At 31.6% G+C, this 57,671-nt stretch carries 63 protein-coding genes and 1 riboswitch; of the genes, 45 read left to right on the forward strand and 18 right to left on the reverse strand.

The features are described 5' to 3' along the window. Nucleotides 1-38 precede the first annotated feature (38 nt). Nucleotides 39-962 carry an MBL fold metallo-hydrolase gene (locus CN925_RS00005; protein WP_286138219.1) on the reverse strand — a complete coding sequence of 308 codons (924 nt, stop codon included), beginning with the start codon at nucleotides 960-962 and terminating at the stop codon, nucleotides 39-41. A 170-nt stretch (nucleotides 963-1,132) separates the two neighbouring features. On the opposite strand from CN925_RS00005, the gene CN925_RS00010 reads away from it, so the two are divergent. Further along, nucleotides 1,133-1,717 carry an SCO family protein gene (locus CN925_RS00010; RefSeq protein ID WP_098843716.1) on the forward strand — a complete coding sequence of 195 codons (585 nt, stop codon included), beginning with the start codon at nucleotides 1,133-1,135 and terminating at the stop codon, nucleotides 1,715-1,717. A 138-nt stretch (nucleotides 1,718-1,855) separates the two neighbouring features. Here the strand turns inward: CN925_RS00010 and CN925_RS00015 are convergent, their stop codons facing one another. Further along, nucleotides 1,856-2,341, reverse strand: coding sequence for an Hsp20/alpha crystallin family protein (locus CN925_RS00015; protein WP_180232755.1), 486 nt, complete (start codon nucleotides 2,339-2,341; stop codon nucleotides 1,856-1,858). 260 nt (nucleotides 2,342-2,601) lie between these two features. On the opposite strand from CN925_RS00015, the gene CN925_RS00020 reads away from it, so the two are divergent. The 3 genes from CN925_RS00020 to CN925_RS00030 all read left to right on the forward strand — a co-directional run bounded on the left by CN925_RS00020 (nucleotide 2,602) and on the right by CN925_RS00030 (nucleotide 7,360). Continuing rightward, nucleotides 2,602-4,515, forward strand: a complete 1,914-nt coding sequence (locus tag CN925_RS00020) for a hypothetical protein (protein ID WP_142339165.1) — start codon at nucleotides 2,602-2,604, stop codon at nucleotides 4,513-4,515. Then, entirely contained in the window at nucleotides 4,505-6,376 is a 1,872-nt protein-coding gene (locus CN925_RS00025; RefSeq protein ID WP_098843719.1) for a hypothetical protein, read from the forward strand. The genes CN925_RS00020 and CN925_RS00025 overlap by 11 nt, the downstream gene beginning before the upstream one ends. Before the next feature lie 426 nt (nucleotides 6,377-6,802). Continuing rightward, on the forward strand, nucleotides 6,803-7,360 hold the full coding sequence (locus CN925_RS00030) for a hypothetical protein (protein ID WP_098843720.1): 558 nt from the start codon (nucleotides 6,803-6,805) through the stop codon (nucleotides 7,358-7,360). 44 nt (nucleotides 7,361-7,404) lie between these two features. On the opposite strand, the gene CN925_RS00035 is transcribed toward CN925_RS00030, so the two are convergent. Together CN925_RS00035 and CN925_RS00040 are read right to left on the reverse strand one after the other, a co-directional pair. Next, nucleotides 7,405-7,596, reverse strand: coding sequence for a hypothetical protein (locus CN925_RS00035; protein WP_098843721.1), 192 nt, complete (start codon nucleotides 7,594-7,596; stop codon nucleotides 7,405-7,407). Between the two features lie 133 nt (nucleotides 7,597-7,729). Then, on the reverse strand, nucleotides 7,730-8,194 hold the full coding sequence (locus CN925_RS00040; protein WP_098843722.1) for a MerR family transcriptional regulator: 465 nt from the start codon (nucleotides 8,192-8,194) through the stop codon (nucleotides 7,730-7,732). 480 nt (nucleotides 8,195-8,674) lie between these two features. Here CN925_RS00040 and CN925_RS00045 point away from each other — a divergent pair, with 480 nt between their 5' ends. After that, on the forward strand, nucleotides 8,675-10,015 hold the full coding sequence (locus tag CN925_RS00045) for a hemolysin family protein (protein WP_286138220.1): 1,341 nt from the start codon (nucleotides 8,675-8,677) through the stop codon (nucleotides 10,013-10,015). A gap of 51 nt (nucleotides 10,016-10,066) precedes the next feature. Here the strand turns inward: CN925_RS00045 and CN925_RS00050 are convergent, their stop codons facing one another. Further along, nucleotides 10,067-10,456, reverse strand: coding sequence for a YueI family protein (locus CN925_RS00050; protein WP_098843724.1), 390 nt, complete (start codon nucleotides 10,454-10,456; stop codon nucleotides 10,067-10,069). Nucleotides 10,457-10,739: 283 nt separating this feature from the next. Here CN925_RS00050 and CN925_RS00055 point away from each other — a divergent pair, with 283 nt between their 5' ends. After that, complete coding sequence (locus CN925_RS00055; RefSeq protein WP_098843725.1) at nucleotides 10,740-11,879, forward strand: histidine kinase N-terminal domain-containing protein; 1,140 nt, start codon at nucleotides 10,740-10,742, stop codon at nucleotides 11,877-11,879. A gap of 32 nt (nucleotides 11,880-11,911) precedes the next feature. On the opposite strand, the gene CN925_RS00060 is transcribed toward CN925_RS00055, so the two are convergent. Further along, complete coding sequence (locus CN925_RS00060; RefSeq protein WP_098843726.1) at nucleotides 11,912-12,670, reverse strand: DUF4397 domain-containing protein; 759 nt, start codon at nucleotides 12,668-12,670, stop codon at nucleotides 11,912-11,914. Nucleotides 12,671-12,912: 242 nt separating this feature from the next. Next, nucleotides 12,913-13,015, forward strand: a riboswitch (purine riboswitch). A 31-nt stretch (nucleotides 13,016-13,046) separates the two neighbouring features. Here CN925_RS00060 and ade point away from each other — a divergent pair. Next, a complete protein-coding gene (ade, locus tag CN925_RS00065) occupies nucleotides 13,047-14,768 on the forward strand; it encodes an adenine deaminase (RefSeq protein WP_098843727.1) in 1,722 nt (573 codons plus the stop codon). A gap of 110 nt (nucleotides 14,769-14,878) precedes the next feature. On the opposite strand, the gene ric is transcribed toward ade, so the two are convergent. Beyond that, nucleotides 14,879-15,583 (reverse strand): iron-sulfur cluster repair di-iron protein, encoded by a 705-nt coding sequence (gene ric / locus CN925_RS00070; protein WP_098843728.1) that lies wholly within the window; start codon nucleotides 15,581-15,583, stop codon nucleotides 14,879-14,881. A gap of 404 nt (nucleotides 15,584-15,987) precedes the next feature. Between ric and CN925_RS00075 the strand changes: the two genes are divergently transcribed. Next, nucleotides 15,988-16,230: a hypothetical protein gene (locus tag CN925_RS00075; RefSeq protein WP_098843729.1), complete on the forward strand. Its 243-nt coding sequence runs from the start codon at nucleotides 15,988-15,990 to the stop codon at nucleotides 16,228-16,230. Between the two features lie 128 nt (nucleotides 16,231-16,358). On the opposite strand, the gene CN925_RS00080 is transcribed toward CN925_RS00075, so the two are convergent. Beyond that, nucleotides 16,359-17,093, reverse strand: coding sequence for an Mrp/NBP35 family ATP-binding protein (locus CN925_RS00080; protein WP_180232756.1), 735 nt, complete (start codon nucleotides 17,091-17,093; stop codon nucleotides 16,359-16,361). Between the two features lie 153 nt (nucleotides 17,094-17,246). Here CN925_RS00080 and CN925_RS00085 point away from each other — a divergent pair, with 153 nt between their 5' ends. From CN925_RS00085 to CN925_RS00110, 6 genes are read left to right on the forward strand one after another with little or no spacing between them, the layout of a single operon-like run. Beyond that, a complete protein-coding gene (locus tag CN925_RS00085) occupies nucleotides 17,247-18,368 on the forward strand; it encodes an MFS transporter (RefSeq protein ID WP_098843731.1) in 1,122 nt (373 codons plus the stop codon). Next, nucleotides 18,365-20,521, forward strand: a complete 2,157-nt coding sequence (gene fdhF / locus CN925_RS00090) for a formate dehydrogenase subunit alpha (protein ID WP_098843732.1) — start codon at nucleotides 18,365-18,367, stop codon at nucleotides 20,519-20,521. The genes CN925_RS00085 and fdhF overlap by 4 nt, the downstream gene beginning before the upstream one ends. Further along, nucleotides 20,518-21,081, forward strand: coding sequence for a 4Fe-4S dicluster domain-containing protein (locus CN925_RS00095; protein WP_098843733.1), 564 nt, complete (start codon nucleotides 20,518-20,520; stop codon nucleotides 21,079-21,081). The genes fdhF and CN925_RS00095 overlap by 4 nt, the downstream gene beginning before the upstream one ends. A gap of 2 nt (nucleotides 21,082-21,083) precedes the next feature. Further along, nucleotides 21,084-21,587, forward strand: a complete 504-nt coding sequence (locus CN925_RS00100; RefSeq protein ID WP_180232757.1) for a QcrA and Rieske domain-containing protein — start codon at nucleotides 21,084-21,086, stop codon at nucleotides 21,585-21,587. Between the two features lies 1 nt (nucleotide 21,588). Continuing rightward, on the forward strand, nucleotides 21,589-21,783 hold the full coding sequence (locus CN925_RS00105) for a hypothetical protein (protein WP_098843735.1): 195 nt from the start codon (nucleotides 21,589-21,591) through the stop codon (nucleotides 21,781-21,783). Nucleotides 21,784-21,797: 14 nt separating this feature from the next. Then, a complete protein-coding gene (locus CN925_RS00110; RefSeq protein ID WP_098843736.1) occupies nucleotides 21,798-22,163 on the forward strand; it encodes a group I truncated hemoglobin in 366 nt (121 codons plus the stop codon). Nucleotides 22,164-22,642: 479 nt separating this feature from the next. Here the strand turns inward: CN925_RS00110 and CN925_RS00115 are convergent, their stop codons facing one another. Continuing rightward, on the reverse strand, nucleotides 22,643-24,151 hold the full coding sequence (locus tag CN925_RS00115) for a nitrate/nitrite transporter (protein WP_098843737.1): 1,509 nt from the start codon (nucleotides 24,149-24,151) through the stop codon (nucleotides 22,643-22,645). A 217-nt stretch (nucleotides 24,152-24,368) separates the two neighbouring features. Here CN925_RS00115 and CN925_RS00120 point away from each other — a divergent pair, with 217 nt between their 5' ends. Together CN925_RS00120 and CN925_RS00125 are read left to right on the forward strand one after the other, a co-directional pair. Beyond that, nucleotides 24,369-24,554: a hypothetical protein gene (locus tag CN925_RS00120; protein ID WP_098843738.1), complete on the forward strand. Its 186-nt coding sequence runs from the start codon at nucleotides 24,369-24,371 to the stop codon at nucleotides 24,552-24,554. A gap of 197 nt (nucleotides 24,555-24,751) precedes the next feature. Continuing rightward, entirely contained in the window at nucleotides 24,752-24,973 is a 222-nt protein-coding gene (locus CN925_RS00125) for a hypothetical protein (RefSeq protein ID WP_286138221.1), read from the forward strand. A gap of 137 nt (nucleotides 24,974-25,110) precedes the next feature. On the opposite strand, the gene CN925_RS00130 is transcribed toward CN925_RS00125, so the two are convergent. Both CN925_RS00130 and CN925_RS00135 read right to left on the reverse strand, forming a co-directional pair. After that, nucleotides 25,111-25,335 carry a hypothetical protein gene (locus CN925_RS00130; protein ID WP_098843739.1) on the reverse strand — a complete coding sequence of 75 codons (225 nt, stop codon included), beginning with the start codon at nucleotides 25,333-25,335 and terminating at the stop codon, nucleotides 25,111-25,113. Nucleotides 25,336-25,509: 174 nt separating this feature from the next. Further along, nucleotides 25,510-25,740, reverse strand: coding sequence for a hypothetical protein (locus CN925_RS00135; RefSeq protein WP_098843740.1), 231 nt, complete (start codon nucleotides 25,738-25,740; stop codon nucleotides 25,510-25,512). A 158-nt stretch (nucleotides 25,741-25,898) separates the two neighbouring features. Here CN925_RS00135 and CN925_RS21685 point away from each other — a divergent pair, with 158 nt between their 5' ends. The 10 genes from CN925_RS21685 to CN925_RS00175 all read left to right on the forward strand — a co-directional run bounded on the left by CN925_RS21685 (nucleotide 25,899) and on the right by CN925_RS00175 (nucleotide 34,784). Continuing rightward, the gene (locus CN925_RS21685; protein WP_353616056.1) at nucleotides 25,899-26,051 is read left to right on the forward strand and encodes a putative holin-like toxin; all 153 of its coding nucleotides are present in this window, start codon (nucleotides 25,899-25,901) and stop codon (nucleotides 26,049-26,051) included. A 123-nt stretch (nucleotides 26,052-26,174) separates the two neighbouring features. Beyond that, on the forward strand, nucleotides 26,175-27,536 hold the full coding sequence (locus CN925_RS00140; RefSeq protein WP_098843741.1) for an NAD(P)/FAD-dependent oxidoreductase: 1,362 nt from the start codon (nucleotides 26,175-26,177) through the stop codon (nucleotides 27,534-27,536). A 30-nt stretch (nucleotides 27,537-27,566) separates the two neighbouring features. Beyond that, complete coding sequence (locus tag CN925_RS00145; protein WP_098843742.1) at nucleotides 27,567-28,217, forward strand: histidine phosphatase family protein; 651 nt, start codon at nucleotides 27,567-27,569, stop codon at nucleotides 28,215-28,217. Nucleotides 28,218-28,791: 574 nt separating this feature from the next. After that, nucleotides 28,792-30,363: an L-lactate permease gene (locus CN925_RS00150; RefSeq protein WP_098843743.1), complete on the forward strand. Its 1,572-nt coding sequence runs from the start codon at nucleotides 28,792-28,794 to the stop codon at nucleotides 30,361-30,363. Between the two features lie 232 nt (nucleotides 30,364-30,595). Beyond that, nucleotides 30,596-30,712: a YjcZ family sporulation protein gene (locus CN925_RS00155; RefSeq protein ID WP_098843744.1), complete on the forward strand. Its 117-nt coding sequence runs from the start codon at nucleotides 30,596-30,598 to the stop codon at nucleotides 30,710-30,712. A 209-nt stretch (nucleotides 30,713-30,921) separates the two neighbouring features. Beyond that, on the forward strand, nucleotides 30,922-32,331 hold the full coding sequence (gene kamA / locus CN925_RS00160; protein ID WP_098843745.1) for a lysine 2,3-aminomutase: 1,410 nt from the start codon (nucleotides 30,922-30,924) through the stop codon (nucleotides 32,329-32,331). Next, entirely contained in the window at nucleotides 32,324-32,614 is a 291-nt protein-coding gene (locus CN925_RS00165) for a YokU family protein (protein WP_098843746.1), read from the forward strand. The genes kamA and CN925_RS00165 overlap by 8 nt, the downstream gene beginning before the upstream one ends. Nucleotides 32,615-32,724: 110 nt before the next feature. Then, nucleotides 32,725-32,943 (forward strand): YozE family protein, encoded by a 219-nt coding sequence (locus CN925_RS00170; protein WP_098843747.1) that lies wholly within the window; start codon nucleotides 32,725-32,727, stop codon nucleotides 32,941-32,943. Nucleotides 32,944-33,171: 228 nt separating this feature from the next. Next, the gene (locus CN925_RS21120) at nucleotides 33,172-33,327 is read left to right on the forward strand and encodes a hypothetical protein (RefSeq protein ID WP_180232758.1); all 156 of its coding nucleotides are present in this window, start codon (nucleotides 33,172-33,174) and stop codon (nucleotides 33,325-33,327) included. After that, entirely contained in the window at nucleotides 33,321-34,784 is a 1,464-nt protein-coding gene (locus CN925_RS00175) for a recombinase family protein (RefSeq protein WP_098843748.1), read from the forward strand. The genes CN925_RS21120 and CN925_RS00175 overlap by 7 nt, the downstream gene beginning before the upstream one ends. A gap of 137 nt (nucleotides 34,785-34,921) precedes the next feature. Here CN925_RS00175 and CN925_RS00180 read toward each other — a convergent pair whose 3' ends face one another. Together CN925_RS00180 and CN925_RS00185 are read right to left on the reverse strand one after the other, a co-directional pair. Further along, nucleotides 34,922-35,545 (reverse strand): hypothetical protein, encoded by a 624-nt coding sequence (locus CN925_RS00180; protein ID WP_098843749.1) that lies wholly within the window; start codon nucleotides 35,543-35,545, stop codon nucleotides 34,922-34,924. Nucleotides 35,546-35,683: 138 nt separating this feature from the next. After that, on the reverse strand, nucleotides 35,684-36,466 hold the full coding sequence (locus CN925_RS00185) for an alpha/beta fold hydrolase (RefSeq protein ID WP_098843750.1): 783 nt from the start codon (nucleotides 36,464-36,466) through the stop codon (nucleotides 35,684-35,686). 157 nt (nucleotides 36,467-36,623) lie between these two features. On the opposite strand from CN925_RS00185, the gene phaQ reads away from it, so the two are divergent. The 4 genes from phaQ to CN925_RS00200 all read left to right on the forward strand — a co-directional run bounded on the left by phaQ (nucleotide 36,624) and on the right by CN925_RS00200 (nucleotide 38,520). Beyond that, on the forward strand, nucleotides 36,624-37,046 hold the full coding sequence (phaQ, locus tag CN925_RS00190) for a poly-beta-hydroxybutyrate-responsive repressor (protein ID WP_098843751.1): 423 nt from the start codon (nucleotides 36,624-36,626) through the stop codon (nucleotides 37,044-37,046). Continuing rightward, a complete protein-coding gene (locus CN925_RS00195; RefSeq protein ID WP_098843752.1) occupies nucleotides 37,043-37,615 on the forward strand; it encodes a hypothetical protein in 573 nt (190 codons plus the stop codon). Before phaQ ends, CN925_RS00195 begins: the two co-directional genes overlap by 4 nt. Before the next feature lie 137 nt (nucleotides 37,616-37,752). Beyond that, nucleotides 37,753-37,887: a hypothetical protein gene (locus tag CN925_RS21485; RefSeq protein ID WP_286138223.1), complete on the forward strand. Its 135-nt coding sequence runs from the start codon at nucleotides 37,753-37,755 to the stop codon at nucleotides 37,885-37,887. Nucleotides 37,888-37,944: 57 nt separating this feature from the next. Beyond that, the gene (locus CN925_RS00200) at nucleotides 37,945-38,520 is read left to right on the forward strand and encodes a hypothetical protein (protein WP_069032034.1); all 576 of its coding nucleotides are present in this window, start codon (nucleotides 37,945-37,947) and stop codon (nucleotides 38,518-38,520) included. Between the two features lie 13 nt (nucleotides 38,521-38,533). Here CN925_RS00200 and CN925_RS21125 read toward each other — a convergent pair whose 3' ends face one another. Continuing rightward, nucleotides 38,534-38,689 (reverse strand): hypothetical protein, encoded by a 156-nt coding sequence (locus tag CN925_RS21125; protein ID WP_180232759.1) that lies wholly within the window; start codon nucleotides 38,687-38,689, stop codon nucleotides 38,534-38,536. A 150-nt stretch (nucleotides 38,690-38,839) separates the two neighbouring features. Between CN925_RS21125 and CN925_RS00205 the strand changes: the two genes are divergently transcribed. Together CN925_RS00205 and CN925_RS00210 are read left to right on the forward strand one after the other, a co-directional pair. Further along, nucleotides 38,840-39,016: a YozD family protein gene (locus CN925_RS00205; RefSeq protein ID WP_069032035.1), complete on the forward strand. Its 177-nt coding sequence runs from the start codon at nucleotides 38,840-38,842 to the stop codon at nucleotides 39,014-39,016. Nucleotides 39,017-39,103: 87 nt separating this feature from the next. Continuing rightward, nucleotides 39,104-39,727, forward strand: coding sequence for a phosphatase PAP2 family protein (locus CN925_RS00210; RefSeq protein ID WP_098843753.1), 624 nt, complete (start codon nucleotides 39,104-39,106; stop codon nucleotides 39,725-39,727). A 173-nt stretch (nucleotides 39,728-39,900) separates the two neighbouring features. Here the strand turns inward: CN925_RS00210 and CN925_RS00215 are convergent, their stop codons facing one another. Beyond that, nucleotides 39,901-40,218 (reverse strand): thioredoxin family protein, encoded by a 318-nt coding sequence (locus CN925_RS00215; RefSeq protein WP_098843754.1) that lies wholly within the window; start codon nucleotides 40,216-40,218, stop codon nucleotides 39,901-39,903. 202 nt (nucleotides 40,219-40,420) lie between these two features. On the opposite strand from CN925_RS00215, the gene CN925_RS00220 reads away from it, so the two are divergent. Together CN925_RS00220 and CN925_RS00225 are read left to right on the forward strand one after the other, a co-directional pair. Beyond that, nucleotides 40,421-41,575: an exonuclease SbcCD subunit D gene (locus CN925_RS00220; RefSeq protein ID WP_098843755.1), complete on the forward strand. Its 1,155-nt coding sequence runs from the start codon at nucleotides 40,421-40,423 to the stop codon at nucleotides 41,573-41,575. Between the two features lie 2 nt (nucleotides 41,576-41,577). After that, the gene (locus CN925_RS00225; protein WP_098843756.1) at nucleotides 41,578-44,658 is read left to right on the forward strand and encodes an AAA family ATPase; all 3,081 of its coding nucleotides are present in this window, start codon (nucleotides 41,578-41,580) and stop codon (nucleotides 44,656-44,658) included. A gap of 89 nt (nucleotides 44,659-44,747) precedes the next feature. Here the strand turns inward: CN925_RS00225 and CN925_RS00230 are convergent, their stop codons facing one another. Next, nucleotides 44,748-45,668 carry a S66 peptidase family protein gene (locus tag CN925_RS00230; RefSeq protein ID WP_098843757.1) on the reverse strand — a complete coding sequence of 307 codons (921 nt, stop codon included), beginning with the start codon at nucleotides 45,666-45,668 and terminating at the stop codon, nucleotides 44,748-44,750. Nucleotides 45,669-45,827: 159 nt separating this feature from the next. Here CN925_RS00230 and CN925_RS00235 point away from each other — a divergent pair, with 159 nt between their 5' ends. The 11 genes from CN925_RS00235 (at nucleotide 45,828) to CN925_RS00285 (ending at nucleotide 56,489) form a co-directional block, all read left to right on the forward strand. Continuing rightward, a complete protein-coding gene (locus tag CN925_RS00235) occupies nucleotides 45,828-47,012 on the forward strand; it encodes an amidohydrolase (RefSeq protein WP_098843758.1) in 1,185 nt (394 codons plus the stop codon). Between the two features lie 126 nt (nucleotides 47,013-47,138). Next, a complete protein-coding gene (locus tag CN925_RS00240) occupies nucleotides 47,139-48,773 on the forward strand; it encodes a peptide ABC transporter substrate-binding protein (protein WP_286138224.1) in 1,635 nt (544 codons plus the stop codon). A 363-nt stretch (nucleotides 48,774-49,136) separates the two neighbouring features. Continuing rightward, the gene (locus CN925_RS00245; protein WP_098843759.1) at nucleotides 49,137-49,946 is read left to right on the forward strand and encodes a basic amino acid ABC transporter substrate-binding protein; all 810 of its coding nucleotides are present in this window, start codon (nucleotides 49,137-49,139) and stop codon (nucleotides 49,944-49,946) included. Nucleotides 49,947-50,009: 63 nt separating this feature from the next. Beyond that, nucleotides 50,010-50,666 carry an amino acid ABC transporter permease gene (locus tag CN925_RS00250; RefSeq protein WP_098843760.1) on the forward strand — a complete coding sequence of 219 codons (657 nt, stop codon included), beginning with the start codon at nucleotides 50,010-50,012 and terminating at the stop codon, nucleotides 50,664-50,666. Further along, nucleotides 50,663-51,385, forward strand: coding sequence for an amino acid ABC transporter ATP-binding protein (locus CN925_RS00255; protein WP_098843761.1), 723 nt, complete (start codon nucleotides 50,663-50,665; stop codon nucleotides 51,383-51,385). Before CN925_RS00250 ends, CN925_RS00255 begins: the two co-directional genes overlap by 4 nt. A 229-nt stretch (nucleotides 51,386-51,614) precedes the next feature. Beyond that, complete coding sequence (locus CN925_RS00260) at nucleotides 51,615-52,544, forward strand: D-2-hydroxyacid dehydrogenase (protein ID WP_098843762.1); 930 nt, start codon at nucleotides 51,615-51,617, stop codon at nucleotides 52,542-52,544. 125 nt (nucleotides 52,545-52,669) lie between these two features. Beyond that, complete coding sequence (locus CN925_RS00265; protein ID WP_097978604.1) at nucleotides 52,670-52,981, forward strand: MTH1187 family thiamine-binding protein; 312 nt, start codon at nucleotides 52,670-52,672, stop codon at nucleotides 52,979-52,981. Between the two features lie 176 nt (nucleotides 52,982-53,157). After that, complete coding sequence (locus CN925_RS00270; RefSeq protein ID WP_098843763.1) at nucleotides 53,158-53,775, forward strand: TetR/AcrR family transcriptional regulator; 618 nt, start codon at nucleotides 53,158-53,160, stop codon at nucleotides 53,773-53,775. 226 nt (nucleotides 53,776-54,001) lie between these two features. Next, entirely contained in the window at nucleotides 54,002-55,225 is a 1,224-nt protein-coding gene (locus CN925_RS00275) for an MFS transporter (RefSeq protein WP_180232760.1), read from the forward strand. 16 nt (nucleotides 55,226-55,241) lie between these two features. After that, on the forward strand, nucleotides 55,242-56,129 hold the full coding sequence (locus tag CN925_RS00280; protein WP_098843765.1) for a GNAT family N-acetyltransferase: 888 nt from the start codon (nucleotides 55,242-55,244) through the stop codon (nucleotides 56,127-56,129). A 120-nt stretch (nucleotides 56,130-56,249) separates the two neighbouring features. Then, a complete protein-coding gene (locus CN925_RS00285) occupies nucleotides 56,250-56,489 on the forward strand; it encodes a hypothetical protein (RefSeq protein WP_098843766.1) in 240 nt (79 codons plus the stop codon). Nucleotides 56,490-56,567: 78 nt separating this feature from the next. Here CN925_RS00285 and CN925_RS00290 read toward each other — a convergent pair whose 3' ends face one another. After that, nucleotides 56,568-57,257 (reverse strand): LrgB family protein, encoded by a 690-nt coding sequence (locus CN925_RS00290; protein ID WP_286138226.1) that lies wholly within the window; start codon nucleotides 57,255-57,257, stop codon nucleotides 56,568-56,570. Next, on the reverse strand, nucleotides 57,244-57,651 hold the full coding sequence (locus CN925_RS00295; protein WP_180232762.1) for a CidA/LrgA family protein: 408 nt from the start codon (nucleotides 57,649-57,651) through the stop codon (nucleotides 57,244-57,246). The genes CN925_RS00290 and CN925_RS00295 overlap by 14 nt, the downstream gene beginning before the upstream one ends. Between the last annotated feature and the right edge of the window lie 20 nt (nucleotides 57,652-57,671).

Below are 57,671 nucleotides of genomic sequence, written 5' to 3' on the forward strand. Positions count from 1 at the left end.
TTTACAAAGGGTACATTTTAAAAATGACTTCTTCTTTTTTATTTCCAACGATTGGGGTGTATTGTTTCACCTAATAAAGAAATTTTAAGCTTTTCAGGTTTTATTTTTTTCCTTTTCCATTCAGAACATAATCGCTCTAGAGCCTCAAAAGGTGTATCATCTGCAAGTTTAAATGTTCCGTAATGCATTGGGATAAATAAATTTGCATTTAAATCTAAAAACGCTTGAACAGCTTCTTCTGGAGACATATGGTTGTGTTTCATAAACCATTCTGGTTCATAAGCTCCAATTGGAATGAGTGCTGTATCAATTTGAAATCTTTTACCGATTTCTTTGAAGCCTGAAAAATAAGCACTATCACCAACATGATAAATACAATCATTAGAAGTTTTGAATACAAATCCACCCCAATGTGACTTATTTTTGTCAAATAAAGTTCTCTTTGTCCAATGTTGGGAAGGTACAAATGAAACGTTGATCCCTAAAAAGTTCTTTGTCTCCCACCAATTCATTTCATGGACATTTTTAAAGCCTTTACTAAAAAATTTTTGTTTTAACCCGATTGGTAAAATAAATTGAGTTTTTTTAGGGAAATGCCGTAATGTATTAAAATCTAGATGATCATAGTGACCATGAGAAATACAAATTATGTCAATTGGCGGTAATTCAGATATAAGTATTCCTGGTTTTGACAATCGCTTCTTTAAAGCCATTTGATTAGCATAAACAGGATCAGTTAATATATTGACTCCTTTTATTTGAATTAAAAAAGTAGAGTGTCCAATCCAGGTAATAGTTGTTTCATTACGATTTGATTTTAAATAGGAAATTTTTTTATTGCTACATTGTTGAATTACATTACTATAATCTTTTTTAGTCTTACTTCTTTCGATTCCGCATTTGATAAAATCTTTAAAAGTTTTACGATAACTTGTGTCTAAATTTTTATATTTTTTTGCCATTATCAGTCTTCCTTTCAAGATTCTTTATCAATATGTTTAGTTTAACGATACTTTGTAACAGTATCATTTGAAAAATTTTAAATATATATGTTAATTAGTTTAAATTATTAGTTAGAAACTCTTGGTTTTTGATACAATGGACAAGTACAAAGCAACATAGGGGGATAAGTATGAAGAAAAATACGGTATTTGTGACAATAATCTTGACGTTATGTCTAGCATTATTAAGTGGTTGTGGAAATAAAATTGATAATCCGTTAAATTGGGATTTAGAAAAATTTACATACACTAACCAGGACGGTAAGTCTTTTGGGACAAAAGATTTAAAGGGAAAAGTGTGGCTAGCAGATTTTATCTTTACAAGTTGTGAAACAGTTTGTCCGCCAATGACAGCAAATATGGTAAAACTTCAACAAAAGGCTGCAGCGAAGAAGTTAAATGTAAACTTCATCTCATTTAGTATTGATCCTGAAGTAGATACACCACAATTATTAACTACATACGCAAATAAATTTAATGCTGATTTTAGTAATTGGAATTTTTTAACAGGATATTCTCAAAAACACATTGAAAAATTTGCTTCTGAAAATTTTAAAACAATTGTAAAAAAACCTGAAAACAATTCACAAGTTATCCATGGTACTAAATTTTATTTAATTGATCAAAACGGAAAAATCGTCAAAGATTATAGTGGTGTAAGTAAAGTGCCATTTGATGAGATTTTATCTGATATCGAGATTTTGACAAGCAAATAACGCTGCGTATAAGTAAAAAAATTTATTAGTAAAAAACTGAGTTTCTAAAAGATACTCAGTTTTTTTTATTGAATTTAGTTATTTGTGATGTCGTTTTAAAATCTTTAAATTTCACAGGATTTGCTTTTTTGATACTTTTTAGTCTAAAAAGATTTGTTTTTGGTATTCAGGTAATTTTGTACCTTTTATAACAAGCATTCCGTTTTCGTATGATGCACTTGCAGTTGTTGCATTAATTGGATAAGGTAATTTTACGATTCTTTGGGATTGGCTATAAGAATATTTTTTATAGGAGTAATTTGATTGATCATTTTGTACTTCAGTAGTCGAATCAGTTTTTAAGCCAATCGTTAAAATTGTACCTTCAAGGTCCATATATATTTGTTCTTTACTGACACCTGGCATACTTGCTTGAATGATTAATTCTTCACCATTTTCAATGATATCTACTCCGATTGAGGAAAAAACTCCATGCTTATGAAAGAATTTATCAATTTCATCAAAAAGACCTCTAATAGGCGACTGATCAATTAGATCATCCACCTTTTTTAAATAATGTTGAAAATCAATAGATGAATGACTTTGTTTTTCATCTTGAGCGTTGTTTTTTTCTTTTTCACTCATATTCATACCTCCTATCATTCCGACTAACGCAGTATATGTAAAGAGCTTAAACACTGTGCATGTTTAGCCACTAGATTTTTTTTAGATGAGTATCAATTAATAAATAGTATTTCTTTAATTAAAATTTTAGATTTTGTCCATGCACTAAAACACTTAGGTTTACCTGTGTGTTTTTAATTGTAAAAAGGCCGTATTATTCATAAATTCAATACAATGAACGTAAAATGTAGGAGAAATGTCGGAAAGTGGGGGAAATGACTTTGAAATTAAAACGCGCATTGACCCAGAAATTAGCGAAAAAAATTCACAACTTTTTATTCCTTGGAAAAATTGTTACAGAAAGAGTAGTGGGCCAAGAGAAGCAGAGCTTACTGTTTTATGAAGATGAAGATCATATTCGTTTTTATGTTGAGTGCTTATCTCCAATTCCAGCAAAATTAAAAGCTAGCTTTTCAACTCAAGATGTTTTGTTTGTAGGGACAACTGCAAATAAAAATAATGAAAGTAAAATAAAACCACTAATTAAAAGTAAGAAAAAAGATGACATAATTGAAGGTTTAAAAAAATTTTTTGATTCTAAATTAGTTATGTTTCGTCTTGAATATGCAAATGAAGTCATCACAGCAGATTTAGTTGAGTTTTTTGATGGGAAGCGGGACACTACCTATCATCTACTACCTGTCATTGAACTTAGGGGAGAGGGAAAGCGAGAAGAGGTCGAAAACCGACTAATCAAAGGATCGTTGCCAATTCATTTGCCAAAATATTTTAATGATTTTGATCAACCAGAATTTGTTTTTTATGAGAATAGACTATATGGCAATTTGTTTTTGAAATCGATGATGAATGATATCAGTTACTTAGAAAAACAAAATGAAGTTACATTTCTAGATTATGATGAAGATGAACTTAAAAAGTCTTTTATTCATTTAAATCATTTAATTTATTTTATTTCCCAAAAACATTGGGAAGAGTTGAGTAAAAACTTTAAAAAAGAATGTAAAGAACTTATTTATACGCAAGAATTTACTGAGAAACAAGCTTTTCCAATTGAGTGGAGTAATGATTCTGAAAGTGCATTTATTGAACGATTTTATCAAAATTGTTTGCAGCAAGGCTTGTTATATGAAAAAAAAGACATTATTAATTTTCATATATGTTGTAAATTCCAAGCTCTAACAATTTTAGGTGGTGTAAGTGGTACAGGGAAGTCTCAATTAGCCCGTATATATGGCGAAACGTTAGGGCTTGAATTTGGGAAGGAGTTATTATTTGTTCCAATCTCTCCGTCATATCGAGAACATTATGATTTATTAGGATATTTAAATCCTCAAACTGGTATTTATATAGATTCTGAGACTGGTTTAACGAAATTACTAATCGAAGCTGAACAATTTCCACATAGGATGTATATGGTGATTTTTGATGAAATGAATCTTTCTCAAATTGAACATTGGTTTAGTAAATTTCTATCAATTTTAGAAATGCCTCAAGAAAAGAGAGTCATTACCTTATTCCATGATCATAATGTAGTCATTAATCAGTATTATAAGCCTAAAGTTAGAATAGGAAATAATATTATTTTTGTTGGAACAGTTAACTTTGATGAAACTTCAAGTGAATTTTCTTTAAGATTGTTAGATCGTGTAAACATCATCTCACTTAGATCTACGTCATTCGTAAATTATGCAGAAAAAATGACTAATGAAAATATTTATGAGGCTGTACCACAAATTTATATCAATGCAGAAAATTATAGTAATTGGACAAAGAAAACCTTAAGTGCATCTGAGCTTACAAGTGATGAATTAAAGTTTTTTGATGAGTTTAATAAAATAGTTGAACAATCATTAAGCGAGAGAATTATTTCTCCACGTATGATAAAAGATTTATCCAATTATTTAGCAAACATTCCTACACTTCCTTCCCATATTCAATTCGAACGTAGAGAAGCAATCGATCTCTTTGTTAAACAACGCGTATTAACGAAAGTTAGGGGATTATTTGCTAATTTAGAAGAATTAATTGGTACAGGTGAAGGGAACGAACAAGAAGGGCTCCTAAATATGGTCATGAAATCTAATCTAGGGAGATCAATTTCTGACTTTGAGTATTCCATGAAAGAATTGAAAAAGAAGAGAAAGCAGCTGGAGATTGATGGTTATGTCAACTAATAATAGTCCTGAAATTTTTGAGCCTCTTTACCTACCATTTACGATCGCAATTCTTGTCGGAACTAGGGGGAAAGAGGAAAAAATATCTCTTGATGCACTCACAATGAACCCAAAAGAGGCTTACTTATTTGCCTATGAAATACAAGAATTAAAAAGATTTTTATTTCAAGTTGATGGAGATTTTGACGGTGAAATAACGTTTATTTGGAATAATCTTTATCATTTTCAACAAGAAAACCTGGATGATCAGCAGTATGTTTTTACATCTGAAAAAAGAAAAATATTAATATATGAACATGGTAAAACCGAGAATGCTTATCCTTGGAGATGTGGATATTATGAGTTTTGTATTATTTATCAAGATCAACACTTTTACGGAATGATTAAAATAGTACCGAAAAATTTAGATTATGATCAATTAGAATGGATGCATTCAACATTAAATCAACAAATTAACGGAATAATGAATGACTCACAATATTTTAAAAAATCATCCGCTTCGTTTACTCAAAATGGAACAATGTACTTTTGGCCAATTATACGATTTATCGAGGCAAATGAAGAGAGATTACTAGTTGCAATTCAACAATTTATTAGTAAATTAAAGCGGAAACAAAAAAAGGAATATGAATTAAAAAGGCAAGTAAAAAAAATAGATTTTAATACAATTAGATGGACATTATTGCATCCAGCAATTTCAAATGCAACTAATTTAACGATGCAACCAGTTGTTCAAGAAGAAAATTATATTGATGAAATAAAATATGCTAAAAATAAAGTTCGGAAATTTCTACTTACAATTGAAACGCTATTAACCTTTGTAAAATATGAATTAGTAAAAGATAAAAATAAAATGGATCAAATTGATTTCCAAGTGAAGGATATTGAAAAAATGATTCAGAATGTAGTTGGGAATGGCTCAATAACTGATCGAGAAAAGGCAAAATATAGACAATCAAAAATGTTAAAAGAACTAGAATTAGAAAAATTAACTAAAAGCGTTTCGGAAAAAGAACGCATTACGAATTCCTTGGAAAAACTGTATGAAGTCTATTTTAGAGAATATACAATTGGAATCTTTCGCATAGCCACAGATACTGATACTTCGAAATATCCAGCTAGTCCATCGAAAGTATTTCTAAATTTTATTCATTCCTTAAGCTTGTTTGATAAAAAGGTAAAGGAATACGGAAAAAAACAAATGCTTTTACCTGTTTATAAGCCAACTTTTTTACTATATGAATATTTTGTCTTTTTCTCATTATGTGATATTTTCTTAAAGCTAAAATTTAAAAATGATTCTGAACCATTAGGCGAACAGATTTTAATGTATATAAAAGACGATGAATTAATGGATGGGGCATTTGTGACGTTAGAAAATAAAAGTTGGATTATTAACTTAGTTTATAACGAAATTATTGAGGGAAGTCCACAAGTATCACTGTTAAAAGGAACAAATTTTTTTAGTGGTGAAGAATCGAAAAAACCAGATATAAGATTAGATTTTTATCGAAAAAAAAATAAAGAATACGTCGCTTCGATCATTTTTGAAATTAAATATAGTCCAATGTTTAATATTTATCAACCAGTAGGGAATACAAAGGCAATGGAACAAATGTATAAATACTGGGGCCTTAAGTATGTAGAACGTGTTAATGGAAAAATGACATTTGTGCGAAAACCGATTAATGAAGTGATTTGTTTATATCCGGGGAGTAATGTTCATCGTAAAGTTCTCGAAGCCGGTTGTGGTACTTATATTCAGTTTTATCCTAAGAAAAAGGGCGATGATTCTTATGAACTAGTAGGGGAAAGAGAGTTAGTAGAAATAATAAACAGAACTCTCGAAGAACTTAGATAGTCAAAAATTGAACAGTTAGCGGTTCAATTGTATTTGTAATGTTTGAAGAAAATCAACTGAAAATTTTCTGTGCCCTTTACCAATCGATGGCATTGGGCATATTTTTTTAAAAGAACTTTGACATTTTCATACATTGTTAACTTTATATAGGATGAAATTAAATTTCGATTGAAAACTGACAATAAAGTATTTTATCTATACTAGAAAACTAATTATAAGATAATTTTGATTTCACAAATTATACATATTTAGTTATGTAAGCGTTGCCAAAAGCTAAAATTTACCATACAATAGAGCCATATATAAACAGACCTATAATAAAATAACTAAATAGAATGAAAGAGATCATATTAATATTTGGTATAAACGGTGTTTTATGAACGTAAGATAATAATATTTATATAGGAATTTTAGGGGTGAGTGAGAGTGTTTCGTGTTATTCATACAAAAGAAGAAAATAATTTATTTAACGAGCTTTGGGGAGATTTTTGTGAAGAAAACGAAATACCTTTCTTAGTAAGAAGTAATGAAGTTACTCGTTATGGAATTTGTAATTCGGATAAAAAATTAATTGGTACCCTCGAGTTTAGTAAATATAATATTGAAAATGAGGAAAATGATAAATACTATTATAACTTTTCCGAAAACAAATACATCAAATATATTCAAAATGAAAAAATCTATGAAATTGGTAAATTATTAATTACAAGGGAAAATAGAGGGAAGGGATTTTTTAAACAAATTTTACTAGCATGCTATGATCATGCAAATCACACTAATGCTGATTGGTATATTGGTACAATAAATAAAAGACTATATATGTTTGCTAGAAGTGCAGGATTTAAAATTTTACCGATTGATGAATATTTTGAAATAAGTGATGATATAATCGCTGTACCATTTTTATTGGATATTAAGCATGCTATTAAACTATTGAAATATTCGAATGAATTCAAAGAAATATTAATGTATTACGATAAGTAATTGCGAAAAACTCAGGGATTCAACCTGAGTTTTTCAAATTAATCCTATTCTTGCTCAAGAATACCTGCAGCCTGATGCGTTTGATTATAAGCTGTTTGACAAGCTTGAAGCGCTTGTTCGATTCTTTCATGGTTTTGTGGTTTTTCAACAGTTTCTAATGCAGATTGAAGACATTCAATTGCGTGTTTAAGTTCAGTAGTTGCATCCTGAGTATATTGACGCGCATTTTTTTGCATAGAAATTCCTCCTTTCATACAATTTTATTTTTGACCAACATTCTTTTTAGTATGTAAAAAAACGTAGAAGAAAATTCTTCTACGTTTTCTCAAATGCCTAGTTGCTTAAGGCTTCTTAATCTATAAACATGTTTTAAACTCCAAAGATAGACAAAATTGCAAACCGTTTTTTCGGTTTAAATGCTATAATCTTTTTCTGATCCTCTAAATCTGCTTTTAATAAGGTTACTTGTTCATTTAATTGTTCAACTTGGTTTTCAAGTTGAACAACTATTTTCTTTAAATCTTCAATTTCACAACGATGTTCTAGTATTTGTACTGAAACAACTTCATTCGCTTTTGTTTCAACTTTTTCTTCAAGTTTTATTAATTTTTGTGTTAATTCTTTAATAATGTCAGTTTGATTAGTATCATTAGGTTTTGTTTCGTTCGTTTGCATAGAAGCCTCATAAATTTCTTTAATTTGTTCGATTTGTTCTTCTGTAAATAAATAGCCATTATGAGTTTTCTCTACCTTTAATTTTCCTTTTTTTAGAAAATATAATACTTTTTTATTTGTTAATTGCAGTTGTTCTGCCACTTGAGAAGTTGTATACATACGAATTCCTCCTCCAAATAATTTATATATTAAAAAATTCTTTATAAAAATTCACATTCCTTCGAGGTTGACAAAACTAGTGTTGACTCGGCAAAAGTTCTTAAAATACTTAGAATATAGTTGTTCTAAACATTCAAAATGGCTGAATATGTAAACTTAATTACTTTTGTATTGGATTTTAGCGAAATACGGTTATTTACGGCTTTATTGACGTCATATTCTACAAATTTTATAAAAAGTTGATAAATAGCAAATAATGCCAAGCGTTTAAAGAAGAAGGAAAAAAGAAATATGGTAAAGAATGGTAAGTTAAGAGAGAGAGAGTATTAAGTAGGAAATACAGAACCCGTTTCTAAAATCGTTTTAAGTACGCCTAAATAAAAAAATTTTGATAACAAATTATTTTACTGAATATACTAAGATAAGCCTAATTTAAAATTATGAAGATGGCCTTCACTTCCAATTGGAGGGATGACTCAATTGTTTGGAATTGGTACTAAGTTATTATTAGTTGTTGTATTAATTGCATTTACTGCTTTTTTTGTTGCATCAGAATTTGCAATCGTAAAAGTTAGAAGTACTAGAATTGATCAATTAATTGGTGAGGGAAATAAAAAAGCAAGAGCTGTAAAAAGAGTAATAACACATCTTGATGAATATCTTTCAGCTTGTCAACTTGGTATTATTGTTACGAGTTTAGGTTTAGGTTGGTTAGGTGAACCAGCAGTTGATGAATTATTGCATCCACTACTTGACGATTTGCATTTGCCTACTGCAGTAAGTGGTACAATTTCTTTTTTACTTTCATTTGGAATTATTACTTTTATTCATGTCGTAGTTGGTGAATTAGCACCTAAAACAGTCGCTATTCAGAAGGCTGAACAAATTACATTAACGTTTTCACCAGCTTTGATTCTTTTTTACAAAATTACCTATCCGTTCATTTGGTTATTTAATAATTCAGCAAGGATGGTCTTAAAAATATTTGGACTTCCCCCTGCTTCAGAACATGAAGTTGCACATTCAGAAGAGGAATTAAGAATTCTCCTTTCTGAAAGCTATAAAAGTGGTGAAATAAATCAATCTGAATTTAAGTATGTGAACAATATATTTGACTTCAATATGCGAGTAGCAAAAGAAATAATGGTACCTAGAACGGAAATGGTTGCAATTGATTTGCGTGAACCTTTTCACGAGAATATTCATTTTATGAGTACAGAAAAATATACTCGTTTTCCTGTTGTAGATGGAGATAAGGACCATGTCGTTGGATTAATAAATTTTAAAGACGTTTTTACTGATTTCGTTCTTCACAAAGGAGATGAAGAGGTAAAAACACTTGAACAATATATTAGACCAATCATTCAAGTGATTGAATCAATATCAGTTCACGATTTACTTGTTAAAATGCAAAGAGAACATATACATATGTCGATATTAGTTGATGAATACGGAGGTACATCAGGATTAGTAACAGTTGAAGACATCCTAGAAGAAATTGTTGGGGAAATTCGAGATGAGTTTGATGTAGATGAGAAAGAGGATATAAGTAAAGTAAGCGATAATAAATTCATTATTGCAGGTAAAGTATTGATTAGTGAAATTAATGATGTTTTTAGCTTAGATATTGATGATACAGATGTTGATACAATTGGTGGATGGATGTTAACGGAAAATTTTGATGTGCAAGAAGGAGATTCGATTGTCTATCAAAACTCTAGATTTAAAGTACTTAAGTTAGATGGACATTATATAAAATCGATTGAATTAACACGAGAACCGATAAAAAAACTTGAGAGCCAAGAAGAAAGCGCAACTTAATAAATTTAAGATGCGCTTTTAACTTCATGATTTAAAATTTCACATATCGAATTAAAAATTAGTTGATTGATAAAGTTCATCTTTAATAAATATTTCATTTTTATCAATTGCGTCATTATGTGTAACGACAAGCCCGATCGGAGTAGGGACTGGTAAATTATTAACTAATGAAAAGGGAATATTTTTTTTCTTTGCAAGTAAAAGATATTTCGAAATCGTATGATAGGGAAGTGTACCATTTAATAATAAAGTAACGTTTTTCAAATTGATTGCTTTTTCAACGGTCGGATAAATTGAATTTGCCATCACTTGGCTTGTAGTTAGCGCAATTTCAATTCTTTCACGAATTGTTCCTAAAAAAATATTTCGTTCTTCAATTTTTATTTGTTTTTCACCATAGATACCTTTAATTAAATAATCTTCAACATTATTTCCAGCCATCGAAATACCACCTTCAGTTTATTAATTTAATTGTATCTAATTTTAGTCTATTCTACTCAGCCTATTATTGACAATTTTGCATACTTTTAGTTTTATAGTAAATAGAACAAAGTGACAAACGTAAAAATTCAGTTGCTGAATGAAATATAGATCAATTAAATTGCAATCTAATCAGAATATTGTAAAAAATATTACTTTGTCGTAATAAATTCGACAAATTTTTATTTTTTTACTTAACGAATATTTAAAAATTTGTTACTATTTAATTAATAGATTTTTTTTATTGGAGGTGTTCCTTATTGATAAGTCAATAGAGAGTAGGTATAGCACTTTCATACAGGAAAGTATGCCTACGTTAACAAAGAATTGGATCGCTCAAGCGGTAATAAGCAATGATGATCCATTTAAAACAGAGATTATCATTAATGGAACTAAATTGATTGATTTTACGTTATTATTTATTGAGGGTAAAATAAATGAGGATCAAGTCAAACATTTGGCCCATAAAATAGCCCTTGAACGAGTTAAAGCATGTGCTAACATTGGTGATTTTGTGTATAACTCAAATATAGGTAGAAGTGAACTATTTAAACATTTATCAGAATTTGAAGAAAGTATTAGTCTAGTTCAGCCACTTATTAATAAAATTAATTACGTTTTTGACCAGTTTATTTACTTTACTGTAAAGCAATATTCATATCTCATTACACAAGATATAGAAGAGAAAAAACAGTTTATTGACGAGACTCATAAAGAAAGACTTACAATCTTAGGACAAATGTCTGCTAGTTTCGTCCATGAATTTAGAAATCCACTTACTTCAATTATTGGATTTGTTAAATTACTTAAAGGTGATCATCCACAATTAAAATATTTAGACATTATCGATCATGAATTGCATCAATTAAATTTTAGAATTGAACAATTTCTTCATATCTCGAAAAAAGACCATGATCAAATGGTGGAATCCTTTTTAATTAATGATTTATTTAAAGAAATTACAGAATTTTTATATCCGAGTATTGTAAATTCGAATGTCATTTTACAAGAAGGAATATCTCAAAAAATATACATACCAGGTTACAGAAATGAACTTCGTCAAGTTTTACTCAATATATTAATGAATTCAATTGATGCTTTGGCTGAAAACGATGGTCAAAAAATGATTCATTATCAAGTATCAGATTTAGAAGATCAGATTGAAATTCAAATAAGAAATAATGGACCTAAAATTAATGAAGAAAGCATACGGACAATTTTTGAACCATTTGTTACAACAAAAAATCATGGTACTGGAATTGGCTTATTTGTATGTAAGCAAATCATTGAAAAACATGATGGCCAAATTAAATGTAATTCTGATGATGAATGGACAGCATTTTACATAACGTTGCCAAAAGAGGCAACAAAAAAACTCGGATGATTTGTCCGAGTTTTTTTGTTGTATAAAACAGTCTAAATTAATGTAATAACTTCAAATTTGGGGTTCTCTTCAAGGTACCCTACTGAAATTAAATCATATACTATATTTTCTTTATACTTTGATTTATAGAGGGGGAAAATGACCATTTTCGTACCTGCTAATCGTATTTCCAAATTAACTGTCATCGGCGATATAAGCAGATATTCTGAGGCTTTTTTGTATGGGACATTTGGGAAAACAACATCTCCTTCACCAGCTTTAACTGCAAAATCTAGATTTGGTGAATTAGGGGATAAATTAATAAAGCGGATTTTAGCTTCTCCTTGGGGCAAGGAGTGATTGTCGAAATATGAAAACAGTGAGATCTGGTCTAAGTTTTGACCAATAGCAATCGTATAATTTTGTTCGGCAAGTAAAGTAATCTGTTCAGTGTGAATTGGTTTTGATTGATCATTCGTTTTAAAAATCTCAACAAGGTGTATCCCTGAAGGTAATGTTAAGTAGGGAGTTGATTCTTTATAAGATAAATTTGAATGAAATTTAGTACGATTAACGTATATGTCTAAGTCTACTTTTTTAGGTAAAATATTAACGAGTCTTATAAATGCTAAATTTCGCTTTATTATTTTTTCCTGTTTATTACTTGTTGGGGAATAATGATTTATTAACCTTTGAAACGAATCAAATCGACTAAAATGAACTTGGAACAAATTGTCCTCTTTTTTTGAATAGGATGAGAAATGATTAAAAATATTCGGGTTTATTCGATGTTTTTCTACGACTTTATTCAAACTACATACCTCCTATGATTACCATCCTACATTACCATTTAAAATAGTATTCATTAACGAGAAAATTATGAATATTTATATTGAAAACTCAAAAAATATTATTCCTTTTTGAATTCAAAATTTAATAGAATTCAAACAATAGTTATTTACAAATATGTAGTAGCAATTAATGCAATCGAGTTTAGTAATTCAGTTAAGACATAATTCTATAACTTGTTTTTTTAGTCTGGGTCACTAAATAATAAAGAGGTTCTTAATATGCTTGTATCATTTTGGAAATAACCGGTCCAAAAGTTTCTATCAAGCTGCCGAAATAGTTTGACTACTGGAGATATAACATAGCATATTCTCTGATATACATTTGGAGGAAACAAACATGAACTTACATGAAATGAAATCGTCAATCAAAGCTGAAAAAGCTGATTTTTTAATTATAAATGGGAAAATAGTAAATGTTTTTACAAAAGAAATAATAGAGAATTCGATCGCTATTACAAATGGGGTAATTGTTGGAATAGGTGATTATGAAGTTAAAGAAGTAATAGATGCCAAAGGGAAATATATTTCACCTGGCTTTATTGATTCACACGTTCATATTGAATCATCAATGGTTTTACCTAGTGAATATGCGAGAACTGTACTACCTCATGGTGTTACGACTGTAATTTGCGATCCACATGAAATCGCAAATGTTTCAGGGGTGGATGGAATTAAAATGATGTTAGACGCATCAGAAAATATTCCGTTAGACGTTAGAGTTATGTTGCCGTCTTGTGTACCTGCTACTTCTTTAGAGCGCGGGGGAGCTATACTTTATGCAGAAGATTTAGAGCCCTTTATGACACATCCGAGAGTACTTGGATTAGCTGAAGTAATGGATTATCCTGCAGTTATGTCGATGGAAAAACAAATGATTGAAAAATTAAAATTAGCCCACACTTATCAAAAACCGATCGATGGTCATTTAGCTGGACTAACTAAAAATGAAATAAACACATATGCTTATGCAGGTATTTCAACTGATCATGAATGTACAAATGTTCAGGAAGTATTGGAAAGACTTAGAGCAGGTTTATATGTAGCATTTAGAGAAGGGTCCGCTGCAAGAAATCTTAAGGATTTATTACCTGCAATCAATGATCGTAATGCACAACGAGTCATGTATTGTACTGATGATAAACATTTAGACGATATCATGAAAGAAGGTTCGATTGATTTTTGTATTCGAACAGCAATTAAATATGGAATTCACCCTGTGACTGCTTATTCAATGGCAACGTTAAATCCGGCAATATGCTATGGATTAAAACAAAAAGGTGCAATTGCTCCTGGATATGAAGCAAGCTTAGTATTTTTAAACGACTTAGAATCAGTTGAAGTAACGGACGTATGGTGTAAAAGTGAGTTTATCGTTAAAAACAAACAAATTAGTAAACTAATCAAAAATGAAGAGTCAATTTTGATTGATTCCAAAGTAAACTTAGGAGATCTAAAGATTGAAGATCTTGAAATAAAAACAGACGGTAAAAAGCAAGCAAATATAATTGAAATTAACCCTAATAGTATTGTAACAAATCATTTAATTGAAAATTTATCTGATGAATATACTCATTTTGTACCAAGTGTCGCAAAAAACTTATGTAAAATAGCTGTAATCGATCGCTATCAGTCAAAAAAAGAGATTGGTCTTGGGATTGTAAAAGGTTTAAATTTAATGGAGGGTGCAATCGCTACAACGATTGCTCATGATTCACACCAATTAATTGTTGCCGGTATGAATGATCATGATATGTATCTTGCCATTAAAACAATTGAAGAAATGAACGGTGGAATAGTAGTCGTATCTTCTGGAAAAGTAATTGCAAAATTATCATTACCGATCGGTGGTTTAATGAGTAATAAATCGGCAGAAGAAGTAGAAGCGGGATTACATGAAATTGAAACTGCATTACTTCAAATTAGACCAAATAATACATTTAACGCATTTTTAACATTATCATTTCTAGCGCTGCCTGTTATTCCGAGTATTAAACTAACTACTAAAGGTTTATTTAATGTAAATGAATTTAAATTTATTCCGGTATTTTCTGGTGAATAAATAGTATGAAAGGAAGGCACTTATTAAAGGAGTCTTTTTATGTGGATATGAACAATTCAAAAAAGAGCACACATGATGGCTCCTTTTTGAATTCTAATATTAAAATAGTACTATTTTACAATTGCTCTTTTAAATAATATATTATTTTCTAAATGGATGTGTTGGAAAGTATCTGACTCTAAAGCTTCAAGTCTTTGATAAACAAGTCTGTAAGTACCACATGCTTCCATTGGTGGGGTATAGTCATTTGTAATGTCACGTAATTCTTTAAAAAGATCCCCAGCAGTACTGTGCTCATTTTCTAATTCTTCAACGACTTTACTTAATTTCTTGTAATTTTCTTCAGTTGGATTTTTTTCATAGTCTAAAATTAATTTAAAGTCCACTGATTCTTCTTTCCATGTATGTTGTTCTAATTCAGTTTTTAAATCAAAAAACAGTTTGTGCAATCTTACTAAATGAGGTTGAGTTCCACCGTGAACTCGCATTACTTTTGTTACATATGGACTTAATTGAGGTAATTCCTCATTTAAAAAACGATGATGCTTGTTTACAATATGATTGATTAAATCACTACTAGATGCTTCTTTAAAATCAATCATTACTTCATTCGATAATTTAGTTTCTTGATATAGTGAATTTAGTTTTGTTAAAATTTCATCTTTTGATAATTTTCTTTCTTCAATTGCTTCAATTAGTGGTCTATTTCCACCGCAGCAAAAATCAATTCGATATGATTTAAAAAGGTCACTAGCCTTTGGAAACTCTGTTACAATCTCGCTAATTTTGTCGAACTCATTAAAAGGTTGATTCATATTAAAAACCTCCATAAAATTTATTTGCTTTGATCTTTCTGAGAAAAGAATACCAACAATAACAACTAAAGATTGTGATACAAATCACATTTAAGAGATTTTAAAAGAAATTTTAAGAAATAAAATTTGAGGAGCTGTCATCATTAAATACTGATTTGATGGTTTAGATATATTACTTTGTATATGAATGAACATAAAAATAAAGTTTATACAAGATAATTAGCGAAACATGAAACAATTAAATGTTCATTGTTTCACAAATTAGACACAGATTTTAAATTAAATGAATGATATGATCTTTATGTAAATATCACTTCATTGATTATCTGTAATTTAAATAATTAACATCTTGAATGTTTAAGTTTGTTTTTTTCAATGAATTTAGTCGAAGGAGTGAAGGGGAATTGTCTAAAACTTATATGGTATATAGTTATAAAGATGGATCTTGTATAGGTAAAAACTATTTTCAAGGGGCAACTTGGAAAACTTTAATGAAGCATTTGGCTGTTCGTAAACGTGACGGTGAACTTAGATATGGAAAAGTAATTAATCCTGATTATGTAGATATATATACACTTGATAAAGATCATAAAGAGGTGTTAGTAAAAGAAAGAATGACTAATTTTACTAGACTTTCAATGGCTTAAAATGTTTGGCAATCACATTTTGTGGTTGTCTTTTTTTATTACTTTAATTGCTTTTAAAACATCTGAAAAAAATTTTATCAAAATAATAGTACAAGTTATATAATATCTTACAACTTGTACTATTATTTCTAAGAAGTCAGTTTGATGACTGCATGTGCTAATTCATTGTATTTTTTCCCCATTAATGAATCAGTATGGTAAATTCCTAATGCTGGGGAATTAGCGTCTGGTCTTTGCACGGGGAATTGTACAAGAACTTGGCTTGCCAAGCTCTGAGCTAGACGGTCCCCGCCGTTTTCACCAAAGAGATTAATTTGATTGTGACAATCAGAGCATTGAATATAGGACATATTTTCCACGATTCCTAAAATTTTGTTGCCAGTTCTTGATGTCATAGCACCTGCTCTGAATGCAACTTCTGAAGCTGTTTCATGTGGAGTGGTCACAACAATTTCTTTTAAATCTTTGACCAAATCATTTAAATCCAAAGGTATGTCACCAGTTCCAGGAGGTAAATCAAATAATAGATAATCTGTATCTCCCCAATCAACTTCCTGAAAAAAAGTTTTAATGACTCTACCAAGCATAGGTCCTCGCATAATAATAGGCTGATTGTCAGTACGTAAAAAACCAGAAGACATAAGTTTTACACCGAGTTTTTCGATCGGCTGAATTCTTTCATTAATTGTTTGTGGTTCCGTTCTTACTTCCATAATACTAGGGATACTAAATCCATATATGTCCGCATCAATTAAACCAACTTTTTTCCCTTGATTTGCTAATGATACAGCTAAGTTTGCTGCAACAGTAGACTTACCAACCCCACCTTTTCCACTAACAATAGATAAGTAAGTAGTAGGCAATTTTTTCAACTCCTTTCTGAAATTTAATGTTCTTACAACCTCATAAGTATTAACAAGTAATGATTAATTTATAGCAAAATTTAGTAATCGTGGAATATTTTTCTCGTTTATTGGAAGAATATGCATATTAAAAATAGTCATGGAGTGGAAAAAATGGAAAATGATTCAAGGGAGTACCAAGCTTATACGATTTCATCTGGTGCTTTTGCATCGAAAGCAGCAAGAAATGCCTTCATTGTCTTAGTTCTCTTATTTCTATCTGTCTATATCGGTTCTGAAGCATTTGGTTTTTTTGATATGGCATTGTATGGATATTTATGGGCAAGCGTTTTATGTTTTTTATTAATGACGATTCGTATTACAGCATGGACAATGAGACCACCAACTCGTCGTTTATGGAAACAAGGAATAAAAATGTTTTTAAGTCCTAGGGGATGGAAGTTTTTATTTGGAACATTATTTAAAAATATCGGGGTTCAAAAGTTTATTTCACATCGTTCTTGGTATCGGTGGATTCAGCATATGTCAATTTCATGGGGAGTAATGATTTCATTTGCGATTACATTCTCATTAGTTTTTGGATGGCTGCATTTCGAATTAGTTGGTTCTCGTACATATCAGGTGGTAATGTTTGGAATTCCTGTTTTTAAAATGCCTGTGGATTCAACGTTAGCTTTTTTAATTTACCATGGGCTTAATTGGGCAGGTATTGCAGTGATAATTGGTTGTCTCATGGCGATGAACCGTAGATATCGGGAAGAGAAAAAATTAGTAGAGCAATCAAAAGTATACGATTTCTTTCCGCTACTATTATTGATCGCTATTTCCGTAACGGGATCGCTACTTACTGTATCTGCTTATTTCATGAAGGGAACTTTTTATGTTGGAATAGGACTAGCTCACCAAATTTCAGTCATCATTTTTTTATTATATTTTCCGTTTGGGAAATTTTGGCATCTTCCTCTACGTTTCTTAGCTGTTGTGATTCCTGCTTATCATTCTCTAGAGGAACAAAAACCTTGTTCTAGATGTGGTAGGGAGTATGCTACAGGAACACAAATTAAGGACGTACAACTTGCGTTAAGCAAAAGACGACTTTCAGTACCAATCGACAATTCAAATTTTCATATGTCTGATTTATGTTCCGAGTGTCGTAGAGTCACACATCGGTTAGCGGCTTTTGGATCACCTATACAATTTGGAGAAGCTAATGTATTGGTTATGCCAAATGGCCAAAACGGCTTAACAATGAGTCAAGAAGGAAGTGAAAAATGATGGGCCATCCACAAAATGCTGAATACTCTCAAAGAGAATACGAACCGATTCTTAGAGAAGGAGAAGAAAATATTGCTACACATTGTTGTTTTTGTGGTATGCAATGTGGGATGAATATTCGGGTCGAAAAAGAAACAAAAAAAGTTATTGGAGTTGAGCCAAGATATGATTTTCCGATGAACGGTGGTCGACTTTGTCCTAAAGGAGTTTCAGCTTATCGTCAAGCTGAACATGGCGATCGAATCGTAAATCCATTGATTCGAAAAAATGGAGAGTTAGTAGAATCTACTTGGGAAGAAGCAATCGACTTAATTGTTAGCAAAATCCAAGAAATCCAAGGGAAATATGGAAAAGATGCTTTTGGAATTTATAGTGGTTCTTCAATGACGAATGAAAAATGTTATTTAATGGGGAAATTCGCTAGAATCGGACTTGGCACAAAAAACATTGACTACAACGGTAGATATTGTATGTCTGCTGCAGCGGTTGGTTTTAACCAAAGCGTTGGTATCGATCGAGGATCTACAAATCCGTGGTCTGATATTAAATCAGCAGATGTGTTACTTATTGCTGGATCAAATACAGCAGAATGTCATCCACTATCAATGCCATATATTTGGGGTGCAAGAGATCGGGGTGCAAAATTAATTGTAGTAGATCCTAGACAAACGAAAACAGCCCTCGTTTCAGATGTACATTTAGATGTAAGACCCGGTACAGATGTAGCACTTGTTAATGGACTCATTCATCTCTTAATTAAAGATAATATGATTGATGAAAATTTTATTCAAAATCATGTTAATGGTTTTGAAGAATTAAAGTCTTTAACTGAGTCCTTTACTCCTGAAAAGGTTTCGAAAATAACAGGTGTTTCTACTGAAAAAATCATAGAGGCAGCAAAGCTTTTCGGGCAAGCGAAAAATGGCATGGTTATGTTTGCAAGAGGAATTGAGCAACATTCGAACGGTACCGATACTGTTTCAAATTATGTGAATCTATGCCTTTTAACTGGAAAAATAGGAAGAAAAGGATCAGGATTTGCTACATTTACAGGTCAAGGAAACGGTCAAGGTGGACGTGAACACGGTCAAAAAGCAGATCAATTACCAGGGTATCGAAAGATTACAGACCCCGAAGCAAGAAAATATATTGCAGGAGTTTGGGGTGTTGATGAATCAGAAATACCCGGGCCAGGTATGTCAGCCTTTGAATTACTTAAGTCATTAGGGGAAGAAGTAAAAGGACTCCTTTTAGTTTGTAGTAACCCAATGGTATCCGCACCTACAGTAGGAGATGTAAAAAAATATTTAGAGAAGCTAGACTTCTTTGTCGCAATCGATATTTTTTTATCTGAGTCAGCAGAGCTTGCAGATGTTGTTTTACCTTCAACCGTTTGGTTAGAAGACACTGGAACAACTACGAATGTTGAAGGCCGCGTAGTTCTTTTAAAAGGAATCGATCATACACCAGGAAATGCAAAAAGGGACTGGGAAATCATTTGTGAAATTGCAGATCGATTAGGTAGAGGTAAATATTTTAAATATAATTCTTCAGAGGATATATTTAACGAATTGCGTATAGCAAGTCGCGGCGGGAAATCAGATTATTATGGTATTACTTATGAAAAACTCGAAAAGATGAATGGTGTATTTTGGCCATGTCCCTCAAAAGAACATGAAGGTACACCTAGAATGTTTGAGGACTTGAAATTTGGATTTCCAGATGGAAAAGCTAAATTACATGCAATTGAATACAAAGGTCCAAATGAGAAACCTGACGAAGAATTTCCTTATATCTTAACGACGGGCCGAGTTGTGTACCATTATTTAAGCGGAAATCAAACGAGAAGAATTGAGGCATTATCTAAGTTTTGTCCAGAACCGTATGTTGAAATAAATCCTGAAACGGCTAGAAAATTAAACATTAATAATGGAGAACCAGTGAAACTCGTAAGCAGAAGAGGGGAATTAACTGTTCCAGCTAAAATAACGAAAATTATTAGACCAGATACTTTTTTTGTTCCTTATCATTGGGGCAAAACAATGGCAATAAATCACGTAACAAATCCAGCATTGGACCCAAAATCAAAAATACCTGAGTTTAAGGTTTGTGCAATACGAATTGAGAAATTAGATCAAAGGAGTGCACAATGACTAAAGTATTATATATTGACTTTGAAAGATGTATCGGATGTCGTGCATGTATGATTGGTTGTGAAGAATGCAGTGGACATGACCATTTATCTAGAATGTTTGTCGACGAATTAATGCCTGGTGAGACAGTAGCAACTTCTCCAACACCATGCATGCACTGTTACACGCCAGCTTGTGCTGAATCATGTCCTGTACAAGCGATTAGTTTAACTGCTGATGGTACGGTACTTTCTGCGTCACACGAAAAATGTATTGGTTGTAAAAACTGTACTTATGCTTGCCCATTTGGCATACCTCGAGTGGATGACGCAAAGAAACTGATGTATAAATGTGATTTATGTTATGACCGTACATCAAAGGGACGTCCTCCTATGTGCGTAAGTGTATGTCCTACAGATACAATACAATTTAAAGATGAAGAAGAAATTAAGAAAAATTCGACTAAGCCAGTACAGTATGAATGGAATTTTGGTGGAACATTAATTCAGACTAGAACAGTTATTGGGATTCCTGATACGAAAACGAATAAATATGGCTATTATGATACACAAGGTGAATGAAGATGAAGAAATTTGATCATTTTTTGCAAAAACTTACATTTAATATTCGTAGAGATAAAGAGTTAGATATGAATCGAAGAGGATTTATTGGAGCTAGCTTAGGTTTAATCGGTACAATGTTTCTATCATCGATTCCTTTGGTAGGCCACGCTTTAAAAAAGGATGAAAAGTCTTCTCAAAAAACGATGAAAATTGCAGGGATCGAAGAATTAAACATTGGTGATAGTAAACCATTTTCTTATGATAATGAAAATGATCCTGCTTTACTTATTCGAATTTCTGAAGATGAATACAGAGCATACCATATTAAATGTACCCATCTTCAATGTCCAGTATATTATGATAAATCCACAAATAAAATGGCATGTCCATGTCATAATGGATTTTTTTCTGTTTACGATGGGGCTGTATTATCAGGTCCGCCTCAACGTCCATTACCCTCAATTCTTTTAGAAAAAAGAAAAGATGGTTTATATGCAGTTGGAACGAAAGGTGGAGAACATTAATATGAGGATGGCTTGGTGGATATTCATGGCACTGCTTGCAGTACAAATTATTCTAATCCAATACATGGTAGAAGAATTTTTGGCCGGGCATTATCACGAATTATTTTATTATTTTTTAGCAACGGGATTTGTATTTATTTGTTCAATAATTACATATATCTTTTTCCGAAAAACGGATGAGGTTAGTCATGAATAAAGGAGATTAGTGATATGGAGTCTCAAAACAATTTATATGAGCACATTGGTGGAAAAGAAAAGATTGGCCAAATGGTAGATGATTTTTATAAAAATGTAATGAATGATGAATCAGTAAACCATTTTTTTAAGAATATCGACATGGAAAAACAAAGAGAACATCAAACTAATTTCCTTAGTTATGCATTTGGAGGACCTAATCAATATTCTGGCAGAACAATTGCCAATGCACATCAAAATATAAACACTGAACATGCACACTTTGACTCAATTATTAACCATTTACAAAATGCTATGAAAAATCACGAGATTGAAGAAGAGCATATGGAACGGGTCATTCGAAAAATATCTGAGCATAGACAAGACATCGTTTCAGAGTAATAACTATTAAAATTAACTAACGAAAAAGAACAGATCTGTAATGGATCTGTTCTTTTTTCAGAGTGTTGAAATAAAACCTAGTCAATATAGAACAACAAAAGTCAAGTATATATTATTTAAGCAAAAATTTTTAAAGGCTCATACTCATAACAGGTACATGAGGAAGTAAACCAGCGGAAAATAGAAAGAAACTTCCTCATAACAGGTACATGAGGAAGTAAACCAGCGGAAAATAGAAAGAAACTTCCTCATGAATGGTTCAAGAGGAAGTAGACCACAGAAAAATAGAAAGGTGCTTCCGCATAACAGGTAATGAGGAAGTAAACTAGCGAAAAGTAGAAAGATACTTCCTTATAACAGGTACATGAGGAAGTAAACAGCAAAAATTAGAAAGTTCCATACTCATGACAGGTTTTAGTAGAAATCAACCCAAAATTAGCGTTGTTGACAAGCTCATTTTTCAATTTACTCTCTCAATTTTAAACTTTTTTATTAGTGGGGTTTAATTCATTAAACATACCAACATAGTTCGTCACATTATCATTATCGTCCTTAATCGCAGAAATTGTAAGTAATTCTAAATAAACATCCCGATTTTTACGTTTATTCCATATTTCTCCTTGCCAAAAGCCATTTGCTCTTATATCCTCCCACATTTTGTTATAAAAAGAAGGATCATGTTTACCTGATTGAAGAACAGCTGGTGTTTGTCCAACAATTTCCCCGTTAGAGTATCCTGTTACTTTAGAAAATGCTGGATTTACTTTTTGAATAACTCCTTTTAAATCTGTTAACATGATTCCTTCAACAGTGCCATCTATAATACGCTCAGATATTGACAATTTATCTTGGTAAAATAACCAAATTACACATATTAAACTTGCTAAAGAAAATTCAGAAAGGGCCATAAAACCAATCGCATTATGTCCAGTCAAATTATAAAGAGTTGTTAATACTAGCGGTGGGAAAAAACCACCAATCCCACCCATTGCAGCCACGATTCCATTTACAATTCCAGCTTGTTTTGAGAAATACAATGGAACAAGCTTAAAAATTGTTCCATTTCCAAGCCCAGCACAAAACGCTACTAAAAGACAACCAAATGTATAAATAGGTAATGATAATGTAAATGAGAGTAAGAATCCAGAAAAAGTTAAACCACTGAAAACGAATAGTAAGATCATAAATGGATTTAATTTATCTCCAAGCCATCCACCAATAGGTCGAAGTACAGTCGCTAATACGATAAAACCGGCTGTACGAAAACCCGCATCCACTTTTTCTAGATGAAAATGATTTACTAGAAATGAGGGTAAATATACCGTAAAGGCCACAAAAGCGCCAAATGTTATAAAGTAAAATAAACACAACAACCAAAGCTTATAATTTCGATAAACCCCTTTAATTTGTTGAGATAGGGAAGTTGTAACTTTTTTCTCATTTTTATCTCCAAAGAAGAATGTCAAAATTGCAAATAAAACAAGTAAAATAATAAATAATTTTACAGTATTTCTCCATCCGATGGAGCTTGCTAAAACTGGTGCCGTAAAAGAAGTAACGGCAGTCCCTATATTACCTGCCCCATAAATACCATTTATAAAACCGTGACGCTCTTTAGGGTAATATTTTGGTAATGAAGTAACTCCAACTGAAAAGATTGCGCCGCCAATTCCTATAAATAAGCCGCCTATAATCAAATCCGTCACAGAATTTGCAACACTGATGTAATAGATGGGTAAGATGAGAATAATCAAGCTAATAAAAAATAATTTTTTTGCACCATAACGATTTGTCCAATAACCAATAGGAACCCTCAGTAATGATCCCAAAATGACTGGAACTGCAGTCACCAATGCAAGTTGATTAGAGCCAATTGAAATATCATTTTGAATAAAAGGCATTAAAGAAGAAATAATGACCCATACCATAAAACCGATTACTAAATTGAATGTTTGTAACACTAGCTGTGTAATACCTTTTGAAATCATGATAACACCTACACTTTTATGGAATAAATTTTATTTTATCTTTTGCATTAAGCGATAAAAAAACACATGAAAACAGTTTGATTAAAGAATAACTGACTGAATCATACTTATCATTGTGATATAACTCACAACTTCTGATTTTCCTTACTTTATAATTATTTTAGAGCTTTGGTTCATAAATCTATAATTAGTTCAACAGAAATCAAGAGGTGAAGAGATGAACTTACTTACCGTTAAAAAGAAAAAGTTGGATAAATGCAATAGTAATTATGTAATAAAGATTGAAGAGAATCGAAATATTAAACTTAAAACTTTTATTATTACTTCATCATTATTTCTATCAGGTACATGCATATTTGGAGTTGCAGTTGCGACATTACATCATATAGGTGGAATGCATTAAGAATGAACAGGTATAAAGTAACGATAAATGGGCCGATCTCTGTCAAATAGACGTTAACTTAAAATAAATTTTCCCAATAAAAAACTCCCCATAATGCAGACAGTTATATCCTTTTTACTGTCTACTTTTGGGGAGAATTACAAATGATAAATAAAATTAAGGGCAGAATAAAAAAATATTCTAAAGGAGTGATTATTTTGAAAGACAAAATTGATTTTTCAGAAAAAATTCATATAGGTGAACTAATTGCTGTTTCGAATGTTTACGGTTTAACTCCTTATACGCTTCTTTTAGAACTTGAAAAAGGTAAGATTGAAGTATTTCTTTCGATCGATGAATTTAACAAAAAATACAGTGACACAACAGATTTGGACTGGTGTCAATTAAATAATGGTAAAGTTTTCTCAAAAAAAGAATGAAGAGTAATAAGGATTAATTCGTCAATCTAACAACTGATTTTAAGTGGTTAATTTTATTAGAGGTAAAAGAGAAGTAATTAGCGAGAATAAAGTTTGATTTGATTGCAGTCTGAGATTGATTAATTTTTCCTCTGACTTTAACTTCTATTATTTAACACCATTTCTCCAAACATGGCCAATTGATCATTATTTAAACGATCTCGATTAATAGTTGGTAGCACAACGGATATTAAAAAATTAACTTCGCTGTTTAACCGATTAATCTCTTCTAACAAATGGATTTGGATTTCTTTCATTTCGTTGATAACCTCAAGATACAAATCTTCATTAGTACAATTAGATTCTTTGATTTTATTGTTCATATCCAACACCTCCAAAGAAAATTATTCGTTGCAAATGCTTCAATATCCTTTATGTATAACTGATTTTTTAATTTCAAAAAGTTTAGAGTAAATGATTTTTCATCGCTATCACAAGTATAAAATAAAAAAACTCAGCCAATAATTTAAGATTTTGGCATGAGTAATACAACTTATTCATTCACCGATATTATCTTCAAACCACTCTTGAAGCTCTTTTAATGATGTAAAGGAGAAAATTTCTTCTCCGTTTTGACCATTATCAATACCGGTGTTACCTCTTAACGTAATTTGTCCTTCATCTCCAGAAATTAAAATTGCATAAGGGTGGTTTCTATTTATATACCTTGCATCTAAATCATTATCAATCCAATTTTTACTATTCAAAAAAGCCTCGAAATGATCCATTTACATTCCTCCTATGGTCATATTGTTCCATTTTTTAACAAAAAAATAGCCCTTAAAAGGATTGTGGAAGAAATTGGGTTAACTGCAAAAATGATTAATCTTGCATGTTAATTACATTTTTAAAGGATGCTTCAAAATTAAAAATTAAAAAAATTTGAATGTATAGGACAAACTTAGTTCCGGGAAGGCTTAAAAGTAAGGAGGCGGTTTGTATAGTTACTTTCGAAGTTTTATCACTAATGATTAGCTTTGGTATGTTTGTGATCGCCATTTTAGAATTTAAAAATAAAGATCAGAATAAAAATTCTTGAACACGCTAATTAAAGCGTGTTTTTTTTCTAATAAATTCTGTCAACTATTATTTAAGAATTTCACTTAAGTATCGTTACTATTGTACAATTAGAATAAGTGAATAATTCAAGTAGGTGAATAAGATGTATGATATTACAATTATCGGTTCGGGTGTAAGTAGTATTTTTTTAGCATATACATTATTAGAATCAAATCAAAAAGTATTGATTCTTGAAAAAGGACAATCATTAAAGGAAAGAACCTGTGCAATAGACAATGGCGGGTTATGCAATTGCGATGTTTGTGGGAAATATTATGGCTTTGCAGGGCTTGGTAAATCAGAAGGGAAATTTAACTATTCATGTGATTTTGGAGGAGAATTAGCTCAAAAGGTAGGTAGAGAAAATCTTGAACTATTAATGAAAGAGGTTGACGATTTATTGTGCCTTTTTGGGGGAGATTCGGTAGAAAAATATTCAACTGTAAATGAAAAATTGGCTAAAAAAGCAAAAGATTGCAAGTTACATATGTTAACGACAGAAGTTAGACATCTCGGTACGCGTCTTTCTACGGAAATATTCCAACGACTCTATAACGAATTAGCTAGTAGGATTGATATTCGCTTTGAAGTAGATACTCTAGCTATTAAAGCTAAGGATCATCGATTCTATTTGGAAACCAACTTAGGAAAATTCGAATCTAAAAATGTAGTATTTGCTACAGGCAGGTCCGGAACTGAATGGTTAAATGATCAGTGTACTTCACTTGGGGTTAAACAAGGAAGAACTCGTTTAGATCTAGGGATTAGAGTTGAAATGAAAGAACAACAGCTTCGATCTATTTTACAAGATACATTCGAAACGAAACTTGCTTTTGAATATGACGAATTGATTTCAACGACTTATTGTATGAATCCTAAAGGTAGAATCGTTCGAAAGTTTCAAGAAGGATTAGTTATGCCCGACGGACAAAATTTTAAAGAAAAAGAATCAGGAACAACTAATTTAAATTTTACTTTATTTACTCCTAACTATTTTCCTTCACTTAAGGAAGCGAATCTTTACGCTAATAATATTATCGGAAAAATAAATAATGGTTCAGATCGTATTGTCGTTCAACGATTAGGTGATTTACTTAATGGTGAGCCTACAACTAATGTGAAAATGGAGAAAAACAATATAAAACCAACATTAAATGCCGATTGCGGTGACCTTAAAAATGAAGTTCCCAATTTATATTTGAATATTTTACAAGGATTTTTGAATCAATTAGAAGAATTTATTGGAGAGAGAATTGATGAGGATACACTTCTCTACGGAATAGATGGGAAGTTTTATTCACCGATGATCGAAACCAATTCAAACTTTCAAACGAGTTTAGATGGGTTATTTGTAATTGGAGATTGCTCTGGAGTTACTCATTCGTTATCTCAAGCAGCGGCTAGTGGAATCTATTTAGGAAAGATATTGGCAAAAAAAGATCAATATTTAACTTGTATTAATTAGGTTTTTTAAATTCACAATGTGGGTGATTAGATGAAAAATAGAATTCATTTATATTTAATTAGACATGGTGAAACTTATTTAAATCGTTATAAAAGAATGCAAGGCTGGGCCGATAGTCCATTAACAGAAGAAGGAAAACTAGTTGCGATAGAATGTGGAAATAAGTTGTCACAGATACAGTTTGACCGTGTTTATACTAGCGATTTAGGTAGAACTGTTGAAACAGCAGAACTGATTTTACAGCAAAACAGTTACAAAACTCCTGTAATTAGAAAAACAAAAGCATTCCGCGAGTCCTTTTTTGGTAGTTTTGAGGGAGAATTCTCTGCAGTAGCCTTAGGGAAAGTCGCAAATGATCACGGCTATTCTTCCTTTAGAGAACTATTAAGAAATCGGTCTTTAGAAGATATTACAAATTTTATCAAAGAGTCTGATCCATACCATCATGCTGAGAGTTATTCTGAGCTATGGAATCGCATTGAAAAAGGTCTAAATGAACTAATTATCGAAAATAAAAATAACGATGAGAACGTATTAATTGTCACTCATGGGAATATAATTCGCAATATTGTAAAAAAGTTTTCAGAAGAATTTAATATTGAATTAGAAATAAAAAACGCTAGTATAACAATCTTAGAATACACATCTGATACGTATAAAGTAATTTCTTTTAATCAATAATCCACTAAGTACCTAAAATCAAAACCACTAGATACCGTGTAAAAAGAGAAGGATAAACATTCTTTCTCTTTTTTTGTAGTTCAAAATCAATCTTTTACTTACTATTTTTTACTGATGATAGAGTAAAATTGCTTAATTGTCTATCTGTTCTTAGAAAAGATCAGTGTAGTTTATTTTTTCCAGGGTTCATTTTTAAGTTCATCTATCTAATGATTGATTTGATAAATGGAAAGAAATAGTCAAGATAAGAGTAGAGCAAAAAACGAAAATAAAATTTACCTAGTTTTCCCATAAATGGAAATAATCGTTTATTGTTATGTACTAATACTTAGTATAAAATTATGTTTGTTAATTACTTCACAAATTAAAAGTGGGAATTAGTAAAATTATTTATTTTTTTGATGCTTTTTGTGAAATGTTTCACAAATAGGAATATATGTAGAAATAATATTAATTATTTTATAAGGGAATAGTAAAAAAATAATATTTGTGAAGTTATTGAACAAAATGGGTAGGTTCGAAGCTAGATTTTGAAACATTAAAGCAAAAGAAACTGAACAAAGGAGAAAACCAAATGTTAGTAGATAGTTTTAATCCATTTGATAATCTTGCAATTTCAGCACTAGTTGCGGCTATACCGATTCTTTTATTTCTTTTATGCTTAACCGTATTAAAAATGAAAGGAATCTATGCAGCGTTATTAAACCTTGGCATTACGTTTATAATTGTAATTACGATTTTTAAATTACCAATTGGTGAGTCAATCGGAAGTGTCACCCAGGGAACTATTCAAGGATTATGGCCAATTGGTTATATTATTGTAATGGCTGTTTGGTTATATAAAATAACAGTAGAGTCTGGAAAGTTTGATATTTTACGTAGCAGTATAGTAGGTATTTCTAGTGATCAACGAATCCAGTTTTTATTGATTGGATTTTGTTTTAACGCATTTCTTGAAGGAGCAGCAGGATTTGGAGTACCGATTGCTATTTGTGCAGTATTATTAGTTTCGATCGGTTTTAAACCATTACAAGCAGCTATGCTATGTTTAATTGCAAATGGTGCTTCAGGTGCGTTTGGGGCTATTGGAATACCAGTGGGAATTATTGATACATTTGGATTACATGGTGTTACTTCAATGAAAGTTTCAATCATGACAGCATTAACATTACCGATTATTAATTTTACGATTCCATTTCTATTAATTTGGTTAATCGATGGATTTAAAGGAATTAAAGAAATTTTACCAGCAATTTTAGTAACGTCTATTACTTATACAATTTCTCAGGCAATTATGACAATCGTATTAGGTCCAGAGTTAGCAGATATTATTCCTTCATTATTAACAATGGGTGTTTTAGCATTATTTCTTAAAAAATGGCAACCTAAAAATATTTTCTTACTAAATGGGAAGGAATTTAAAATTGAATCATATTCAATGGCTGATGTGATTAAAGCATGGTCACCATTTTATTTACTAACAATTTTCGTATTAATTTGGAGCTTAAAAGCATTCAAAGGTTTATTCGCTGTAAGTGGAGCATTAGCTTCAACCGTTATAAAATTCGTTGTTCCAGGTTCAACAATAAATGTCAGTATTGATCTAATCGGGGCAACAGGTACTGCAATATTACTGGCAGCACTCGTTACAATTTTTACTTCAAAATCAATAAATTTAGGGAAGGGTTTAGCTCTTCTCAAAAAAACAATTTCTGAATTTTGGATACCGATCATAATGATTTGTGCAATTATTAGTATTGCGAAATTGATGACATATGGAGGATTAACAAGTGCTTTAAGTCAAGCAGTTGCCCATACTGGGGCGGTATTTCCATTCTTATCTCCAATTTTAGGTTGGATTGGGGTATTTATGACTGGTTCTGTCGTAAATAATAATACTTTATTTGCTCCAATCCAAGTTTCAGCAGGTAATATTTTAGGTACAAATCCTTCGTTATTAGTATCAGCAAATACTGCAGGTGGGGTAATAGCAAAACTAGTTTCACCTCAGTCAATTGCAATCGCAACAGCTGCAGTAGGTGAAACAGGTAATGAATCGTCATTAACAAAGATGACGTTAAAATACAGTTTTGGATTACTAGCATTTGTTTGTATTTGGACATATATATTATCACTTTTTTATTAAGTAAAAGAGTCTTGAGAGATGTTTTCTCAAGACTTTTTATTTCTTAAGGCTGGTTTTCCGAAAATAGTTTATGATTGATTGCCCATTAATTTTAGCACTATAAAAACAGTTTATGTATAATCAACTATTTAATTACTCTAGAAATATAGACAAATGCCTATGTAACAAGGATTGTGAACCTTACATATACTTTATTGTGATTTCTAAAAGTTTAGTGAAGGAGGCAATCTACATGAAGGGATATTCACCTTACTACGGCGGAGGCTACGGGTGTGGCGGAGGATTTGCGTTAATCGTTGTATTGTTTATTTTATTAATTATCATCGGTGCGTCATTTGTAACTTGCTAAAAACTATGGAGCGTCAGCCACAGAGATACCGACTAACAAATTAGTTAGTCGGTTTATTTCATTTTAGACAAAAATTATTACGTCTTTCTTAGTTTTACTGTTTTCACCAACTTTTTATGTAATGCATATAAAGAAGTAGGTATATAACTAGAAATTTTTACTTAAATTTTGTAAATGTAAATTGTCCTATTAAACAAGGAGGACCATAAATGAAAAATCAGCTTTATAAACCTCAAAGACATTGGAAAGATATTCCTTTATGGAAAGATGTTACGGATGAACAATGGAATGACTGGCTATGGCAATTAACGAATACAGTCAGAACATTGGATGACTTGAAACAAGTGATTGATTTAACGGAAGATGAAGAAGAAGGGGTGAGAATATCAACGAAAACAATTCCACTAAATATTACGCCATACTATGCTTCTTTAATGAATCCAACTGATCCACGATGTCCCATTAGAATGCAATCTGTACCAATAAGTAAGGAATTATATAAAACAAAGTATGATGCAGAAGATCCACTAGGAGAGGATGATGATAGTCCAGTTCCTGGATTAACTCATCGATATCCAGATCGAGTGCTTTTTTTAGTTACTAATCAATGTTCCATGTATTGTCGCTACTGTACAAGACGTCGATTCTCTGGGCAAATTGGTATGGGAGTACCGAAAAAACAATTAGATGAGGCTATTGCATATATACGTAACCATGAAGAAGTAAGGGACGTACTTATTTCGGGTGGAGATGGATTATTAATTAATGACAATATTTTGGAATATATTTTAAAGAATTTAAGAGCAATTGATCATGTGGAAATTATTAGAATTGGCACGAGAGCACCCGTAGTCTTCCCGCAAAGAATTACTGAAAACTTATGTGAAATATTAAAAAAATACCATCCTGTATGGTTAAACACACATTTTAATACGAGCATTGAAGTAACCGAAGAAGCAAAAAAAGCATGCGAAATGCTTGCAAATGCTGGGGTTCCAGTTGGGAACCAATCAGTTATTTTAACAGGAATTAATGACAGCGTACCAATTATGAAAAAGTTAATGCATGATTTAGTAAAAATAAGAGTCAGACCTTATTATATCTATCAGTGCGATTTATCAGAAGGAATTGGTCATTTTAGAGCACCAGTTGCAAAAGGGTTGGAGATTATTGAGGGGTTACGTGGGCATACATCTGGTTATGCAGTACCTACGTTTGTAGTAGATGCACCAGGTGGAGGAGGTAAAATCTCACTTCAACCAAATTATATCGTCTCACAAAGCAGTAAAAAAACAGTATTAAGGAATTTTGAAGGTGTCATCACATCCTATCCAGAGCCTGAAAACTATAAAGAGGATACGGCAGAAGAGTATTTCTCACTAGTTTATCCTGATTATTTAAATAAGGCAGCTAAGGTTGGTATTGCTAGTATCATGAATGATCAAGTGCAAAGTCTTATTCCATCAGATTTAGAAAGAATGAAAAAGAGAGAACAATATCAGACAGATCCAACACATAATTCCTTAAAAAATAAACGAGAAAAAAGGGATGAATTAAAAGAGAAAAAGTTTCAATCACAAATTCAAAAAATGGATGGAAGTGTAAAAAAAGATGAATAATACTTTAAAATGTGATTGGTGTGGTGAGGAAAAAGCATCCGAAACAAAATCAGTTGTACATTGGGAATTGCCAGATGGTTCACGAGCAATCACAATTACAGAGGTACCATCCTTTCATTGTGATCAGTGTAAATTTACCTATCAAAAGGAAGATATGGTCAAATCGATAGAAGATCAGTTATTTCTCATTTCAACAAAATTACTTCCGGTTTCAGTTACATTTGATGAATTAATGAAGCAGCCAAGACTATTAAAAAGAAATTATTTTGACTTCTCGTCATAGAACGAGTATTTTTAAACTATAAAACAAATCTGTAATTGTAAAAAATATTCAAAAAGTACAAAGATTTTTAGAATAAAAGACAAAATAAATCATAAAACTGAGGGAGAATCATGAGAAAGTCATTTTACCACTATATGATGAAACATCGAAACTATAAAATTCCTAATGAAATTGGACTATTGGCAGATCATCTTTTTAATGATCACTCATTTCCAAAACATTCTTCAAGCTATGATGAAATTAGCTCGTATTTAGAGTTTGATGGTACTTTCCATCAATCGATGAGCGTATTTGATGAAGCATGGAACTTATATTTAGAAGATCAATAAGATGTGACTTAGTTTACCTAAGTTGCATCTTTTTTTATTGGAAGCTTATTCAATCACCCTTTTTGTATTGATTCTACCATTTCTGAAACTAGCTATTTATTTCTTACCTATAAAATAGGCTAATCCCTTTTTTTATTTACGATGAAAATGACAGACAATTATTTATTGGTTGCATAGTATACAGTAAAAACGAATTAGTCACGACGAATGGAGAAGGAGGTAAGAAGTATGACAAAGAAAAAACAACCAAAATATAACGTAGATGATATTGTCGTGATTACGTTATATGGTACTGTCGGTAAGATAACAAATATTAACTTTCTATTTTTACTGGGAATGAAACCCTTACGTAAAATGCATAATGCTATGGTGATCTCATGTTAGCAGCTATTTATCTCAGGCTATCAAGAAATGAAGAACAAAAAGATGTAGATGAAGTTTTACTTAATCATAAAAATGCTTTGATTAAGCTTGCCAATCAACATCATTTAAAATATATCATTTATCAGGAGATTTCGAGTGGTGTAAATACGGATCGTGAACAATTAAATTTATTACTTAAGAAAATACATGAATTTGATTATTTGATTATTATGGATATCGATCGACTTTCGCGTGATAATGCACATGCAGAACAAATCAAGCAAGTATTAATCTTAAATGATATTAAAATATTAACTCCACAAGGTAAAATAGATTTATCACAGGAAACGAATGAAATGTTATTTTCATTCCAAGCAGTATTGGCTAATTTTGAATATAAGCAGATTAAGAAGCGGTTATCAAGAGGTAGGTTAGCAGCAGCGGAGCAAGGAAAATGGGTGATGAGTAATAAGACCCCACTTGGATATCGTAAAAACGCTGATAAAAAATTAGAAATAATTGAAGACGAAGCGAAGATTATTCGGCTAATATTCGAAAAATCGTTAGAACGAGTTTCTGTAAATGAAATAGCAAGGCAATTAAATAGGTTAAATTGGAGGAGCCGACAAGGTAAAATCCTCACTACAGCACATATTAGCCAATTACGTACGAATCCTGTATATTATGGGGCAATACAGGCTAGAAGACGTATTCATAATAAAATTATTGATGAAGTATTTATCGAAAATGCGCATGAGGCAATCATAACTAAAGAGCAATTTTTTGCCGTCCAATCGATAGTAGAAAATAATAAAAATGTTTATTTTCAAAATAAAAAAGCAGTCCGCAGGTTACAAAATTTAATCTACTGCAATTGCTGTGGGCGGAAGAGATATATTCAAAAAGATCGTTCAAATACTGATTTTATAAAATCATGTTCATATAAAATATCAAACAATCAGTGTAAAGATCGGGGCTATAAATATCAAGAAGTTGAAAAATTTGTTTTAAAGTGCATTAAAGAAAAAAAGTCAGAGCTAGAGAACGCGCTAAAAATGCTAGATTCTCAGAAAACAATCGAACTCGAACAGAGACTAATGACTGAACTCGTCTCATTAAATAAACAAAAGGATAAGATAAATAAGCGAAAGAATAATATTAGAGAAATGAGAATGGATGGAGAAATTACTAAAAAGGAATATGAAGAATTAAAAAATGAACTGATCGTTCAAATGAATCAAATAACTGAGCAAATTGAACTCTATCAGACCCAAATAGAAAATTTAAAAAATAATAATCCTAAAAAAATAGAAAAGATCATTGAAACGATCGAAAATTTAGAAGTGATCGATCCTGAATTATGCAATCATTTTTTAAAAACATTTATTCATAAAATATGGTTTAGTAGTAATATGGATTCAAGTCATGATACAACTAGAAGTAAGGAAATTGCCACTATAAAAATAGAATGGATTTAATACTCAAGCTACCATTCTATTAAACGAATAATATCATGTTCGGTTTTTTTAGAATCTTAAAGTTAAAATAAAAAGTTCAGTTAACCATCTTTGAAAAGATTGAACTGAACTTTTTTTGTAATGCATTTATTAATAATTTATCTGTTATTGATCAATCGAACTAATTCATTAAAATATTTTTCAGCTTCCTTTGTACTTCTTGCACATTTTAACCTTTTCATTAAAATATTGTAATGCAAATCAACTTCTTCATTTGTTGAATCTTTCGTGCTGTCATCCTCATTATTTTGTTCGATGCCATCGACTACACCAGTATCTGTTTGATGCATATTGCCATTGTTCATTTCAGGGGCACTAGTCTTTTTGATCTCAGTTTTCGCTTTCTCCATTTCTTCTAGCGTTGAACTAAAATCAATGATTTTATTATTAACGTTTTTATCAACCAATTTTTCTAAATAAGCACCGCCACTAACTCCACAAATAAAAGCATAAATGATAACTGATACGGGAGTTTGGTCATTTGTTGTTAGAACAGCAATTAGGTAAGATATACAACCTGCCATAGCACCAAGAATTATTTCTCGCTTTGATCCTAGTGAATACCTTTCTCTACCATCAGAATCTTTAAATCGATAACTTCTAATATAGCCCTCATTAGCTAATAATATATTGGCATAACCACCGATTGCACCAATTAATATTGATAGAAAAGTCAAAAATAAATCATTAGATGATAATGTATCCAGCCAATTTTCGTACATTTTCATCCCCTCCCGTTTTTGTTACACTATATGGAGGCTTTTTTAAGAATAGTACAATTAGATACAATCAGTTTAGGAGGTCATTTTTTCTATATTTGCATGGCTAATTAGGTAAATCTAGATTGTTAGAAATTAAGTTTAAATCTTAACGGGTTCTTGTTTATTTAAAAAAGAGCGGATCGTTTGGTTAAATTTTTCTGCTGCTTCCATTTTTGTAACATGGCCAGTATTTTTGAAAATAACTAATTTTGAATTTGGGATACTTTTATGCATAATTAATTGGAGCCATACTGGCGTAATCGGATCATATTGACCACCAATTATTAGCGTTGGTACGGTTATATTTGGTAACAATTCTCTATTATCAACCTTAAAACACGCTCTCATTGACTGGTCATAACTTTCTGGATTTGGGCGATAATATTGTTTGAATTGTTGTATTGATTCTTTTTCCCATGAAAAAAGGCATGTTCGTGCGGTCATCTCTTTTAACTGTTGAGGAGTGAAAATTTTTGAACGAAACTCTTTAAAATGGATAAACCATAGTCCTAGTAATCTAGGAGCAAAATGAAATGTACTAACTAAAATTAAAGAGCGACATCTTTTGGGTGCTTGGCGATAAATCTCTTGTGCAACAGTACCACCCATTGATAAGCCTAATATATGTGCGCTTTCAATTCCTAATTCATCCATTAAATCAAGTACATCTTTTGCGAAATTCTTCATTGATATTCCTTCAGTCAAATCATTTTCTCCATGGCCACGCAAATCAGGTATAATTAAATCGAATTCATTTGCTAGTTCATATTGTTTAAACCAGCTTTCTTTAACTTCTCCAAGACCATGAATTAATATGAGAGGTTCTCCTGTACCTAATCGGTCATAAAACAGTTTGATCCTTTCAGTTGTTATAACGTACAATTTTATCACTCCTTTGCCACTTTTTTATAACTATTTAACGAATAAACGGTATGATTTGAGTTTTTTGAAAATTTACACTAAATTATATTTACTATATTGACGCTATATTCATATATGTGTAAAATACACCTATAGATTTTTTATAGAGGTGTTACCTATGAACAATGAAAAAGATAAAAATATTACTCCATCTAAAAACTTTATTATGCCTTTTATTCTTCTACTCCTTAGTCGGATGACACTTCATGGCTATGATCTAATTCAAAAGCTCCACGCATTCGGGTTTCAAACACTTGACCAAGGAAATTTATATCGATTATTAAGGCAACTAGAGAAAGATAATCTTGTCCAATCAAAATGGGACACGAAAGGAAGCGGACCTGCTAAGCGCTGTTATTCAATTACAGAAGCTGGAAAGGCATACTTAACAAGTAATGCAAGACAACTTGAACTTTATCAATCAATGCTTGATCAATTTTTCAAAATGTACTCAAGTTTTCTTGAGCTCTACATGCCTCCAATACAAAGAGAGGATAAAATAAAGAAAAATTCGGATCCAAAAGAGGAGGAAGAAGTTTGACGATACAGAAAACTTCAAAACAAAAGGCGGAAGTTCAAAAAGAAGAGAAAGTAGAAAACTATTTCATGGATCCTTTTTTAAATACAATATGGGATCAATATGAAAGTAGTTTGACATACTTAAGAGACAGTAGGGAACAAAGATTAAATTCGTTGATGAAAGTGTTAAAAGAAACAAGAAAATTTAATGAGAAATATCGTAATGCAGTTAACGGCTTATATGAAGAAATAAAGTACTTTCATAACCAAATAAATGCAAATACTTCGCAAATTATCGTTGCAATAACAGATAAATCTTCAGAAGTTCAATCAGCTGATAATCTATTTGAAGAAACGGCATATAAATTTTGGGAGCTATTATCTACTCCATTCAAAGCCTCAGTTGAGTTAATTGAAAAAGTAGAAGAGCAATATGAACAAACAGGAAAATACTACATAGAGGGTTTAAAGGAAAGAAATCGAGTTTGGTCGTCATTAAATGAACATTACTTGCAATCTTTAAGAGCAGCACATACGAACTTTAACCATCGCATTGAGGATAGCTTTAAAATATATGCATCAGTTAAATAATTGTAGTCTTCACATTAAAAACAACTCATTTTAATCAGAAGAGTTGTTTTTTTATGCCTTTTAATTTAGTCGTACAATTCCTAACTCATTGAACTATAGACTAGTCATTTGAATAGTCTATAAAGGGGTGTTTCTTCATGAATCAGTTTAAATATGAAGAAATAGGAACGTTAAATGCAAAACTTGCTGCAGAAGCATTACTAAAATTAGCCATTAAAATAAAAAGTGATGAGATTAAAATAAATTCATCTGATAAGCCGCTCCCAACTTGAGTGGCCTTTTTATTTAACATAGCCAATAAAAATAGAAAGTTAATAAATATTAAACTGATGGACGGCGTTTTTGTTTATGAAGTCAATAATCATGACGGACTTTATGTTGAGAATACTCTTCAACTTCTCAACGAATATGATGGAAAAAAACTTGAAAAAGAATGGATTGAAGTAAATTATTCATTTTCTTTCGGGGATCTTGTTCAAGTAAATGGTTATGAAAAAGAAATTTTTCGAATTGTAGGGTACCGTACAGAGGTTTGGCGATATAAAAATGACGCGTGGGAAGACACGATTTACGAACTAGCGCGTATTACTGATGGAGAATGGTTAGAGGCTGATGAAACTGATTTAACCCTAATTGCATCAGCACAAACTGCTAATGCGATTCTAAAAAAACTAAGAAATGATAAAAATGGCATTACAAAATTAGACTTAGAAAAACTTCGCTCAATGAATGATTTTAATAAAAACAGAAATAAAACAACAAAACAAGAAATAATTGATGGATTATTAGATATATATAATGATTACGCAGTTTTATATTCAATCTTCCAAGATGAAGAATATAAAATTGTGATGGATCTAGTGCTTAAAAACTTAAATAAATTCTCAGAAAAGAAAACAAATTGAGAGAGAGGATATTCTACAATAATTGTAGAATTATATGAATCGAAAAAGGTATGCCTATCCCTATTAAAATAAAAAATGCGATTGTCGTCAGTTTTTCAACAGCTTCTTCAAACATTTCATCATTAAACATCATTTCTTTTAGATTATTTAGCTTGTCCATTTTGATCATTGGAATCGCTCCTTTAACATGTTTTAATTGAATATATGCTTGTCAATGTTGTATTATGCTAAAGGTTACATATTAATATTTTTTTAGCTTGGTAAGGTTTTTTTCATATTTTCTCATTTTTCACATATTAACTAGTAAGGGGTGATGCTAGTGAAAGAAATTGAGGTAGTTATTGATACGGAAGAAATAGCAGAATTTTTCTATCAACAGCTCATTCAGCGAGGATATGTTCCTGAGGAAGAGGAGATTGAAGAACTAGCGGATATTACTTTTGAGTACTTACTGGAAAAATGTATGATTGATGAAATTGATGAGGAAGAAGAATAGTCATGAAAGTGGCGACGGGAACTCTCGTCGTTTTTCTTTTGTGTATCCAAAGTACAAGCATTACTAGAAATTATATTGGAGGGTTATATGAAAAAAAATAATTGGATACTAATTTTTACAGCTATTTTTCTATTTGTTATTTTAGGACTAATCTATGATTCGCAAATGATTCGAAATTTAGACAATTTGGCGTTTAAATTCTTTGAATTCATACGAACAGATGCACTGGATTCATTTTGTTATTTTTTAAGAGATTTTGGTTCTTCAAAGATGTATTTAACGATTGCAGTTATTGTTTTAGTTTATTCTATTATACGTAAGCGTATTTGGAGTGGTTTATCATTAATGGTTACATTATTGACGGCTAGAGCGGTTGTTTCCTTATTAAAAGATTTATATGAAAGACCACGACCAAGTTCAATGTACTATGTGGAAGGTGGATTTAGTTTTCCAAGTGGACATGCGGTTATGGCAACATGCTTCTTTTTAACAGTAGGCTTTATTCTAATTGCCATTCAACCAACAATGATGAAACACAAAAAAATGATTCAATTGATCGTTCTTTTAATGATATTTTTAATATCAATGAGTAGAATTTACCTGCATGTTCATCATTTCTCAGATATTATTGCTGGTTGGTTAGTAGGATATGCATGGTACAGTATTTGTAAAAATGTATTTATCAATTTACATGAAAGAAAGCAGATTTAATTGAATATGAAAACATTACACCTATGATCGGAATGATATAGGTGTTCCTTTTTGTTTTTGGCTTACGTTTTTTATTAAGCATAAGAAAAACCACAAGGAAAAATTTCCTTGTGGTTAACTTTGTTGATTTTAGGTTTAATCCCAGCAACATTAAGACTTAACGTAACTTGATATTATTCAAAAGTTGATAAAAATTCTTCAACTGATTCTGGTGTTTTTGCATTTGCGCTATGTAAGTGTCCAATTTTTTCGCCATCTTTAAATACAAGTAAACTCGGAATTCCCATTACTTGTTGTTCACTAGCGATTTCTGGAAATTCATCGCGATCCATTGTGTACCAAGTAAATGATGGGTGCTCTTCAATTACATCTCCGATAAATGCATCTAAACGTGTACAATCAGGACACCAAGTTGCATAAAACTTTACCACGATAGGCTTTTCACTTTTAATTATTTCCTCATATTTTTTTACTTCATTTATTTTTTCCATAATTGCCTCCTAAAACAGTGATAGGTTTATTTTGAATCATATTAAGTAGTATTTCAATAATTTTAACTTAATAATGCATTTTTACAATTTATATGCTTAAAAAGCATACAAATGTTCGTATGTTGATGTAAAATATAAGATAGAAAAGCTGTTCTTAAAATTTCGTAACAATGAAAGTAAATTGAATGATGAGGTGTATTTAATGAAGTTTATTCATACAGCAGATTGGCACCTTGGTAAAATTGTACATGGTGTACATATGACGGAAGATCAACGATATATATTAGATGAATTCATTTCAATAATTAAAGAAGAAAAGCCAGATGCAGTTGTGATAGCAGGCGATTTATATGATAAAAGTATATCTCCAACTGAGGCGATTGAACTATTAAATGAAGTATTCCATAAAATTGTCATTGAATGTAATACGCCAATTCTTGCGATTGCTGGAAATCATGATAGCGCTGAACGACTTGAATTTGGTAGCCGCTTTATGGAAAAAGAAGGATTATATTTAGTAGGGAAATTACAAACTCCATTTAAGAAAGTTATTTTGAATGATGATGATGGTGAGGTTCATTTTTATTTAATTCCATATGCCGAACCAAGTATTGTACGTTATATTTTACAAAACGATGATATTCATTCACATGATGATGCGATGAAAGCAATTGTAAATAAAATAAGAGATGAAGAATTAGATCCATCAGTACGAAATGTATTTGTTGGACATGCATTCGTAACAAATAATGGTGAGCCTTCTGATGAAGAGACAGAGGGGGAACGTACACTCTCCATTGGTGGAGCTGAATACGTATCACATCATAATTTTAAACATTTTAACTATACAGCCTTAGGACATTTACATCGAGCACATTTTGTAGGTAATCAATCAATCCGATATTCTGGTTCACCTCTAAAGTACTCTCTTTCAGAAGAAAACCATAAAAAAGGATGTTTAATTGTTGAATTAAAAGCTGACGGTGAGCTAACAGTCGTTAAGAAAGATTTTCATCCAAATCGTGATTTAAGATCAATCGAAGGAACGATAGAGGAAATCAGACAGCATCCTGTCAATCATGATTATGTTTTCGTTAAATTAACTGATGAGCATATGGTAGTCCATCCGATGGAGCAAATCAGAACAGTCTATCCAAATGCAATGCATGTTAGTCGAAAGAAAACGACTTTACAAGCAGATAAAACAAATCAACTGAGCTTAATGGAAAAACAATCAAAAAATCAACTTGAGTTGTTTCAATCTTTTTATAAAGAAATGAAAAATGAAAATTTGAAAATTGAAGATGAACAATTTATGAAAGAGATTATTGAAGAAATCTTTGTAAGGGAGGAATAGATTTGAAGCCATTAAAAGTAGTACTTCATGCATTTGGACCTTACAAGGATAAGGTACACGTTGATTTTAGTCGACTAAACGAAAAAGGGTTATTTGCAATAACTGGTCCAACTGGTGCAGGTAAAACAACAATATTTGATGGAATTTGTTTTGCTCTTTTTGGAGAGGCAAGTGGTGAAAATAGGAATGATCAAACAATGCTTCGAAGTCATTTTGCTGATGATGAACTATATACAAGTGTAGAATTGACATTTGAATTAAAAGGAAACCATTATCATATTTTTAGACAAAAAGGCCATCAAAAGAAACAAAATAAAAGTATTACAGGTGATAAAATCGAGTTTTATAAAATTGAGAATGAGGAAAAAGTACCTTATTGTCAGGAATTTAACAAAACTTCAATTGTCAATAAAAAAGTAGAAGAATTATTAGGAATCAATGCAGATCAATTTAAACAAATCGTATTACTTCCTCAAGGTGAATTTAGAAAATTATTAGTTTCGGATACAAAAGAAAAGGAAGAAATTTTGCGGAAAATTTTCAGAACTGAACTATTTGAAAAAGTAACTGAAACTTTAAATTTGGCTAGAAAAAACATGGAAAGTAAATTTACTAATTTAAAGCAGAAAATTGTTATTAAATTAGAAGTGATTGAAAAATTGTTAAGTGAAAAAGGTATTCAAATTGCCGACGATTCTCAAATTAATCTTCATATTGTGAATGAGATTTTAACTGAACATATAGATAGTATAATTGATGATTTAAAAAGACTTGAAGAAAATGAGAAAATACAAAAATCACAATTAGAAGAAAGTCAGCAAAAGCTCTTTTTTGCAGAAGCTCATAATAAAAATATTGATCGATTACAAGAAGTAATTGAATTATTAACAATGTTAAAAGGCCAAGAGATAGAAATCGAAAATAAAAAAGCAAAAATAAAATTAGCAACAAACGCTGAAAAAGTATTGCCTATAAAAAATGAACTAGAGAAACTAAAAAATTCACTTCAAATAACAAATGATAAATTATTATTCGAAATTGAGAGTTTAAAAGAAACACTCATTAAAATTGAAAAAATCTCATCGGAAGTAGCTACATTACCTGAAGAGCAAAAAAAATTAGGTAGTTTAGAAAGTCAATTGAGTAATTTATTAGCTATAAAAGATGAGATTGATCAGTTTCAAAACTATAAGTTTGCGTTTCATAATAAGTCGAAACAGATTCTATTATACGAAAATGAAGAAAAAACATTACAAGACGGTTTAAAGGAAGAAACCGAGGCATTAAGTCAATTAAAACAGCAACTAAATGACTTAGAAGGTATTCATGATCAATGGGCAAAGCTCTCCTTATTAAAGAAGGAAATCTCATTAAAAGGTGGGTTTGCTAAGCGAATCTTTTTTGCAAAAAAAGAATTAGAGCAAAAACGAAATGAGTTTCAGTTGAAAAATTCAGATCATTTAAAGCTTAAAAATGAATTGGACAGAATTGAAAGTGAAATGCACCAGCAAAAAGCTGCTTTTTTAGCGAAAGACTTAAAAGAGCAAGAGCAATGTCCGGTTTGTGGAAGTACTCATCATCCATCACTTGCTAAATTTAATGGGACTGTCAATGAAGAAGAAGCAGAAAAATTAAAAATGCAAGTAAATCAAATTCAGACTGAACTAGCAACAATACAGGGGGAAATCAAAAGTAAAGAAAACTCATTAAAAATTGATAAACAATCATTTTTAGAAGAACATGGTCAATTTGATTTTACAAATGAAGGCCTAACAGCTCTTGCAGATGAGTTTAATGAGAATGAATCAAACTTAAAAAACTTGACAGAGAAAAAAGCTGTTTTTGAAAAGATTAGTAATGTCATAAAAACAAAGGAACAATTAATTAAGGATTTAACCGTAAAAGTTACTGAGAAGACTGAGGCATTGAATAAGGTTACGAATGAATTAAATGAATTAAAAATTCACATCGTACAAATTGAATCAAAATTACCCGAATCTTTAAGGACTCTTGAGAAATGGCAATTGGAAAAAAATGAAATTGAAAATAATATAGCAATCTTAAAAGCTAAAATTTCAAAAATCGAAGAAGAATATAGAGTCCTTACTGAACAGAAGACGGTTAAAGAGACTACTCGCACTCATCTTGAGAAAGAAGTTTTAAAATTAAATGAAGAGATTCGAACAACAAAGATTCTTTATCATGAAAAAATATGTGAGTACGAGTTTAATGGAGAATCTGAGTTTATCAGTGCAATTGAATCTATCCGAATGATTGATCAATATCGAAATGATGTATCAATGTTTGAAGAAAATCTACAAAGATTAAGTACTGAAAAAGAGTTACTAGAAAAACAAGTTCAATCGGCGGAAAAAATTGATGTAAATGACCTTAAAATGAAAGTACAAGAAATTACACAGCATCTAGATACGATTGTTAACGAAATAATTCGTATCCAAGAATTAACTAAGCGATTAAGCCAATTAAAAATAGACCTACAAATCTATCAAGAGGATTTTGTAAAAACTGAGCAAAAATTAGCAGGTATAACAGATTTGTATAAAGTGACAAAAGGCGATAATGAAAAAATGATTTCGTTTGAGCGATATGTGCTATTGGATTATTTTGAGCAAATAATTGAATCGGCAAATATCCGCCTTGATCATTTATCAAATGGGCAATTTCAATTGCAACGAAAAGATGCAGTTGAAAAAGGAAGGAAACAAAGTGGTTTAGGTCTAGAAGTTTATGATTCCTATACAGGTCTTGCTAGAGATGTAAAAACATTGTCTGGTGGAGAGCAGTTTAATGCATCACTTTGTTTAGCACTAGGTATGGCAGATATCATTCAAGCACATAAAGGTGGCGTATCAATTGATACGTTGTTTATAGATGAGGGATTTGGATCACTAGATGATGAATTATTATCAAAAGCTATTGATACCCTTATTCAGCTTCAAAAATCAGGCCGTTTAATTGGCGTAATATCTCATGTGCAAGATGTAAAAGATGCAATGCCTGCAGTCATTGAAGTTCATAAAACGAACAAAGGATATTCTGAGATTTCTATTTTAATAAAATAATGTCAAAATGATTGCCGGACCGGAAACAAATAGTTGTTTCCGGTTTTTTTATCTTTATTCTTACATTCACATAACTACTTTCACTACCACTATATTTGGATTCCAGGTTCAAATGATATCGTTTGATGTGCTCCATTCATTGTGACAGGGACACCAAAGGGAACTCCGTAATTTGGTGAACAATGGCCAATTGGGAATCCACTTAGAATGGGCAATCCTAGTGGGATCATATGATCATGTACTATTTCTTGTATAGAAAGAGAGGCTTTGCGTTTTTTCGGTTCGCATTCGTTAAAGTCTCCTAAGATAATCCCTTTACAATCTTTAAACTTATTTGCCAATCGTAATTGATTAATCATACGATCGATGCGGTAAGGTTCTTCTTGTATGTCTTCAATAAATAAAATCTTACCTTTTGTATCTACCTCATAAGGTGTACCAATTGTGCTTGTTATAACGGTTAGATTCCCGCCGGTTATCGGGGCAGTGACAGAATATGAAAATGCAGGGTATGTATCTGTTTCTGAAGCGGTAAAGGTGAAACTTAACGGTTCAAATAGTTGCTTGAAAGAAGCGATTGTCTCTATTGGAACATCATCTGCTCCGCACTCTTGCATCATAGGTCCATGGAACGTCACTAAGTTTGCTTTTTGCTGCAAAGCAATATGCAAAGCTGTAATGTCACTATATCCCCAAAAGATTTTCGGATTGTTTTTTACGAGCTCAAAGTCAATGTCTTGCAGCAATCTACCACTTCCATATCCTCCAGTTGCGCACAACACAGCTTTTACTTCAGTGTTAGAGAACGCTATATGGAAGTCTGACACTCTATTTTCATCACTACCAGCAAGATAGCCCCGTTTTTCTGTCACACTATTACCGATCAGGACATTCAAGCCAGGATTTTCTAATATTAGCTTCATCTTCATCACGTTCTCAATATTTGGCGGACTTGATGGCGCAATAATCATTACTGTATCCCCATGTTTCAATGCATTTGGTTTTCGCATATTCTACCTCCTATTTTGTATGCCACCTAATATATATTCTATATTTAACAACAATTTCCTTATCTCATGCTGTTTTTTCAATGTAATTTTTACATTGGGAAGGGATTTTTAGTATGAAAGAGAATTTAACAGTTTAATAATGGCAAGGGAGATGTTTAAGTGAAATCCTTAGAAAATGTTGAATTTCAATCAGAAATTTCAAAAGAAAAGCTAGTACAGTGGAGAAGACACCTGCACAAATATCCAGAGCTTTCATTTCAAGAGGAAAAAACCTCTCAATTTGTTTTTGATACATTGCAGTCATTCGGAAATCTAGAGCTTTCTCGCCCGACTGAATATAGTGTGATGGCTAGACTAATTGGTGGAAAGCCCGGTAAAACGCTGGCAATCCGTGCAGATATTGATGCTCTTCCAATTTTTGAAGAAAACAGCTTTGAATTTGCCTCAACAGTTCCGGGAGTGATGCATGCTTGTGGCCACGACGGGCATACCGCCATTTTACTTGGAGCGGCTGAAATATTATCAAAGTATAAAAATGAAATAAGTGGAGAAATCCGTTTCTTGTTCCAACATGCCGAGGAACAATTTCCTGGTGGAGGGGAGGAAATGGTACAAGCGGGCGTAATGGAAGGGGTTGATTACGTAATCGGCTTACATTTAATGTCTGGTTTAGAAGTTGGAAAAATCGGTATTGTTTACGGACCGATGATGGCAGCACCTGATACATTTCATATTACAATCCGTGGCAAAGGCGGACATGCCGCACATCCAGAAGAAACTGTAGACAGCATCGCAATAGGAGCACAAATTATATCGAATTTGCAGCATATTGTTTCGCGAGCAACCGATGCATTTGCGCAAAGAGTCTTATCTGTTACCCAATTTCACTCAGGAACTGCTGATAATATCATTCCCGATACTGCTGAAATTGTCGGTACTGTACGCTGTTTTGATGAAGAATTGCGAAACGATGCGAAAGTACGAATTGAACAAATTGCAAAAGGGATTTGCGAGGCACATGGAGCAAGCTATTTCTTTCACTATCGATATGGGTACAGACCCGTTATCAATCATGATGCTGTCACAAAAGTGCTTGAACAAACGGCTATTGAGTTATATGGCAATGCATCTGTTGAATATATCAAACCATCTATGGGTGGGGAAGACTTTTCTGCATTTTTACAAAAAGCGAATGGCTGCTTCTTTAAAATTGGTTCAGGAAAAGAAGAAAGCGAAAGTACGTATCCACATCATCATCCAAGGTTTACAATAGATGAAAATTCTCTTGTTATTGGTGTTAACATGTTCCTTCACGCAGCATGCAAACTTTTGGGTAAGGAATAGAGACATAACGAAAAAACATCGTATTTGTTCGATAAATTGAATTTAAAAGAGGTGATGTGTTTAATATACAGAATATTATAATTATTACATAAAAAAAGTTATTTGGATGCGAGGAGGAAGTTTTCATTGAATCACAAAACAAAACGGTTAACCGCTTTACTGCTTATCTTGGGTATGGCACTTCCAGGATGTGCAACCCAAAAAGAAAAGGCAACGACTGTTGAGGGCTTGGGTAAGCCGCATGCGAAACAAGTACTGCGTTTAGTTGAAACATCTGAGCTTTCCTCAATGGATTCATCCCTAGTTGTAGACTCTACAACTCTAAGTGTGCTAAACAATGTTATGGAGGGACTATACAGACAAGGAAAAGATAGTCAGCCTGTGCCAGGAATTGCAAAATCTTATACAGTGAGTAAAGATAAAAAGACTTATGTATTTAAACTACGTGATGCAAAATGGTCTAATGGCGATCCGGTGACGGCTCATGATTTTGAGTATAGTTGGAAACGTACTTTAGATCCGGCTATAGCATCTGAATATGCCTATATCATGTATGATGTAAAAAACGCAAAGGAGATAAATGAAAAGCAACTCCCTGCAGATCAATTGGGAGTAAAAGCTATTGATGATCATACGTTAGAAGTACAGCTCGATAATCCAGTGCCGTATTTTCTGAGTTTGACTACACTAGCCCCTTTCATGCCACAAAATGAAAAAGTTATTATAAAAGAGGGCAAGAATTACGGACTGGAAGCGAACTCCGTTGTTTATGATGGCCCGTTTAAAATGAGTGAATGGAAACATGAACAAAGCTTCAAACTCGAGAAAAACCAGGAATATTGGGATAAAAAAACAGTAAAATTAGATGAAATCAATTTTAAGATTGCGAAGGATAATTCAACAGCTATCAATCTTTATGAGACGGGAGCAATAGACAGGGTAAGTCTAACAGCTGAATTTGTGGATAAGTATAAAGATGATAAAGATTTTAAAACAGCGCAAGAAGGAAGGCTAATTTATTTAAAACTAAATAATCAAAATCCTTTTTTAAAAAATGTAAATGCCAGAAAAGCAATCGATATGGGCTACAACAAAAAAGGGATTACAGATGTTCTCTTAAATAACGGTTCAACACCAGCCTACTACTTTGTCGCTAGAAATTTGGCATTTGGTCCAGATGGGAAAGATTTCTACGATACTACAGGGGACTTCAATAAAACGAATATTGCCAAGGCAAAGGAATATTGGGGAAAAGCTAAGCAGGAGCTTGGAAAACAAAGTGTCGATTTAGAGTTATTGATTGCAGAAGACGATAATAATAAGAAGATTTCCCAATATTTGAAGTACGAACTTGAAAAAAATCTACCTGGCTTAACAGTGAACATCAAGATGTCGCCTGCACAGCCAAAATTTGCGTTGGAAGATAATCTTCAGTATGATATGTCTCTTGCAGGATGGGGACCGGATTATCCAGATCCAATGACTTTCTTGGATAAATGGGTGACCAACAATAACATAGCGTATTCGAATCCGAAGTATGATGAACTGATCACAAAAGCAAAAACGACTCTCTTACAAGATCCACCAGCACGCTGGAAGACTTTAGCAGAAGCTGAAGAGCTATTGCTTGAAAAAGATGCAGCCATTTCACCAATCTATCAGAACGGTGTAGCTTATTTGGAAAAATCTTATGTGAATAATGTATACAATCACCCGTATGGGGTGAAAAACTCCTACAAATGGGCGTCTATAAAAAAATAAAAGTTGAGCACGTAACATCTTTTTTAAGGAAGATTGGATTGGGTTAATTTAAGAAAATCGTAAAGGGGCTGTCTAAATTGACAACCCCTTTTTATATAGTAAATTCAGAGCAGTTAATTAAATATTTCTTAAGTAGAATTTTTTAGAGTGAAATCTATTTAGATAGTAGTAACTCGTTAGATTAATAGATAAATCTTAAATTTCTTTTATTATAATTGAAGGGATTTAGCAATAATTGACATAGTATTGCATATTTAAACAAGAATAGATATAATAATTAAAAATCTAAATATATTAAATTTTCAATATATTTATTCTTATCAGAAGTTTCATTACATAATTAATATAATTGGGGGTATTGAAATGAAAAAGGTTAAAATACTATCGTTTGCATTTGCGGTGACGACAGCTCTAATTTTATCGGGTTGTGGCAAGGATGCGAAAACAAGTGGATCAGCAGAGAAACCTTTACGAGTTGTCACTGATGCTGCTTATGCGCCATTTGAATATCTTGATAACGGTAAAATAGTAGGATTCGATGTTGATTTTACAAATGCAGTTGCTAAAGAAGCTGGATTTAAAATCAAAATTGTAAATACCGGATGGGACCCATTATTTGCTGAAATTGGTGGCAAAACTGCTGATATTGGTATGTCTTCAATTTCGATCAATGCAGATCGTGAGAAAACATATGATTTCACAACACCTTATTTTCTTTCAATTAATAAAATTTTAGTTCCTGAAGGTAGTAGTATTAAATCAGCAGCAGATTTGAAGGGGAAAGTTGTAGCAGTGCAAAATGGTACAACAGGACAAGAAGCTGTTGAAAAAATGTATGGTAAAAACAATAAAAATCTTAAAAAATTCGAAAATAACAATTTAGCAATTTTAGAGCTTCTTAGTGGAGGAGCTGATGCAGTAGTTGCAGATAATGGTGTTCTTGAAGCGTATGCAAAAAACAATCCAGATAAAAAGCTAGTCGTTATTGATGATAAAAATAGCTTTGAACCTGAATTCTACGGTCTATTGCTTCAAGATGGCAGTAAATTAAAAGGTAAACTTGATAAAGCAATTAAAGAAGTAGTAAACAATGGTACTTATGAAAAAATTTACAAAGAGCATTTTGGATCAGAGCCAGATCTTGAAACATTAAAAGCTGAAGAAAATAAATAGAATACTAAAAATTGCGTAACAGCCATTTGTGTTACGCAATTTTATCTAAATGGGGGAAAAGAAATGGGATTTGATTTAGGCATTGTAAAAGAATACATACCGTTTTTCCTTAAAGGAACTGCATTAACAATTGGCTTATCTTTTGCAGGAATTTTATTAGGTACAATAATCGGATTATTTATTGGATTAGGTAAAATGCAATCAAATAAATGGTTAGCACTTCCTTTTGTTTGGTATATCAATTTCTTTAGAGGAACACCATTATTTGTACAAATCTTATTAATACATTTTGGGGTAGTACCGTATTTTATCGGTGAGACAAACGCAATAGCGGCCGCAATCATTGCACTATCATTAAATGCAGCAGCATATATTGCTGAAATCTTTCGTGCTGGAATTCAATCAATTGATAAGGGGCAAATGGAAGCTTCTCGTTCCTTAGGAATGACGCATGTACAAGCTATGAAACATGTAATTCTACCACAAGCTGTAAAACGGATGATTCCTCCACTTGGAAATGAATTTATTGTCTTAATTAAGGAATCATCAATTGCAGCTATTATAGCAGCACCTGAACTGATGTATTGGAGTAGAGCGATGCAGGGGCAATATTATAAAGTGTGGGAGCCGTATATAACTGCAGCAGTAATCTATTTAGTCCTAACATTAACATTAAGCTTTGTTTTAAATCGCATTGAAAGAAGGTTGACTACGGGATGATTAAAGTAGAAAAATTAAAAAAATCATTTGGTTCTCTAGAAGTATTAAAAGATATCAACATTACAATTCAACCACGTGAAGTATGTGTTGTTATTGGTCCTTCTGGTTCTGGGAAATCAACCTTTCTTCGATGTTTAAATATGTTAGAAACAATTACAGCAGGTAAGGTATTTATTGAAGATGTTGATCTGACGGATAAAAAAGCAAATATAAATAAAATTCGCACTGAAGTAGGCATGGTATTCCAACATTTTAATCTATTTCCACATTTAACAGTTTTAGAAAATATTACATTAGCCCCTAAAAAAGTAAGAAATCGACCAAATGATTCTGCCAAAAAGAAAGCACTTGAACTATTAAAAAAAGTCGGTCTTTCAGATAAAGCAGATGTATATCCTGACTCACTATCTGGTGGACAAAAACAACGGGTTGCGATTGCAAGAGCACTTGCAATGGAGGCAAAAATAATGTTATTTGATGAACCTACATCCGCTTTAGATCCCGAAATGGTAGGAGAAGTTTTAGAGGTCATGAAGCAACTTGCTAAAGAAGGAATGACAATGGTAATCGTTACACACGAAATGGGCTTTGCTCGTGAAGTGGGTGATCGCGTAATTTTTATGGATCAAGGCTACATCGTAGAAGAAAATAGTCCAGTACAACTATTTGATTTCCCAAAACACGAACGCACGAAAAGTTTCTTAAGTAAAGTTTTATAGTGAAGATATGAAATCAGAAGGAGAGAGTCCCTATTTTTTAGGGAACCTCTTTTTTTATGATAAATAATAATTGAAGATCGACAAAAAAATCTTTTTACAGTAAAAGCAGTAAATAATCGCGAATCGCTAATTTGAATATTCGCCTATTTACTAGTTGAAGTGTTTTCTTTTCATTCTTTTCGAAATATTATGTTAAAATTTATTCAAGACAAAAAAGGAGTGTAGGACATTGGAAATTCAAAAAATTTTAGTAACTAGCCGAATTCATCATAAGCTTAAAGATCTAATTGAATCACATAATCTATCAAAAGAGTTTCGTTTTTTACCTGAAGATGAGGTAACAAAGGCGGATTATGAGTGGGCTGATACATATGTTGGTTTTCGTCCAACACCAAATTTTGAATTTGGCAACATAAAGTGGGTCCATTCTTTAGCAGCTGGCGTAGATAGTTTCATGAAAATTAGTTGGAAAAATGACGTGCTTTTAACGCGAACGATTGATGTTTTTGGTCCAAAAATGAGTCAATATTGTTTAAGTTATATACTCCAGGATTCACAATTACATGAGCAATTTTCAAATCTACAGAATGAAAACAAGTGGGAATTTCATATCCCAAAATCTTTAGAAGACCAAAAAGTTGTTATTTATGGTACAGGTGAAATCGGAGGTCATATTGGTAAGGTTTTATCAAGTTTAGGAATGAAGGTATACGGAGTTTCTATGAGTGGTCGTCAAAAACCATATTTTGAAAAAATAGTTCCATTTCAACAAAGCTCTACAATTTTAGAACATGCAGATTGGATTATTAGTGTTCTTCCGTCTACAAATGAAACTAGAAATATATTAGATATGAATACATTTAAACAGTTAAATAATGTAGGTTTTATAAATGTTGGTAGAGGAGCAACTGTGTGTGAGGACTCTTTAAAAGAAGCTTTGAATAAAGGGTATATTCGAAAAGCTATTTTAGACGTTTTTGCAGTTGAACCACTTCCGGTTGATTCAGAATTATGGCAAATGCCTAATGTAAAACTAACACCACATATTTCAGCTGTTACTTTACCAAATGATGGTGTAAAATGTTTTGTCAATACACTTAAAGGATTAGAAAATAACGAGAAACTAAGAAATATTGTGAAGATTGACAAGGGATATTAATTTTAATGAAGTAGAAATTGTTTATCACTAGCCAGGAGATGAATGATCGTAAATTTTTTCCTTTTTATCACAAACATGTTAGGATATACAAGTAACAATTTGATAAAAAAGGAGAATACAAAAAAATGGCAATTATTGACGTTTCAATCGTACCAATTGGCACTGAAACACCTAGTGTAAGTGCGTATGTAGCAAATATACATAAAGTTTTAGAAAAGTATAATGGCGAAGTGAAATTCCAGCTTACACCTATGAATACAATTATTGAAGGCGAATTACCATTATTATTAAAAGTTGTACAAGAAATGCATGAAGTACCATTCGAAAATGGAATTTCAAGAGTTGCAACGACTATTCGAATTGATGATCGTCGCGACAAGAAAAGTACAATGGAAGGTAAGTTAGCTTCTGTTCAAGCAAAACTTGAACAAAACTAAATTTGACTCCAAAAAAAGTGACTAGAAAAGTTTAACGACTTCTAGTCACTTTTTTTATGAAATGGAAAAAAATCGTGTGATTATTTCGACTATTTTATTGAAATTCCATTATTTAACTGATAAAATAAACTAATCAGTCAGTTTAAATATATTTATTAAGTAAAGGAATGTGATCAATGCCAAAAGTTTCAGATGATTATAAAGAACGCAAAAGAGAGAGTCTTCTTGAAAGTGCTTTAAAATGTTTTGGAGAGAAGGGATATCATATGACAACAATGGATGACATTGTTGCATATTCCAAAACGAGTAAAGGGCTAATTTATAATTATTTTAAAAGTAAGGAAGAACTTTATTTAACTTTAATGCAAGAAAGAACAGTCCAAACTTTTGAAAAAATTAACCAACGATTTCAAAATATTAGTTCATCAAAAGATAAGTTAAAAGAATTATTTCAAATGTATAGTGAAATATCTTTAACTGAAATATGGCGAAATATGATTAGAGTCCATATGGAGTTTTGGATTAATTCAGCAAGACATGAAAATCTACAAGCCATTATGATTGAAAGGTACAAAGATCAATATCGTTTATTTTTAAGTGAAATTATTAAACAAGGAATCGCATCTGGTGAATTTAAGAAAACAATTGATCCTGATATTATTTCTAGTTTGTTTTGGGCTAATATCGATGGTATTTGCTTACATTATTCAGTAGTAGAAGAAGATGAAATTTACAAAGCGCAATTTAAAGTTGCAGAAGAAATGATCATGTCTTACATAGTCATTCAAAATTAAAGTTTTGGGTAGAGAAAGGGAACACTTTCCTACCTAAACTTTAAATTCAGAAAATTTTTTATGTTAAAAATAAAGCAAACAACATACACTATTCATACAATAAAATAAACTTAATAGTCAGTTTTAATTTGAAAGGGGGGATAGAGATGAATTCAGTTCAAATTAGAATTATTTGTTTATCTATGTATTAATAAGTGCGTATTTTCATAGAATGAAGGGATTTTTAATGGGAAAGAAAGTCTATTTTTTGTATACAAAGGCGTTCTCAGACATAGGTAGTATGATGGAATTGGTTGTAATGAATGCAGTGATTTACGAGATGACGAAAAGTACATCTTGGCTGGCTGCGGTTTTAGCACTTCGTGTTTGTGGAGGGATTGTAACAAGTTTATTTTCTGGTGTAATTGCGGATCGTTCTAATCGAAGAAAGCTAATGATATTCTCAGATATTACTAGAGGAATAAGTATATTAATATTATGTATTTTCCCTTCACCAATCATGTTTGCGATTGTAGCATTTATCATTGGTGCATTAGGAAGTTTTTTTTCAGTCAGCTTCAGTGCGGATTTACCTCAAATATTTGGTGAAGAAAATATATTAAAAATAAATGCCTTTATTTCACGACTTGCTGCAATTAGTATGGTAATTGGATTTTTAGGCTCAGCATTCTTATCAACGGTTGTAGACTATCGTGTAATCATTGGAATAGATGCCCTTTCTTATTTCTTGTCAGCCTTCGTTCTAATCTTTTATAAATGGGAAAATACGGTTAAAAAAGAAGTAAGTAATCAATGGAAACAATTAGTTAATGATTTGAAAGAAGTAAAAACTTATGTGCTAATTAAACCTTTATTAGTATTTGTATTCATTGTATTTTTATTTCAAACATTCTCAGCAAGTTCTCATAATGTCGGAGTCCCAATATTAGCAGAAAAAATTAACTCAGAACATGCAACATTTTATCAAGGACTCATTTGGGGAACTTGGGGTATTGGAGGAATCCTTTCGACCTGGATAATTCCTAAGGTTTCTAGGTTAAAACAACATTATCTGTTTATGTATTACGGAACTTCAGTTTTAACATCAATCGGCTTCATTTTATTTCTATCGAATCATACTTTATGGGTAGTATTTTTCTTCGCTTTTTTTACTGGCTTCTTTGATAATGCAGCAGGTACTTATTTTTCAACAATGATTCAGAAAACCGACAATTCTATAAGAGGTAGAATCTTCGGAGTAGCAAATTTGTTAAATAGGGTTGGTTTTACAATTGGTTTTGTAGCTGCATCACCATTATTATCATTTTTATCCATGCCACATCTTGTTTGGTTGTTTCATGGTAGTCTTATCATTGTGATTATATGTGTAACTAGTTATTTACTATTTAATAAAAAAATTGTTTTTAACGATGATCAACTTCAACAAAATGAACTTATTATTTCTAAATAAAAGGACGTGTGATTTTATGGAAACAAGTTTGAAAAAAAATATTGCGCCGGAAAAAATAAATTATGTCAGATGTAGCGAATTAGACATTGAGTTAGCTTATCAAGCATTTACGATTGGTTTTTCAGACTATATCGTTAAATTCAATTATTCTAAGGAGCAGTTTGAAAATTTGTTTTTTGGACCAGAAGGAAATAGACTTGAGCACTCTTTCGTAGCAATTTATGAAAATGAAGCGGTAGGTGTAATTTTAGGCGGTATAAAAATGTATGAATCGATTAAAACGATGCGATGTGGGACTTTGGCTATTAGTCCTGATTATAGGGGATTAGGTGTTAGTCAAAAATTATTTGAACTGCATAAAGAAGAAGCAGAGAAAAACGGATGTAAACAACTATTCCTAGAAGTAATTGTCGGAAATGATCGTGCAATTAATTTTTATAAAAAACTTGGATACGAAAAGATTTATGACCTTTCTTATTTTTCTAAATCAGATTTAGAAAGTTTAAAACAAATACAATTAACATCTAATACAGAAATAAATAAAGTAGAATTTACTACTTTCAAAGAAACAATTACAAATTGGGACTATCATATAAACTGGCAAAATGATATTGATTATTTAGAAAAACTATCTAATTTTAGTTACTATCTTGCTAGAGTTAAAGATGAAAATATAGGTGCGTTAGCAGTCAATGAAAATGGTAGAATCAGCTTCCTAATGGTTGATAAAGTTTACCGTCATCGAAAAATTGCTACTAGCTTATTACAATCTGCGGCTAGTGAACTAAATTTAAATTCTTTGTCCTCATCAATTCCAAATAACAATAGTCTTCAAGGTTTCTTGCAAAAACTAGAATTTAAGAAAGAAAAAATAGCTCAATATGAAATGTACAAAATGATTTAGGATCAGACGGAAAAAGGGACAGTACTCTCCGCCTTTGAATTTGTACTTTTGCCTATCTACTTGACCTTGCTCCTAAATGAGCTAATCTCCGTACATTAGATAGTATGGAGGTGATTAATAATGTATAATGATCGTCAGCAAATCGAGCAACCATATTATCATTTTTCCGGTGTACCGCAACAAAAAGATGAAAGATTTTTCCCATTTTTCTTTCCGTTTTTATTAGGAGCAGCGGCATTTGGCCCATGGGGCTTTGGAAGACCTTGGGGATATTATCGTCCATGGGGATGGTACCGTCCGTGGGGATGGGGAAGACCTTGGGGGTTCTATCGTCCATGGGGATGGGGAAGACCATGGTAAATTAAGTGTTTTCGAAAATATTAATCTGTAAAAATCAAAAAATATCCCACAAGGAAAATAAATACCTTGTGGGTAGTTTTATGTCAGTATTAATTTTATGATAAATGGGATCAAAATAGAGGCAAATATCGCACTAAGCGTCATTGTAATTGAACTGATTGCTTGTTCAATTTTCCCATATTCTGCCGCTTTTGCTGTACCTATCCCATGTGATGAAATTCCATACGACGCGCCGATCGCAACAGGGTGGTCTATTTTAAATATTGATAGAATTGCAGGACCAAACATTGATCCTGAAATACCGGCAATCATTACATATACAATCGTTAAAGACGGAATACCACCAATCATTGAAGTGATCCCCATAGCTAAAGGGGTTGTAACTGATTTTGCTGCCAAAGAAAGCAGGATGATTTTTTTTAATCCGAGCCATAGTGATAAGTATACACCTGAAAGTAGGCCAATTAGTGTTCCAGCAAATACACTAACTAATATTGAAATACAGTGTTTCTTTAATGTTGCTCGATGCTCATATAATGGATAGGCAAAAGAAACAACTGCAGGACCTAAAAGTAAGTTAATCCACTTTCCTCCATACATATACGATTCATAAGAAATATGAAGATTTACAAGAATAATAATAATGACTGTAGTAGAGGTAACAATCGGAATCATTAGTGAGTAAGTGAATTTAGCGTACATTTTTTTGGCAAGAATATAACATAAAATGGTTAAGAGGATAAATAATAAACTTTTAATGTCCTTCATTCGTATCCCTCCCAACTAATACATCGTTTGATTGTTTTTTATGGGCTCTTGAAGTAAGATACGAACTAATGCTAGCAGTCAAACTAAATACAACTGCTGTACTAACTAAAACAATTAGAATTGAAATTAAACCGTGAACATTTAAAATCGAAGAATAATTCATTATTCCTACAGTAGCTGGGATAAATAAAAGTGTTAAATGCTTACTTAAAAAATTACTACCATCTCGAACCCATTTTTCTTTAAAAAGTGGTATAAATAGTAAACAAAATAAGAGCAACATACCAATAATACTTCCTGGGATCATCAGATGAAATTGTTTCTGAATGATATTTCCAATAAAAAATAATAAGTAAAGAAAGCTTATTTGAACAATCAATTGTACAAATCTCATTTTCAACATCCTTTGATTCT

The organism is Bacillus sp. AFS055030 (assembly GCF_002574545.1).
In the GTDB taxonomy this organism is placed as follows: Bacteria; Bacillota; Bacilli; order Bacillales; family Bacillaceae_G; genus Gottfriedia.

Coding starts and splice junctions, on each gene's coding strand:
- CN925_RS00005 (WP_286138219.1), bottom strand. CDS start 962: ATGGCAAAAAAATATAAAAATTTAGACACAAGTTATCGTAAAACTTTT.
- CN925_RS00010 (WP_098843716.1), top strand. CDS start 1,133: ATGAAGAAAAATACGGTATTTGTGACAATAATCTTGACGTTATGTCTA.
- CN925_RS00015 (WP_180232755.1), bottom strand. CDS start 2,341: ATGAGTGAAAAAGAAAAAAACAACGCTCAAGATGAAAAACAAAGTCAT.
- CN925_RS00025 (WP_098843719.1), top strand. CDS start 4,505: ATGTCAACTAATAATAGTCCTGAAATTTTTGAGCCTCTTTACCTACCA.
- CN925_RS00035 (WP_098843721.1), bottom strand. CDS start 7,596: ATGCAAAAAAATGCGCGTCAATATACTCAGGATGCAACTACTGAACTT.
- CN925_RS00040 (WP_098843722.1), bottom strand. CDS start 8,194: ATGTATACAACTTCTCAAGTGGCAGAACAACTGCAATTAACAAATAAA.
- CN925_RS00050 (WP_098843724.1), bottom strand. CDS start 10,456: ATGGCTGGAAATAATGTTGAAGATTATTTAATTAAAGGTATCTATGGT.
- ade (WP_098843727.1), top strand. CDS start 13,047: ATGAACTTACATGAAATGAAATCGTCAATCAAAGCTGAAAAAGCTGAT.
- ric (WP_098843728.1), bottom strand. CDS start 15,583: ATGAATCAACCTTTTAATGAGTTCGACAAAATTAGCGAGATTGTAACA.
- CN925_RS00085 (WP_098843731.1), top strand. CDS start 17,247: ATGGAAAATGATTCAAGGGAGTACCAAGCTTATACGATTTCATCTGGT.
- fdhF (WP_098843732.1), top strand. CDS start 18,365: ATGATGGGCCATCCACAAAATGCTGAATACTCTCAAAGAGAATACGAA.
- CN925_RS00095 (WP_098843733.1), top strand. CDS start 20,518: ATGACTAAAGTATTATATATTGACTTTGAAAGATGTATCGGATGTCGT.
- CN925_RS00100 (WP_180232757.1), top strand. CDS start 21,084: ATGAAGAAATTTGATCATTTTTTGCAAAAACTTACATTTAATATTCGT.
- CN925_RS00105 (WP_098843735.1), top strand. CDS start 21,589: ATGAGGATGGCTTGGTGGATATTCATGGCACTGCTTGCAGTACAAATT.
- CN925_RS00110 (WP_098843736.1), top strand. CDS start 21,798: ATGGAGTCTCAAAACAATTTATATGAGCACATTGGTGGAAAAGAAAAG.
- CN925_RS00115 (WP_098843737.1), bottom strand. CDS start 24,151: ATGATTTCAAAAGGTATTACACAGCTAGTGTTACAAACATTCAATTTA.
- CN925_RS00120 (WP_098843738.1), top strand. CDS start 24,369: ATGAACTTACTTACCGTTAAAAAGAAAAAGTTGGATAAATGCAATAGT.
- CN925_RS00130 (WP_098843739.1), bottom strand. CDS start 25,335: ATGAACAATAAAATCAAAGAATCTAATTGTACTAATGAAGATTTGTAT.
- CN925_RS00135 (WP_098843740.1), bottom strand. CDS start 25,740: ATGGATCATTTCGAGGCTTTTTTGAATAGTAAAAATTGGATTGATAAT.
- CN925_RS21685 (WP_353616056.1), top strand. CDS start 25,899: ATGTATAGGACAAACTTAGTTCCGGGAAGGCTTAAAAGTAAGGAGGCG.
- CN925_RS00140 (WP_098843741.1), top strand. CDS start 26,175: ATGTATGATATTACAATTATCGGTTCGGGTGTAAGTAGTATTTTTTTA.
- CN925_RS00145 (WP_098843742.1), top strand. CDS start 27,567: ATGAAAAATAGAATTCATTTATATTTAATTAGACATGGTGAAACTTAT.
- CN925_RS00150 (WP_098843743.1), top strand. CDS start 28,792: ATGTTAGTAGATAGTTTTAATCCATTTGATAATCTTGCAATTTCAGCA.
- CN925_RS00155 (WP_098843744.1), top strand. CDS start 30,596: ATGAAGGGATATTCACCTTACTACGGCGGAGGCTACGGGTGTGGCGGA.
- kamA (WP_098843745.1), top strand. CDS start 30,922: ATGAAAAATCAGCTTTATAAACCTCAAAGACATTGGAAAGATATTCCT.
- CN925_RS00165 (WP_098843746.1), top strand. CDS start 32,324: ATGAATAATACTTTAAAATGTGATTGGTGTGGTGAGGAAAAAGCATCC.
- CN925_RS00170 (WP_098843747.1), top strand. CDS start 32,725: ATGAGAAAGTCATTTTACCACTATATGATGAAACATCGAAACTATAAA.
- CN925_RS21120 (WP_180232758.1), top strand. CDS start 33,172: ATGACAAAGAAAAAACAACCAAAATATAACGTAGATGATATTGTCGTG.
- CN925_RS00175 (WP_098843748.1), top strand. CDS start 33,321: ATGTTAGCAGCTATTTATCTCAGGCTATCAAGAAATGAAGAACAAAAA.
- CN925_RS00180 (WP_098843749.1), bottom strand. CDS start 35,545: ATGTACGAAAATTGGCTGGATACATTATCATCTAATGATTTATTTTTG.
- phaQ (WP_098843751.1), top strand. CDS start 36,624: ATGAACAATGAAAAAGATAAAAATATTACTCCATCTAAAAACTTTATT.
- CN925_RS21485 (WP_286138223.1), top strand. CDS start 37,753: ATGAATCAGTTTAAATATGAAGAAATAGGAACGTTAAATGCAAAACTT.
- CN925_RS00200 (WP_069032034.1), top strand. CDS start 37,945: ATGGACGGCGTTTTTGTTTATGAAGTCAATAATCATGACGGACTTTAT.
- CN925_RS21125 (WP_180232759.1), bottom strand. CDS start 38,689: ATGATCAAAATGGACAAGCTAAATAATCTAAAAGAAATGATGTTTAAT.
- CN925_RS00210 (WP_098843753.1), top strand. CDS start 39,104: ATGAAAAAAAATAATTGGATACTAATTTTTACAGCTATTTTTCTATTT.
- CN925_RS00215 (WP_098843754.1), bottom strand. CDS start 40,218: ATGGAAAAAATAAATGAAGTAAAAAAATATGAGGAAATAATTAAAAGT.
- CN925_RS00220 (WP_098843755.1), top strand. CDS start 40,421: ATGAAGTTTATTCATACAGCAGATTGGCACCTTGGTAAAATTGTACAT.
- CN925_RS00230 (WP_098843757.1), bottom strand. CDS start 45,668: ATGCGAAAACCAAATGCATTGAAACATGGGGATACAGTAATGATTATT.
- CN925_RS00245 (WP_098843759.1), top strand. CDS start 49,137: ATGAAAAAGGTTAAAATACTATCGTTTGCATTTGCGGTGACGACAGCT.
- CN925_RS00250 (WP_098843760.1), top strand. CDS start 50,010: ATGGGATTTGATTTAGGCATTGTAAAAGAATACATACCGTTTTTCCTT.
- CN925_RS00255 (WP_098843761.1), top strand. CDS start 50,663: ATGATTAAAGTAGAAAAATTAAAAAAATCATTTGGTTCTCTAGAAGTA.
- CN925_RS00265 (WP_097978604.1), top strand. CDS start 52,670: ATGGCAATTATTGACGTTTCAATCGTACCAATTGGCACTGAAACACCT.
- CN925_RS00270 (WP_098843763.1), top strand. CDS start 53,158: ATGCCAAAAGTTTCAGATGATTATAAAGAACGCAAAAGAGAGAGTCTT.
- CN925_RS00275 (WP_180232760.1), top strand. CDS start 54,002: ATGGGAAAGAAAGTCTATTTTTTGTATACAAAGGCGTTCTCAGACATA.
- CN925_RS00280 (WP_098843765.1), top strand. CDS start 55,242: ATGGAAACAAGTTTGAAAAAAAATATTGCGCCGGAAAAAATAAATTAT.
- CN925_RS00285 (WP_098843766.1), top strand. CDS start 56,250: ATGTATAATGATCGTCAGCAAATCGAGCAACCATATTATCATTTTTCC.
- CN925_RS00290 (WP_286138226.1), bottom strand. CDS start 57,257: ATGAAGGACATTAAAAGTTTATTATTTATCCTCTTAACCATTTTATGT.
- CN925_RS00295 (WP_180232762.1), bottom strand. CDS start 57,651: ATGAGATTTGTACAATTGATTGTTCAAATAAGCTTTCTTTACTTATTA.